The sequence below is a fragment of the Rhodococcus sp. IEGM 1379 genome, from assembly GCF_030056815.1.
Classification (GTDB): domain Bacteria; phylum Actinomycetota; class Actinomycetes; order Mycobacteriales; family Mycobacteriaceae; genus Rhodococcus_F.
The window spans coordinates 1-45,769 of record NZ_JASHKR010000018.1 but is presented as its reverse complement, the minus strand read 5'-3'; the positions used below and the strand labels follow the sequence as shown (position 1 = coordinate 45,769).

The following is a 45,769-nucleotide window of genomic DNA, read 5'->3' as shown; positions in this document are numbered from 1 at the left end:
GCTTGGGCAGTGCCGGCAGCAGCACCGGCAGCTTGGGCAGTGCCGGCAGCAGCACCGGCAGCTTGGGCAGTGCCGGCAGCAGCACAGTCGGCGGCGAGCTGGCATTGATCGTGTCGACGCGCGAGGACCTGTCCAGCCCAGTGCTCGCCGAGCGGGTGCAGGTTCGCGAAGACGCTGACGGCACAGTGCATTTCGATGCCAGCGGGCTGGCCCCAGGCGAAACCTACTACTACCAGTTCCGAGGCGACGGAAACGAATCGCCGGTCGGTCGCTTCCGGACGCTGCGGCCTGCCGATTCCAACGAACCGGTCCGCATCGGCTGGTTCACCTGCCAGGGCTTCGAAGAAGGCTACTACGCGGCGCACCGGCACCTCGCTGAGGAGGACCTCGACTTCGTCGTGTGCCTCGGCGACTACGTGTACGAGTTCACCAAGCCGGGGGTTCGGGGCCTTGACATGAACCCGTTCCCGCAGAACCTCGAGGGTATGCGGGAGAAGTACCGCAAGTACCGCACGGACGCCGACCTACGGCTGATGCACAGCCAGCACGCCTTCATCCCGATCTGGGATGACCACGAGTTCCGAAACAACTACAGCCAGGACGGCTGGACCTTCCCGGTGATCGCGCCGATCGACAGCGCGATCGGGTTCCAGCAGAAGAAGCAGTGGGCGTGGCAGTCGTGGTTCGAGCACATGCCGGTGCCGCGCTTCTCCGACGACCCGCTCCGGACCTACCGCTCGCTGCGGGCAGGCAAGACGGTGGAACTGTTCGCGCCGGACAGTCGGCAGTACCGCGACGTGCAACCGTGCGGCGATGTGGACCACACCGTCTGCCCGGACGCCGACGCTCCCGGCCGGACCATGCTGGGCGCGACGCAGAAGAGTTGGCTGCTGGGCGGCCTGGCCCAGTCCGACGCACAGTGGAAGGTCATTGCGAACGCCAGCATGATGATGGGCATGGTGACCGAGGACGACGGTGCCCGCGGCTACTACGACACGTGGGACGGGTACGGCGCCGAGCGGACCGAGATCCTGTCCGCTGCGGCAGAGTCCGTCGAGAACCTGGTCCTGGTCACCGGCGACGACCACGACGGGTGGGCGGGCGAGTTGTGGAACACCGGATTCGCGCCGGGCACGCTCAGCGGTGAACAGGGAAACACGCCTGGTACCCAGCGCGCAGGAGTCGAGTTCGTCGTTCCTTCAGTCACTTCCGCCAACACCGGGGACGGCGGCGCAACCGGCAGCGGAGACAACACCGCTGCGGCGCACGCCGAAGAGGCCAGCCGTCGGGCCAAGAACCCCCACGTCAAGCATGTCGACATGGTCAGCCACGGCTACGGAGTCCTCACGTGCGATCAGAATGAGGCGCGCATGCAGTTCCGGTCTGTGGACAAGCTGAACCCGAATGCGGGCGTGACGACGTCGAAGACCGTGCGGACGCCGAGTGGACAGTCGGTGATCGAAGCAGTGTGATCCGTAAAAACTCCGCCCGCCCGAGAAAACTTCTCGGGCGGGCGGAGTCGTAAGACGTCGAAATCTCTAGCCTAGAGCTCGCTTCAGATCTGCAAGCAGATCCACCGTGTCTTCGAGGCCCACGGATAAGCGCACAACACCGTCTGTAATGCCCACTGCTGCACGGCCTTCCGGACCCATGGCCCGGTGCGTCGTGGTAGCAGGATGGGTGATCAGAGACTTCGAGTCACCCAGGTTATTGGAGATGTCAATGACCCGCAAACCGTTGAGAACCTCGAACGCACGCTTCTTGCCGTCACCACCAGGAGCATTGAGCTCGAAGGTGACAACCGTTCCGCCGCCGCTCATTTGAGACTGCGCAAGCTCGTACTGCGGATGCGACTTCAAATACGGGTACTTGACCCACTTGACGCCGGGGTGCGCTTCGAGCATTTCTGCAATCTCGAGAGCCGAAGCCACAGAGTGCCGCAGACGTACCGGCATGGTCTCGAGGCCCTTGAGCAAGGTCCACGCATTGAACGGACTGAGCGCAGGTCCGGTGTGCCGCATCAATTCCCGGACGGGACCACTGATGTATTCCTCGGTACCGAGGATCGCGCCGCCGAGCACGCGGCCCTGACCGTCGATGTGCTTGGTGCCGGAGTACACAACGACGTCGGCACCCAATTCGAGGCTGCGCTGCAGAAGCGGCGTCGCGAAGACGTTGTCCAGCACCACCTTTGCGCCGGCTGCATGCGCAAGTTCGGATACGCGTCGTACGTCCACCAACGACTGCATGGGGTTGGACGGCGTTTCGAAGAACACCGCAGTGGTCGGCACAGACAGCGCCTCTTCCCACTGCGCGTTGTCTTCACCGTCGACAAAGACGACTTCGACGCCCCAACGCGGGAGGATTTCGTTGCACACCACGAAGCATGAACCGAAGAGGCTGCGCGCGGCAACCAAACGGTCGCCGTTGCCCAGCAGCGCGCCCAAAGCCGTGAATACGGCGGACATTCCACTGGCCGTCGCGAAGCACGCTTCGGCACCTTCGATGAGGCGCAGACGCTCTTCGAACATCTTGACCGTCGGATTGCCGTAGCGGGAGTAGACAAAATGGTCTACCTCACCGGTGAAGGCTTGTTCGGCGGCTTCTGCACTCTCGTAGACGAATCCGGAGTTGAGGAACAATGCTTCGGAGGTTTCCTCGAAGCCCGTTCGCATCAATCCGCCGCGAACACCGAGCGTGCCGAGCCCTACATCGTCCGGCAGCGCCCGTTGAAATGCGCCGCCCTGAGGAATTCCGCTCACTGCTGCCTCCACGGCAAGCCGATGGCCCGCCAACCTACAACTCCGCGGTGTCCGTCGGCATCCAAGGCACCTTCGAATCCGTCGAGCACGTTGTACGACGGACCGATGCCCGCCGCAGTCGCGATTTCTGCTGCGCCGATGGACCGTTGTCCGGATCGGCAAAGGAAGATCACGGGATTGTCGGAACCGGAAACTATGCCGGATTCCTTCAACTGGTCGACAAAATTGTCGTTGCGTGTGCCGTTCGGGTAGCTCACCCATTCGATCATCACGGCCGACTTGCCGAGGGACGTGACATCGGGGATACCGACGTACTTCCACTCCGCGTCGGTCCGCACGTCGACAAGCACTGCGTCGGGGTTTTCGCGGAGCAGCGCCCAGGCTTGCTCCGGCGTCAGATCGCCTGCGTAACTCACGTCGTCCATGTTTTCACAGCACCGCCATTTTCACCGCACCGCCCCGAGCACCACTGTGGGCGATCAGCTGCAGACGTCCCAACCTTCACCGTCGCGCGTGAACGTCCAGGCCTCGACCTTATTTCCCAGCCCGCCGCCAGAAAGCCTGACATCAGCTTGGGCGCGGTCACCGGTGACTACGGGATTATCGACGCCGGCCAGCTCGACCTCGCCGTTCGCAGCTGCGAGCGCATCGCTCTGCTTGTCGAAGTTCGCGCAGGTCAGAGCCTGCAGAGTCTTGGTGTCGTTCTTGTTGTGCGCGGCAACGTAGTCCGCGACGGTGCGCGAGATCCGATCGGTTTCGGTGACATTGTCCTCGGCCGGTGACATCGCGGACGCAACGAAGATTCCTCCGAGGATCAGCGCAACGATTGCCACTGCCAGGAGAAACGGTCCGGCTGAGGCTGTCTTGTTTTCGGAGTTGTCGGAATCGCGTGGCTGGTCACTCATGGAACCAATAATCCCCCACAATCACAGCTTGTGGGCTGCCAAGGAGTGGACCCCTACCCTTCTGTTCCCTCACAGCGGAACAATGGGAAGAAAGAAAAGGTTTACCCACACAGATTCGAGTGGGAGTGTGAACCGGTCGAGCCGCAATCACGACACCGCGCTTAGGTTCGGCTAAATTGATTTATTGTCGATACGTTGTCCGAACTTCGAAGAAGGTAGCTGTCTACAGATGACTGACTCCAATCGCCCACTCCGAGTCGCGATCGTCGGCGCCGGCCCCGCCGGCATCTACGCAGCCGACGCACTCATGAAGTCCGACACCGCAGTCTCCGGCCGCGGCGTCAGCATCGACCTCTTCGAGCGCATGCCCGCGCCCTTCGGACTCATCCGCTACGGCGTCGCACCAGACCACCCGCGCATCAAAGGCATCATCACCGCCCTGCACAAGGTCCTCGACAAGCCGCAGGTCCGCCTCCTCGGCAACATCGACTACGGCACCGACATCACCCTCGACGACCTCCAGACGTTCTACGACGCCGTCATCTTCTCCACCGGCGCCAATGCCGACCGCGCACTCGGCATCCCCGGCATCGACCTCGACGGCAGCTACGGCGCCGCCGACTTCGTCTCCTGGTACGACGGCCATCCCGACGTCCCGCGCGAATGGCCGCTCGAAGCCGAGAAGGTCGCTGTCCTCGGTGTCGGCAACGTCGCCCTCGATATCGCCCGTGTCCTCGCCAAGACCGGCGACGAACTTCTCCCCACCGAGATCCCCGCCAACGTCTACGAGGGCCTCAAGAACAACAAGGCCGTCGAGGTCCACGTCTTCGGACGACGCGGCCCCGCCCAGGCCAAGTTCACGCCCCTCGAACTGCGTGAGCTCGATCATTCGCCCACTATCGAGGTCATCGTCGACCCCGAGGACATCGATTACGACGAGGGTTCCGAGCAGGCTCGCCGTAACTCCAAGCAGGTCGATATGGTTGCGAACACCTTGCAGGACTGGGCAATTCGCGACGTCGGAAACCGCCCGCACAAGCTGTTCCTGCACTTCTTCGAATCTCCCACCGAGGTTCTCGGCGAAGACGGCAAGGTTGTCGGTCTCCGCACCGAGCGCACTGCGCTCGACGGCACCGGAAACGTCAAGGGCACCGGCACCTACAAGGACTGGGACGTTACGGCCGTCTACCGCGCTGTCGGTTACCTCTCGCAGAACGTCACGCAACTGCCGTTCGACGACCAGGCCGGCACCGTCCCCAACGACGCCGGACGTGTTGTTGCCGACGAAACCGCTGAGGGCGAGGCCCGGTTCATGCCGGCCACCTACGTCACCGGTTGGATCAAGCGCGGTCCCGTCGGCCTCATCGGCCACACCAAGGGCGACGCCAACGAGACCGTCGCCAACCTCCTCGAGGATTCGACCAAGTTCACCCCCGCCGCACACCCCGATGAGAATGCCGTCGTCGAATTCCTCGAAGGCAAGCAGGTTCCGTACACGACGTGGCAGGGCTGGTACCGCCTCGATGCGCACGAGCGCAGCCTCGGCGAGCCCGAAGGCCGTGAGCGCATCAAGGTCGTCGAGCGTCACGACATGTTGAAGGCATCCGAGCCCGACAGGGCCTGATAGTCGGACCCCGACACCGCCTAATAGTCGGACCCCGACACCGCCTGATAGTCGGACCCCGACACCGCATAACAGCAGGTCAAACAGACCGATCGGCCCGATATGACGATGATTCGCTCCAGAGCGACTCACGTCACATCGGGCCGATCTTCTGTGCAAGGTCATATTGGCAGCGTGCAAAATAGATGGTGTGTTTGATGCCCACGTCCACATCATCGATCCGCGCTTCCCGCTGGTCGAGAATCACGGGTACCTACCCCAACCCTTCACAGTCGCCGACTACCGGTCCAAAGTCGCTTCTCTCGACGGTCTCCGGGTGGACGGCGGAGCAGTCGTCACCGCGTCCTATCAGGGCACCGATCAGGAGTACCTGAAGGCCGCGCTCGCCGAACTCGGCCCGGGGTGGGTTGGCGTCACCGCACTCGGACACGACGCCACCGACGAGGACATCGTTGCGCTCGACGCTATCGGCGTTCGCGCAGTCCGGTTCAACCTTCGGCGCGGAGCAACCGACCTGAGGGAACTCTCGGATCTGGCCAACCGAGCCTTCGATCTGGTCGGCTGGCACGCCGAGTTCTACGTCGACGCCACCCTCCTGCTCTCTCTCGAACCTGTTTTCGCGAAACTGCCCGCCGTCGCCATCGACCATCTAGGCATGTCGACGCGGGGGCTCCCCTATCTACTCAACCTGGTCGACCGCGGCGTGAAGGTCAAAGCCACCGGCTTCGGCCGCACCACCATCTCCGATGTCGGCGACGTGCTCCGTCAAATCCACCGGGTCAATCCGCAAGCCTTGATGTTCGGGACGGATCTACCCGGAACCCGGGCCCGCCGCGCCTTCGAGAGCCACGACCTCGACGTGATCGCCGAGGCCGTCGGCGACGACCTCCCGGCAGTGATGGGTGACACTGCCCGAGCCTGGTATCGGTGCGAATCTCGAACCGCTGCTCACACCAAAACGACTGCGCCCAGCCAGAGTCCGGCCGCAACCAACGCGCCGAACAGTTCCACCACCATGGACAACCCGACGGCTTTCACCGCGTGAAGCGTCGACGCCCACGCAATGTTGACATTGCGTAGCCGTACCCATTCCGCGACATAGGTTCCCAGGACAAATCCGAGGAACAACCCCACGACGGGGACCACGAAGAATCCGACGATGCCGACAACACCGCCGATCATCACGGACAGGTTGGGAACTCCCCCGTCGCGCATCCGCTGACCCGGCCACGTGTATTTCACGACGCCCGTGATCACCAAGACCAGAGCCGCCAGTGCGAATACCGTCCACGCGGTAGCGCCACCGGTCATCAAGGCCCACACCAGTATTGCCGCCAAGATCAGCAGGGTTCCCGGAATGATCGGCACGACAACACCGACCAAGCCGACCAAAATAACGAGTCCTACAACAACTTCGGCCGCTGAACTCATCCGACGGGGCGAACCTTCGACGCGGCCTCACGGGCACGGGCGCGGGCGGTCTCGACATCAACGGCCGTCGATACGGCGACACCCATCCGTCGACGCAGGAAGCTTTCCGGCTTTCCGAAGAGTCGGAGTTCGGTTTCGGGAACCGCGAGAGCCTCTGCAACACCGTCGAATCCGATGCCCTTCGCCTCCACACCGCCGTAGATGACTGCCGACGCACCCGGCGAGGTGAGCGTTGTATCGACCGGCAATCCCAGGATCGCACGCGCATGAAGTTCGAACTCCGAGAGTCGTTGGGTACGCAGCGTCACCAATCCGGTGTCATGCGGACGCGGGCTGACTTCGGAGAAGTACACGTCGTCGCCCTTGACAAACAATTCGACACCGAAGATTCCACGGCCACCCAGCGCGGTGGTGACCTTTTCGGAAACCGCACGCGCCGCAGCGAGCGCAACGTCGGACATACGCTGGGGCTGCCAGGACTCGATATAGTCACCGGCCTGCTGCAGGTGCCCGATCGGTTCGCAGAACGACGTGGCCACACTGCCGTCGACGGATACGGCCCGAACCGTCAATTGTGTTATCTCGTAATCGAAATCAACGAAACCCTCGACAATGACGCGGCCGTGATTAACACGTCCGCCGGCCATCGCGTAATCCCACGCGGCACCGAGCTCGTCGGCAGAACGTACAGTCGACTGCCCCTTACCCGAGGACGACATGACGGGCTTGATGACGCACGGGAATCCGATGCGTTCCGTCGCAGCCTGCACTTCTTCGAGTGAATCCGCGAAAGCGTACGGCGACGTGGGCAGCCTCAATTCTTCGGCAGCAAGGCGGCGGATGCCTTCACGATTCATGGTCAACTGTGTTGCCCGGGCCGTGGGGATCACCACGGTCTCACCACGTTCTTCGACAACGGCCAGCGCATCGGTGGCGATGGCCTCGATCTCGGGAACCACAAAATGCGGCTTTTCCAGTTCGATCACGGCAAGCAAGGCCTCGGGGTCGCTCATGTCGACGGTGTGGGCCCGATGTGCAACCTGGTGCCCCGGAGCGTTGGAGTACCGATCTACCGCAATCACTTCGACGCCCAACCGCTGCAACGCGATGATGACTTCCTTGCCCAGTTCACCCGAGCCCAGCATCATCACTCGGATCGCATTCTCGGTGAGTGGCGTGCCGAAATGGAGGGGCAAAACGGACGGGTGCGGTGTCACATCAAGCGAGGGTGTCGAATCAAGCTGCATGGGTGCGACTATATGCCAATCCCGATGCAGGTCAGAGCTAGTCAGGTTCAGCGGACTGCTCTCACGAGTGGGCAAGGTGACGGGTTCAGGCCTGCCCGGCAATATGACGCTTCGGCACCACACCGCTGACATCTCGCGCTTTGACGAGGTTTCGGCCACTTTCCTTGGCGTCGTACATTGCCTCGTCGGCCGCGATCATCAACGCAGCCAATCGCGGTGTCGGGTGGTCTACCCACGCAAGTCCGATGCTGACCGTGCTGGCAACGCCGGAGGCTGTCGATTCCTCGACCTGCGCTGACCGGATCGCCTCCGCGACTTCCGAGGCGCGGGCGAAGCTGGAACCGATGAGCAGGACAGCAAATTCCTCGCCGCCCAGCCTTCCGACCAGATCGGTGTCCGACACCCGATCGGCCGCGCGGGCAGCGAAGTCCGCGAGCACGGAATCTCCGCCCATGTGCCCGTAGGTGTCGTTGATGTTCTTGAAGTGGTCGAGATCAAGCATCAGCAAGCCGACGGGCGATTGCGTTTCTGTTTCATGCCGAAGTTGTTCCTCGGCTTGTCTGAGGAAGGCTCCCCGCGAGAGAACTCCCGTGAGGTTGTCGTATTCGACGGCTCGGAACAGCTCACGCTCAGCTGCTCGACGCTCCTGTGTGGCACACGCCACTGCAATCGGCCCCAGCGCGATCAGCGTGACTGCGATCGACGTGATGACATCCTCCGACCAGTTCGTGGGGTCCTGTTCGCCGACATCCAGACGTCCCGTGCCGGCCATCATGAGTGTCCACACCGACCAGACCACTGAGACAAAGGCTGTGCTCGGAACCGAGATACGGGTGGCGCACCACAGCAGCGCCGGAATGGGGAGGACGAGAGCGATCGGCCCCTCGATCCTGAGCGCGATCGGAACGCAGGCTGCGGTCGCGAGCAGCGGAACCATCATCGTTCCGATGGTCCTCAATGTCAGTTTTCTGCAAAGGTCCGCAAATCCGGAGGGAATAGTCACGGACAGAATCAGCGGCAGCACCAAGAGATACGCCATGAACTCCGTACTGCCCCAGTGAACGAATGTGTCGGTGAACGATTCCTCCCGAATCACCCGATCCAGCAGTCCTGCGGTCGAAGCAGTTGCGATGGCACTCGCCGCGCCGAGAATGACCATCCACATCAACGCATTCGAATCGACAAGCCGAAACGGTATGCGCTTCGTGCAGCGGAGCAAGAGCACACCGAATGTGACACCGACCAGATTTGCGCCGTTCAGTTGCACTGCCATCGCCAGAGTGCTGCCTGTCAGCAAATCAGCACTCAAATAGCCGACCATCGCGGCTATCCAGGTGGGCCACTCGATCAAGACAGGCCACCGCATCATCATTCCCAGCAACAACGCGTTTGCGCACCAGAAGGTTGCCAGAAGCCCGGGTGCCCGGGTGAGAATTCCGACGAGGGCCGCGGCCAGGACAACAACGAAGACAATGAGTAACCGCACTGTGCGACTCATTCTTGTCATCGTTCACCTCACCCCGGATTTAATACCTAGGCACAGTGGAGGAGATCCTCGAACTGCCCGATAGACCAGCCTAGCTACGCAACAGTTAACAGTCACTGGTCCATCGTACGCAACCCGCTCGACCGAACAACAGGCAAAGCGGAAAAACGTATTGCCCCCCATCCGAATAGACGGACAGGAGGCAATACGAAGCGATCAAACTACCACAGTACCGAGCGCTCAGTACGTGGGTCGAAGCTTATTCGGAGGATCCGCCGAGGAGTCCACCGAGCGAGCCGGCTCCACCGGTTTCGCTGGATCCGTCGGCCAGCGAAGAGGTGTCGACGGACTTGAGGAAAACACCGAGTGCAGCGAGCAGAGGTCCGAGTGTGCTGAGCGATCCGAACATAGGAGTTTCTCCTGTTATGTGAGGTGGTGTGGTTGTTCAGCGCTGCTTCGGTCGCAGGCGGTGACCGAAGCAGTCCGGGAACCCATGGCACAGAGGGGCAGAAATTCTGTCATCCCCTGTGACATCCCGAGCTGTGATGCAGCGCACGAAACTGCGCTGATTGCATTTATAGACGGCCCCATCTCGATTGTCGAGCTATCTGACCGCTAATTAACGTTACCGCGCTTAACATTTTCAATAAACCTGCAGGTAAAGTCGATTATTTTCAGTAACGGAACAATAACAATGTGTTATAGATCACACTAATTCCTGGGCAAACGGGACTAGCAGACAACTTTCAGACACATTTTGTCACATTACGGTCGTAACCCCTCAGCTGCCGTCGCCACTCCACGTTCAATTCGGAATAACCTCAGCAATCGCACGAGTCGGTGCCCGCAAGGATGCGCATCTGTCATACCGTGTGCATGTGATCAATCCGGAACGCGTGGCAGCCCGATCGGGATCGCCGTGCTAGCAAAACTGCTCAAGGCATACCTGCCTCCGTACCGTTGGCTCCTCGCAGGAGTGCTGGCACTACAACTGTTCGGCGCAATCGCGGCACTCATTCTGCCTACCTTGAATGCCCGAATCATCGACGACGGCGTCGCTCGCGGCGACACCGGATTCATCATGTCGACCGGCGGAATCATGCTGCTGGTCTCCTTGGCAACGATCCTTGCCTCGGTAGCTTCGACGTTCCTCGCTGCCAAGTCCTCGATGGGCTTCGGTCACGACGTCCGAGCAGCGGTCTACAAGGCAGTCGGCAGCTTCTCCGATCGCGAGTTCTCCGGTTTCGGAGCGCCCACGTTGATCACCAGAAACACCAACGACGTACTGCAGATCCAAACCCTCGTGATGCTGACTGCGTCGATGCTCGTCAGTGCCCCGCTCATGTGCATCGGCGGAATCGTCATGGCCCTGCGGGAGAACCTGCAAATGTCATGGCTCTTGACTATTTCGGTGCCGCTTCTGGGTATTACCGTCGCGGTGGTCATCGCCCGACTGATCCCGCACTTCCGCACCATGCAGACCCGGATCGACAACATTAACCGCTCACTTCGTGAGCAGCTCACAGGTATGCGCGTCATCCGCGCGTTCGTCCGCGAACCCGACGAAACGATGCGTTTCGACAAAGCCAACAAGGAACTGACCGACACGGCCATGCTCATCGGCCGGTATCAAGCTGTACTCATGCCGACGATCATGCTGATCGCCAACATGTCCAGCGTCGCGGTCCTGTGGTTCGGTGCGCACCTCGTCGACACCGGCGACATGCAGATCGGACAGATCAGCGCATTCCTCGCCTACGTCATGCAGATCCTGATGTCCGTCCTGATGGCAACGATGCTGGCCGTCGTCATTCCTCGCGCCGCTGTCTGCGCCGACCGCATCACCGAAGTGATCGACACCGAGCCGTCGGTGCCGGCGCCGTCGCAGCCCCTACGCCCGACAAACCCGTACGGCGTCGTCGAGTTCGGTGGAGCCGGGTTCAGTTACCCAGGTGCCGAAACTCCCGTCCTGAGCGGTGTGTCGATGCGTTGCCTACCCGGAACGGTCACAGCCATCGTCGGTAGTACCGGCAGCGGCAAGTCCACCCTCGTTTCACTCATCCCGCGCCTCGTCGACGTCACGGCCGGAGCTGTCCTGATCGACGGCCTGGACGTCCGCGGCTGGGATCAGGACGAACTGTTCACCAACTTCGGTTACGTGCCGCAGAAGGCCTATCTGTTCGCCGGGACCATCGCCACCAACATCAGGTACGGAAACCCAGCCGCAACCGACGCGGATATCTGGGATGCACTCACCATCGCGCAAGCCGACGGCTTCGTCCGTGAGCTTTCGCAGGGCCTGGACTCACCGATCTCCCAAGGCGGAACGAACCTCTCCGGTGGTCAGCGTCAACGACTGGCCATCGCCCGCGCCGTCGTCCGCAAGCCGCGGATCCTCGTGTTCGACGATTCCTTCTCGGCACTCGACATGCACACCGATGTAGCCGTCCGCGCCGCACTACGCGCAGTCACGACCTCGACAACAGTCATCGTCGTCGCGCAACGTATTTCTTCCATTATCGACGCCGACCAGATCATGGTCCTCGACGACGGGTCGCCCGTCGGACTCGGTGACCACAACTTCCTCCTGGCCAACTGCCCCACGTACCAAGAGATCGTGGCGTCCCAGATTCCCGCGGAGCTGAGCGCATGACCAATCCGCAGGATCCCACCTTCGGCGCGGCCAATCGCCAGTATCTCGACGACACCCCTACCGTCGTCTTCGCGAAGATCCCGGCAGAACCTGATGCCTCCGACAACCCCACTGCGCCGGCCGATCCCCCACCCGGCGACGGCCCCGTGCCCAAGCCTGCGGGCGACGCCGAACCCAAACCACCACCGGCGTCGGCCACGCCGGCCACCAAACCCAAGCAGTTCAAAGCCACGATGAAACGGCTTCTGGCACTGCTGAAGCCGCACAAGCTTGCCGTATTCGTCGTACTTGTTGCGACGATCAGCAGTATCGCGCTCTCGGTTGCGGTTCCCAAGATCCTGGGCCACGTCACCGACCTCATCTTCGCCGGATTCATCGGCAAGAGCCTGCCTGCTGGTCTCACTCGCGAACAGGCCGCGGAAGCCATTCGTGCATCGGGTAATTCGACGTTCGCGGATCTCGTCGCCAACTCGTCCGACGTCGTTCCGGGCGTCGGACTGGACTTCGATGCCATCGGCAAGGTCATCATGCTCGCCATCGGCGTGTACGTACTGGCATCGTTGCTGGCCTGGGTCGAAGCGTTCCTGCTCAACATCATCGTGCAGCGAACGATCTACAAGTTGCGTGCCGAAGTCGAAGCGAAAATTCACCGACTTCCGTTGCCCTACTTCGACAGAACACCACGCGGCGAAGTCCTCAGCCGTGTCACCAACGACATCGACAACGTGGCGTCTACCTTGTCTCAGACGTTAACCTCGCTGCTGACATCCGTGTTGACGGTCATCGGTGTCCTCGTGATGATGTTCGTCATTTCGCCGATGCTCTCGCTGATCGCGCTGATTGCCGTGCCCGTGTCGGTACTGCTGGTAGCCCGCGTCGCAAAGCGCGCCCAGGTTCTCTTCAAAGCGCAGTGGGAAGAAACCGGCAAGATCAACGCACAGATCGAGGAAACCTACAGTGGCCGCGATCTGGTCCGTGTCTACGGACACCAGGCCGAGGCCGAGCGCGAGTTCGCGGTACAGAACAAGAAACTGCTCGACGCGTCGTTCGGCGCCCAGTTCCTGTCCAGCCTGATCATGCCGGTGATGAACTTCGTCGGAAATATCACGTACGTGCTGCTCGCAGTGGTGGGCGCGCTCAAAGTTGCCAGCGGCAACATGTCACTTGGCGACGTCCAGGCGTTCATCGTCTACTCACGCCAGTTCAGCTCGCCGCTCACCCAGATCGCATCGATGTCGTCCAGCCTGCAGTCCGGGGCGGCGTCGGCGGAACGCGTCTTCGAACTGCTCGACGAGCCCGAACAGTCCCCCGACATCGACGTTCCGCTCGTGCCCGAGCAGGCCGGCCGTCATCGCAGCGTCGGCACTGTCGTTTTCGACAACGTCTCGTTCCGCTACGACAAGGACAAGCCGCTCATCGAGAACGTCAGCCTCACTGCCGAATCCGGTCAGACCGTCGCAATCGTCGGTCCCACCGGCGCCGGCAAGACAACCCTCGTCAACCTCATCATGCGGTTCTACGAAGTCGATTCCGGTCGAATAACCATCGACGACATCGACATCTCGCACATGCGTCGCGCGGACCTCCGCAAGCATGTCGGCATGGTCCTGCAGGACACCTGGCTGTTCGGCGGCACCATTCGCGAGAACATCGCCTACGGTCGCATCGGTGCCAGCGAACACGACATCCAAGAAGCCGCCCGAGCAGCATTCGTGGACCGTTTCATCCACACCCTGCCCGACGGCTACGACACCGTGCTCGACGAGGAAGCGTCCAACATCAGTTCGGGCGAGAAGCAACTCATCACGATCGCCCGAGCGTTCCTGTCCGAGCCCTCACTCCTGATCCTCGACGAGGCAACCAGCTCCGTCGACACCCGCACGGAACAGCTTGTGCAGCAAGCCATGTCCGCTCTACGGACCGGGCGCACCAGCTTCATCATCGCGCACCGACTCTCCACCATCCGTACTGCAGATCTGATCGTGGTGATGGAAGCCGGTCAAATCGTCGAACAGGGCACACACGATCAACTGATCGCCCACGGCGGTGCGTACTTCCGCCTCTACAACGCACAATTCGAGGGCGCCGCGGTCTAATTCAACGCCCCAGGAGTGTGATCGCAGACTCCTGATACCGACATAGTGCCCCGGGGCACACACTTCTGGCCCGACAGGTTACCGTCGGGCCAGAAGCAATTTCACCGTCGGAAATGGAGTTCGTGTGTCTGCAGAAACCGTGGAGAAAAAGGGCCCGCTCGCGGGTATTCGGATCGTCGAATTCGCCGGACTGGGACCAGGTCCGCACGCGGCGACACTTCTGGCCGACATGGGTGCCGACATCGTCATCGTGCAGCGCGCCGCCCCGATCCCGCAGGATGCCGGCTCAACTGATCAGATCAAGCGCGGACGCCGCATCGTCGAAGCCAACCTCAAGGATCCGGCCGACGTCGCAAAGGTCCTGGACCTGATCGAGCGCGCCGACGTCGTCATCGAGGGCTTCCGTCCGGGCGTCATGGAACGCATGGGCCTGGGCCCCGACGTGGCCCTCGAGCGCAATCCTCGTCTGGTCTACGGCCGTATGACGGGCTGGGGCCAGGAAGGCCCGCTGGCCAGCGCAGCCGGTCACGACATCAACTACATCTCCCTCACCGGTGTCCTCAACGCCATCGGCCGCAAGGGTGAACGCCCCGTTCCGCCGCTCAACATGGTCGGCGATTTCGGCGGCGGTTCCATGTTCCTGATCTTCGGCATCCTGTCCGCCCTCGTCGAACGCTCCGTCTCCGGCAAGGGGCAGGTCGTCGACGCCGCCATGGTCGACGGCACCCTCGCGCTCTCACACATGATGTGGGCGTTCCGTGGCCGTGGCGTCTGGTCCGACGAGCGTGGAGTCAACCTCCTCGACACGGGCGCACCGTTCTACGACACCTACGAGACCTCCGACGGCAAGTACATGGCCGTCGGATCCATCGAACCGCAGTTCTACGCACTGCTGCTCGAGGGCCTCGAGATCGATCCCGCGACGCTCCCCCACCAGATGGACTCGAGCAAGTGGGACGAGCTGAAGGTGCTCTTCACCGAGAAGTTCCTCTCGAAGACCCGCGACGAGTGGGCCAAGATCTTCCTCGGCACCGACGCGTGCGTCTCGCCGGTCCTGACCTTCGCCGAAGCACCGTCCAACGAGCACATCGCCGCCCGCGGTTCGCTCATCGAAATCGACGGCGTCACCCAGCACGCTCCGGCCCCGCGCTTCTCTCGCACTCCGGCTGCAGTCCCGTCCGCGCCGGCCCGTGAGGCGACGGATATCGAGACGGTTTGGAAGTAGGCTCCGCCTGTGCGCCTTTTTGGTAGGGCCCACTACCGAAAAGGCGCGCAGGGGCGCTAGCCCAACCGGTAGAACCGCAGGAACTCGTGCTCGATCGGCAGCACATCGACCCTCTCGAAACCTGCTGCCAAGGCATAACTTTCGAGCGTCGACCTCCGCATCACCGTTCCCGTTCCGACGCTCCCCGGATGCGCGAGACTGTCCGGCAGGCAGCACGTCAACGAAAATCCGTAGAGCAGTTGCTCCACCTTCCCGGCCTCCGGATCAAAAGTATCTGCAGTCCGTTCGTCGACGACGATCACCGGCGCACCCGGCTGCGCAATCGACCTTGCGGTCGAGAGGAAGCCCACGGGATCCGGCACGTCGTGCACACACTCGAAAGCAAAAACGGCGTCGTAGGTGCCCGTGTCCGCGCGCCCCAGCTCGTGCGCCTGGCCGGCTACGTCGACCAACGAGAAATGAACGCGGTCGTCGACGCCGTTGTCCCGGGCGTGACGCCGCGCCGCTGCCACCGAGGCCGCGTCCACATCGAACCCGTGAACCTCGACGTTCGGGTAGCCGAGCGCAAGCGCCACCGACGACCAGCCCTCGCCCATGCCGAGATCGGCGACCTTGGCGCCGCCGGTCAACGTCGCATGCAAATCCGCAATGGTCGGCAGAAATTCCTGACACAACTGCCGTAGGTACATCGGCCGATTCATCAACGCCTGGCCTTCTCTGGCGTCCGCACCCATCGATTCCCATGTGACCCCGCCGCCGTGGCGATACGCGTCGAGCAACCGCGGCATCGACGTCGTCGTCGCAACGAACAATCGTGACAACGGCGTCAGATACAGCAGGCTGTCACAATCGAGCAGCACAGCGGCATGCTCGGCAGACAGGCTGTATCGACGGTCGGAATCGGCACTGACATCGAGATACCCCGACACAGCCTGATGTTCCAACCATTCGCGGGCATACCGCTCGACCGTTGCGGTCCGGTCGGCTAATTCCGTCGACGTGAGCGGACCATGATCGGCGAGTGCCCGATACCAGCCGAGTCGATCACCGAGGTACACCGCTTGGAGTTCGGCCGCGCCGATCGTGGCCGCAAACAATCGATCTGCCAAAATCTCCGACGCGTTGTTTTCGTCGACGGCTGCCATCGATACCTCCTGGATTCGTCCCCGCTTCCAGATTGAGTACCCAGTTCTGGCAGCCACTCCTCTCAGACCACGACCATCCTCTGATCGGCAACGTCCCGATCGGTGGCAAGTGTGGCGTATGCAGCGGCGATGGAAGCAACTCCGCGAACAAGATCCTCCGACGATCGTGCATACGGCACCCGGATAAACCGCTCGAAAGCACCTTCGACGCCAAATCTGGGGCCGGCCGCGAGCAATACCCCGAAGTTGGGTGCCACTGCCGCCAACGCCGTGGACACGGGGGCCGACATGCGCATCCACACCGACATTCCGCCCGAGCCGATGGTGGGGGTCCAGTCCGGAAGTCGCTCGGCTACCGCGTCGAGCAGCACCGCTCGCTGCCGACGAAGTACTTCGCGACGCTCTTCGAGTATCAGTCTGTCATCGGCCAGGAGGTACGCTGCGGCAAGCTGATCCATGATCGGCGTACCGAGGTCGACGGCCGCTCGTGCTCCTACCAACTGCGTGATCAGTGCGGAATCCGCTCGAATCCAGCCCACTCGCAGCCCGCCCCACAGTGATTTCGCGGTAGATCCGAGTGTCACCACATCAGTTTTCGCAGTTCCGCGACAGTGGGCGGCCACCGGCGCCGGCGGCGGACCGTCCAGCCACAGATCAACCATCGTCTCGTCGACGACAAGCGTCATTCGGGTTTCGTGGGCGATCTTCGCGAGTTCCACGCGTCCGGCGGCGTCCATGCAGAGACCCGTCGGGTTGTGAAAATCAGGAATGAGATAGGCCATGCGGGCTGCGGTTTGCCTTGCCGCACTACGAATTCCGTCAAGATCCCACGCTCCCACCGCAGCAAACTCGGGACGTACCGGAACCGGAACCGGGCGTGCACCGTTTCGCCGAATCGCTTCCAGCGCATTGGGATACGTCGGGTGATCCACCAGCACTCGCTCACCGGGCGAGGTAAGCACCGACAGCAACAGTCGCAGGGCATGCTGCGCGCCGGACGTCACCATGATCTGCTCGGGAGTGGTGGGCAATCCGCGGGCGGTGTAGCGCCGAGCGATAACGTCACGCAGATCACCGATACCGATCGGCTCCATACCGTGCGTGGGCAGAAACTCCGGAAGTGCCGCCAGCGCAGACGCATATGCGAGTTCTACTTGCGCGGCCGGCGCCGCCATGGCGGCGTAACTGAGGTCGACGACGGGACCACTGGGGCCAGGTTGGTGCGAGCGGAACATCAACCCGTTGGGCCGCGCACCGGCCGGCAATGCGACAGTACTGCGCGAGCCTTGCTTGCTGATCAGATAACCCTCGTCCCGCAGAACCGAGTACGACGACGTGATCGTGGTCCGGCTGAGTTCGAGCACCGTTGCCAGTTCACGCTCACTCGGGAGCGCCACTCCCAGCGGGATGCGGCCGTCGTGCACGAGCAGGCGGATACCGTCGGCCAATGCACGATAGGCGGGGCGTCGACCCGACTCTTCCTGCCACGACCCAAGATCACGGGCAAGTGAGCGGGCACCGAGAACTCGAGTCATCATGCGGTCCAGTATCGACAACTTGGCTATATATTTCAATACCAGTCGACTCGATCATGAGTGCATGACTACCTTCGCCACCCTCGTTAGCTTCGGACTCTTCGTGGCTGCCGTGTACTTTTTGCACCCGCCGACGGCGAGGGAACATTCATCCGTGCGGAGCAGTTTCGCCTGGCTGCGACCCTTGGCAGAGTCATTGACAACAGGCCGGAAGCCGGCGCTGACAAACCTGTCGGTGCCCTGTGCGATTGTGAAGAAGGGGAAAAAATCACTGATCTCAGTCCAGTTCCATAAAACTGGACTCCTTCCGCTTGACGAAAGGCTCCAATGCCCGATTCTGTGAAGCCCACTACTAAGAAGATCCTCTATATCGACCTCGACAACACTCTCGTCAACTTCCAGTCCGGTATCGATCGTCTCACCGACAACGTTCGCGAGAAGTTCAAGGACGACCTCGACGAAGCGCCGCACATCTTCTCGCGGATGGATCCCGTCGACGGCGCCATCGAGGCGTACCACCGGCTCGCCGAACAGTTCGACACCTACATCCTGTCGACGGCACCCTGGAAGAACGCAACGGCGTGGCACGACAAGGTCCTGTGGGTTCAGGAGCACCTCGGGATGGAGGAGGGCAGTGTCGCATACAAGCGGCTGATCCTCTCGCACCACAAACACCTCAACCGCGGCGATTTCCTGGTCGACGACCGCGGTGCCAATGGAGCAGACAAGTTCGAAGGCGAATGGATCGAGTTCGGCACCAACAAGTTTCCCAATTGGAAGACTGTCACCGATCACTTGGCGAAGCGAGCCTGAAACACGAAATCCCCGCTCCTGCAGCAGGAACGGGGATTTCGAAACACAAACTCTAGCGAATGATCTCGCGTCGGACGATAGTCTCGTCACGGCCCGGACCGACACCGATGCAGGACATGAAGGCACCCGACAGTTCTTCGAGTCGAAGTACGTAGTTCTGTGCAGCCTGCGGAAGCTCCTCGAACGTACGAGCCGCCGTGATGTCCTCGGACCAACCCGGCATCTCTTCGTAGATCGGCTTGGCGTGGTGAATATCGCTCTGCGACATCGGCATTTCCTCGTGACGCACACCGTCGACGTCGTAAGCAACGCAGATCGGGATGGTCTCGAGACTGCTGAGCACATCGAGCTTGGTCAGGAAGTAATCGGTGATGCCGTTGACGCGCGTTGCGTAGCGGGCGATCACGGCGTCGAACCAGCCGGTACGACGGCCACGACCGGTGGTGACACCGATCTCGCCGCCCTTGTCAGCCAGGTACACGCCGAACTCGTCGAACAGTTCCGTCGGGAACGGGCCCGAGCCGACACGGGTGGTGTAGGCCTTCAGGATGCCGAGCACCGTGGTGATCTTGGTGGGTCCGATGCCCGAACCAACCGCTGCGCCACCCGAAGTGGGGTTGGACGACGTCACGTACGGGTACGTTCCGTGGTCGACGTCGAGAAGCGTTCCCTGCGAGCCTTCGAGGAGAACGGTCTCGCCGCGATCGAGTGCCCGGTTGAGCTCCAGGCGGGTGTCGGCGATGCGGTGTTTGAAGCCTTCAGCCTGCTCCAGAACCTCGTCGACAACCTGCTGCGGATCCAGCGCCTTACGGTTGTAGATCTTGACCAGCACCTGGTTCTTGAATTCCAGTGCAGCCTCGACCTTCTGGGTGAGGATCTTCTCGTCCAGGACATCAGCCGCGCGGACGCCGACACGTGCGATCTTGTCCTGGTAGCACGGGCCGATACCGCGACCCGTGGTGCCAATCTTCTTGGCACCGAGGAAACGCTCGGTGACCTTGTCGATGGCTACGTGGTACGGCATGATCAGGTGCGCATCGGCAGAGAGCAGCAACCGGGTGGTGTCCACTCCGCGCGCTTCCAAACCTGCCAGTTCAGTCAGCAACACTCCCGGATCAACCACGACACCGTTGCCGATGACGTTGGTGACTGCCGGGGTAAGGATTCCGGACGGGATGAGGTGCAGTGCGAATTTTTCACCGTTTGGCAGAACCACGGTGTGTCCGGCATTGTTGCCGCCCTGGTATCGCACGACCCACTGAAGCTGCTCGCCCAGTAGATCTGTAGCTTTGCCCTTACCTTCGTCGCCCCATTGGGCGCCGATCAGGACGATTGCCGGCATGACGTTGTCTCCTACGGTCGACGTGCAGCAGTTGTCCCGCCGCATTGGTACTGCAGGATTCCGCGCACATTGTGTGCAGCCGAGTTGTTGCAGTGACCGATGGAGAAGTCTAGCCCAGAGCACGAGACCAGACCTTTCGGTACAGAACTATGCTGGTCAGTATCTCGATTAACTGCGTCCGCAGGCTCCCGCACTAGCTCGATTAGCTGCGTCCGCGGGCTCCCGCACTAGCTCGATTAACTGCGTCCGCAGGCTCCCGCACTAGGATCGTGGGCGGCGATTCCGACCACTGTTCCCAGGCCGTATCGCTGGGTAGGTGGCGGGTTCCCACTTTCCGAGAAATCTTGTTCGAACTAGGAGCGGCGTTGACCCCCGTGGTACTCAGATGTGGCGATTCACCGGTGCCTCTCCCGCTGGGTGAAGTCATGTCGTTCACGCTCCCGGATATTCCGGAGAAGGACGACTTCACCGACCTCATGTCGCAGCTGCAGGTTGTCTCCGATCCCCGCCTGATCGTCGTCGGGACGGACGCGGCGTTTGCTGCGACACTGACGCGATTGATGCGCCTCGAGCGGTTGGACATCGAACTCGCCTACGTCACCGAGAACCGATCGGATGCGACCGAGGCATACCGACTGTCCACCGGCGCAAAAGCTGCCCGTGCTGCGCTCAAGGGCGCCGTCCACGTGGTGCCGCTGATCCGCGACGACGCTGGAATCGCACTCGTCGGCGCTGCCACCGTCACCGGCCCGATTCGCCCAGCGGGCGACCGCGGCAACGGGGGTACCGAGGAATTGGTCGGCGAGGCGTACGTCGACGACAACAAATTGTTCTCCGGAACCGTGCCGGGCATCCGTATCGTTCCCAGCCCCAAGCTGCCTGGCATCAAGGCTTCGGTCGATCGCCGTAGCCGCTGGGGTGGCCGTCGCTGGCTGGAAGGCCGAGCGATCCAATTGGGAGCGCCGGCAGCTCGCCTGGTGCGGGACGGTGTCCCGAATCCTCGAGACCTCAAGCGCTCGACGTTCTATCGCCACGACCAGACTTGGCTGCTGGTCCGATGAGAACCAGCGCAGCCAGGTCGGCGGTGCGGCCAAGCCCGGTCTTCATCGGGGTTGTGGCCATCGCTGTTCTCGGCGGCGCGCTGGCGTGGCGATCCGAGTGGGGTTCCGTCTCGGGCCGTGTCGGTGTCTTCGTTCTCGTCGTCGCGGGTTGGGTAGTCACTCTCTGTCTGCACGAGTTCGCGCACGCCTACTTGGCGTGGCGTCACGGCGATACGGATGTCGCTGCCCGCGGGTACCTGACACTCAATCCTTTGAAGTACAGCCATCCGCTGCTCTCGATCGGGCTGCCGGTTCTGTTCATCGCACTGGGTGGCATCGGTTTACCCGGCGGCGCGGTGTACCTGCGCACGGGAATGTTCTCCCCCAAAGTTCAAGCCCGAATCTCTCTCGCCGGTCCACTGACAAACGCGCTGGTCGCGGTCATCCTCCTGACTGCCATACGTATGTATGGCGTCGGGACCGACCACGAAACCTTCTGGACCGGGCTGAGTTTCCTGGCATTCCTGCAGGTGATGGCGACCGTACTCAATTTGCTTCCAGTCCCCGGCCTGGACGGGTACGGCGCACTCGAGCCGTACCTGAAACCTACGACGCGTGCGCAACTCGACCAGTTCAAGCCCTACGGATTACTCCTCCTGGTGGCACTGCTCTTTGTCCCTCAGATCAACGTCGTCTTCTTCGACGCGATCTATTGGATCTTCCAACTCAGCGGCGTGCCCGAGACCTACGCGATGTACGGCAATGCCCTCATGCGTTTCTGGACGTAGCCATTTCGCCCCTTCCGGTGAATGCCGAGCCCAGACGTGAGAACCTGACATTTCGGCTATTTAACTCTTTCCAGGAGTACCACTGATGATTTCTGCGTCGATTGACTGCGGCAACTCGGTTTACAGCATCCGAAGGGCAGAGCTTCGCGACGTCGGCATTCTGGTCGACCTCCTCGCCGACGACCCGATCGGTTCCACTCGGGAGACCACCAACCCTGACGCCCGAACGATCTACGACAACGCTTTCGCGAAAATCGACGCCGACGAGGCACAGCTACTCGTGGTTGTCACCACTACCGACGACGACGTGATCGGCACGATGCAACTCACTTTCATCCCGGGACTAAGCCGGATGGGCGCAACACGGATGCAAATCGAAGCGGTCCGAGTGCACGAGGACTTTCGGAGCAAAGGCATCGGCAGCGCAATGCTTCGATGGGCATGCGAGGAAGGTGCACGACGCGGGGCCTTTCTCGCGCAACTAACCTCGGATCAGACTCGGACCGAGGCACACGAGTTCTACGAGCGCATCGGATTTGTCGCGTCCCACATCGGATTCAAGAAGTCGCTGAGCTAGCGTGAATCCCAAGGACAAGGTTCCCGGTCTGACCGTCATCGACGGACTGGATTCCGCCAATTTCCAAGACGGTGAAACCCCGAGGATCGAAAAGCTCACCGCTGCCACCGGATCCACCGTCATCCGCATCAGCTTCACTGCGGGCCAAGAGATGAAGGACCACCGGTCTCCGTTCCCGATTCTCGTTCACGGGGCCGTCGGCGAAGTCGAGTTCACCGTCGCCGACCACACTGTCTCGCTGGTTCCCGGGACAGCTGTGCACGTAGAAGGTGGAGTGACACATCGACTATTTGCGAAGCAAGACTCCGTTGTCACGCTGGTGGTCCTGCGCTGAAGGGGTAAACCGGTAAACAGCTGAGCTGATAACGCCGCGTGCACACCGGGGCATCGTTCTACCCCGGTGCACACGTTGCGTATTCGTTTGTTCAGGCTGCTGTCGGTGGACTGTTCCCCGGTATCGGAACCTGATACGGATCCACCGACATCGGTGGATAGAACCGGGTTTTCCGATCATCCCCGATCTCGACACTCCACTCGGTGTGGTGGAGCAGTCGATGATGGTGACCGCACAAAAGTATGAGATTGTCGAAATCCGTTGGTTCACTGTCTATCCAATGGGAAATCTGGTGGACATCGCACCATCCGGGCGGGGCCCCGCACCCGGGGAAGCCGCATCCGCCATCTCCGACGGCCAGGGCTCGCCGCTGCGGGACTGTTGCGGTTCGTTCGTCGAGTCCCGCGGAAATGCCGTTCTGGTCGAGCAGGATTCGCGCAACCGTGCAATCGCACGCCAGCATCCGGGCGGTATCGAGACTGATGGGACCGGCCCAGTTGGTGATCGCGTACCCGAGTTCTTCAGTGGACGGCAACAGGTCTTTGAGAGCCTGCAGGTCCGTCAGATCTTTCGCGGTGGCCGTGATCGTCAGGTGCGGTTTGACGCCACCTTCGATGGGCCCGAGGCCGGCCATCTCGTAGCGTCGCAGGAGTTCGCAGAAGCCGTCGGCGCGTCGAAGTGCCGGAGTGCCGGAGTGCTGCTCGGACTTCCGTCGCAGTCGGAAACCTTTTTCGAGGCGAGGGCCAGCAGGATTTCCCGCGCCTTTTCGACGTCCGCGATCTGGATGTTCTTGGGTGGGTGCTGGCGGAACTGTGCTACCTGATGGGCCTTGAGGGCGTCGATGTCACCGTCGTAAAAGGATTGTGCGACTACGGGTTCGAGCATGAACAACAGTGCGAGGCTGACCAGGTGACTGCATTCGCCGATCTCGAGGTTGGTGGACCGATGCACCCACTGAGCGATAGCGCGGAATCCGGTGTCGGGGAGTGCGTCACGGGTGAACATTTCGACAACGAGATGGACCATGCGCGATTGCAGGTCGTGGCGGGCGCGGGCCAGGTCGAGGACCTCTGTTTTGAGTCCCTCGCCGTCCAGCTGCCACGCTTCCCGATTCCCCATGCTCCAATTATCATCGAACAAGATTTCGATTCCTAGAGACATTTCGGACAGGATTTCGCGAATATTTGCTCGAGAGTCATTGACAGACAGCACATTAGACTTCTCGAGAGATACACCACTAGGCGCGCGAACGTGCGCCGTTCACCGACACTCGCAACTCCCCCAACGGAACTTCGCGGCCCGATTCGCTTCGCACCTCGACGTGCACCGGCTCGCCCGTGGCATTATCTGCCACCGCCAGCGGTCCACCCCTTCCGTCGTGCAGATACTTGTCACCCCACTGCATGAGCGCGAGAACCGCCGGCAGTAGGTCCAGTCCCATCTCGGTCAGCACATACTCGTGCCGAGTCCGCTGTCCCGGCTCCTTGTAAGGCTGACGCTCGAAGATGCCGGCCTCGGTCAGTTCTTTCAATCGCGCCGACGCCACCGCCTCGGTAATGCCGACACGCGCTGCAAAATCATCGAAACGGGTTGTGCCGTAATAAGCCTCACGAAGGATGAGCATCGCAGATCGAGTGCCGACCACTTCCATCGCCCTACCGATCGAACAGTGCGTGGCCTGCCACGCATCCCGATCTTCGAGCACTCCGGCCAGTCGCACTGCGTCCATATACCCAGAATACGCCCTGACTTGCCATAGCCATAGCCAGGGTTTAGATTGCTGACTATGGAACTCAATAGCCAGCCTGTGCGGACGGGCCCACTTCTCGCGATATTGTCGGGCGCACCGTTTGTCGCCAGCCTGGACCTTTTTGTGGTCAACGTGGCTTTCGGCGATATCTCCAAGAGCTTTCCGGGCCATTCGCTCGGCGAATTCAGTTGGATCCTCAATGGCTACGCCATTGTGTACGCAGCACTGCTGATCCCCCTCGGACGCTGGGCCGATCGCGTCGGCCCCAAACGCGCCTTCATCGCCGGTCTCGCACTGTTCACGTTGGCCAGTGCCGCCTGCGCGTTCAGCCCTTCGCTCTGGATGCTCGTGGCATTTCGAATCGTGCAGGCAATCGGTGCCGCAGCCCTGACGCCAGCCAGTCTCGGACTCCTAATCAGCGCACTCCCGGCAGCGAAACGTCAATCCGGTGTTCGCATCTGGGCTGCAGCCGGTGCTGCGGCAGCAGCATTCGGCCCTGTTGTCGGCGGCATCCTCGTCGAGGCATCGTGGCATTGGGTGTTCCTGATCAACCTCCCTATCGGAATTGTCTTGCTCTACTTCGCTGTTCGACTGGTTCCTGACGCGGCAGAAAAGGACCCGAATGCCGGCATCGACCTGGTCGGTGCCGCATTGCTCACCTTCGGCATCGGCGCTCTCGCTCTGGCCCTCGTTCAAGGACCTGACTGGGGATGGACAGATCCGCGCGTCACTGTCGCCTTCGCTCTCGCCGTAGTCACCCTGATTGCGTTCTGGTGGAGCAACTCCCGTCACTCTGCACCCCTGATCGCTCCAGACCTGCTGAAGGTCCGCTCGTTCACCTGGTCCAATATCACCGCCATTCTGTTCAGCGCCACATTCGCGGCCGGACTGCTCTCGAACATCCTGTGGTTGCAAGAGGTCTGGGGATACTCAGCTCTGCGAACCGGCCTCGCGGTTGCGCCCGGGCCGATGATGGTCCCGATGTTCGCCATTGCGGGTGGTGCACTGACTCAGAAGTACTCGGCCGGCCGTGTCGCTGCGCTCGGCAGCGCGTTCTGGGCTGCTGGCACGCTACTCGTATTACTCTCTGTCGGAACAACTCCGAACTATGCCATCGAGCTTCTTCCCGGATGGATCATCGCCGGCATCGGCGTCGGCCTGGCACTACCCACCATCCTGTCGCAGGCTACCGCTGACCTACCGGCTGCCCGATCGGCTACCGGTAGCGCGGTTATCAGCATGAGCCGTCAGATCGGAACCGTGCTCGGAGTCAGCGTATTGATCGCAGTTCTCGGTGCCGCAGTCGATTACGAGACCTTCCGTCAGGCTTGGTGGGTCATCTTCGCGATAGCCCTCGTCTCCGCAGTCGCATCGCTCGGAATGACCCCCGCCGCCAATTCTGTTCCTGTCGTATCCGTCGTCCCTGAAAGGAATCTGTCATGAGAGACGCAGTAATCGTCGAGGCCGTTCGCTCTCCGATCGGCAAGGGTAAGGCCACCGGCGCGTTACACGGCATAAACGCCATCGACCTGCTGGCCCACAGTCTCGAAGCAGTGGTCGTGCGCACCGGCATCGACCCCGCACTGATCGACGACGTCATCGGCGGCGCCGTCAGTCAAGTTGGAGAACAGAGCCAAAATATCACTCGCACAGCATTACTCGCTGCCGGTTATCCCGAGTCCGTACCGGGAACGACCGTCGACCGGCAATGCGGAAGCAGCCAACAAGCCGTACATTTTGCCGCTCAAGGTGTGATCGCTGGAGCCTACGACATCATCGTCGCTGCGGGCGTCGAGTCGATGAGCCGAGTTCCCATGGGCTCCAGTAGTATCGGACGCGAATCGATGGGCGTGGGTTTCGAGGAACGTTATCCCGACGGTTTGGTCCCGCAGGGCATCAGTGCCGAACTCATCGCTGCCAAGTGGGGTCTGAGCCGTACTCAGCTCGACGAGTTCTCCTCGTCCAGCCACCGAAAAGCCTCGCTCGCAACCGAAAACGGCCATTTCGCCAAGGAACTCGCGCCACTGTCGGGACTCTCGTTCGACGAAGCAATCCGCCCTGGGACCACGGTAGAAGCTCTGGCCCGGCTGAAGCCTGCCTTCCAATCTGACTACTACGCAAAGCGATTCCCACAAATCGACTGGTCTATCACCGCAGGAAACAGCAGCCCACTCTCCGACGGAAGCTCCGCGGTCATGATCACCACCAGCGAGATCGCTGCCAAACTTGGCTTGACCCCGAAAGCGCGTCTGCATACCTTTGCCGTCGTCGGCGACGATCCGCTGTACATGCTCACCGCCGTCATCCCTGCTACGCGAAAGGTCCTCGCGCGAGCAGGATTGGATATCTCGGATATCGATCTGTTCGAGGTCAACGAGGCCTTCGCTCCCGTAGTCCTTTCCTGGGCAGCGGATACGGGTGCCGACCTGTCCAAAGTCAACGTTCACGGCGGAGCCATCGCACTCGGTCACCCGTTGGGCGCCAGTGGAACCCGCATCATGACAACACTGGTCAACGCCATGGAACAGCGAGGCGCGCGGTACGGACTCCAAACTATGTGCGAGGCGGGCGGGCTGGCCAACGCGACGATCCTCGAACGCCTGAGCTGATGCGCAGGTGGGAAGGTCAAGGTTGAAACTGCGACATGTTGAAAGGCCTCGGCCACACACCACGGGCTGAGCAGGGCGTTCGAGATTCCGTGGCCGACGACATCGGGTCACCGCTATTGCGGATGCCGACGCGCCGGTATCGTTCTAGGCGGCTACCACCACCTTCGACGTTCATGGAATAGAGACTTCGTGCGATCACGCAACTGTGTTACCGGATCCGTCCGGCCATACCTTTCTACTGATTCCACCGGAGGTCTGTGATGGCCGGCGGACTATTCGCATTGTTCGACGACGTCGCAGCGCTGGCTCGGATGGCCGCGGCGTCGATCGACGATATTGCCGCCGCGACAGGCAAGGCAACGGCCAAGGCAGCCGGCGTGGTCATCGACGACGCCGCGGTAACGCCTCAGTACGTCCGTGGGCTGGCGGCCGAACGTGAACTGCCCATCATCAAGCGCATCGCCGTCGGATCGTTGCGCAACAAGCTGCTGATCATTCTGCCGATCGCACTACTGCTCAGCCAGTTCCTCCCGGGACTGTTGACTCCTCTGCTGATGGTGGGTGGCTGTTACCTCAGCTACGAAGCAGTGCACAAAATCTGGGGCGCAATTTTCGGCCACGGTGACCACCACGACACTGCTGACGAGAATCCTCGCGACGAAGAGGAAGTTGTTTCCGGCGCCGTGCGTACCGATCTGATTCTGTCGGCCGAGATCATGGTGATCGCACTCAACACCGTCGCCGACCAGAGTTTCTGGAATCGACTGATAATTCTTGCCGTCGTGGCTGTGGTCATCACCGTCATCGTCTACGGCGTCGTCGGACTGATCGTGAAGATGGACGACATCGGTTTGCGGATCGCCGAGTCTTCGTCAGGCTTCACCCAGAAGGTCGGTACCGGACTCGTTCGCGGTATGCCGCACGTGATGTCGGTGCTCTCCGTAGTCGGCACAGCCGCAATGTTGTGGGTGGGTGGCCACATCCTTCTGGTCGGCATCGACGAATTGGGCTTCCACCCCCTCTACGACGCCGTTCACCACGGTGAAGAAGCTGTCAAGGACGTCGCCGGCGTCGGTGGGGTACTGGCGTGGATCGTCAACACTCTCGCGTCCGCCGCGCTGGGTTTGGTGGTAGGCGTCGTGATCGTCGCTGGGCAGTTGGGTATCACCCGCCTGCTGGCGAAGCGATCAGCCACCGTCTGACACCTATCGCCTGTGGCGGAGCACCATCTGCTCCGCCACTGCGTGCATGGCGCCGCGCAAGGACAAGGGTTCGAGCACTTCGACATCCGCGCCCAGACCGATCAACTGTGAGAGTGCGACGTCGAAACTCTCCAACCTCAGATCGACACCCACCCAACCGTCGCCATCAGCCTGGCCAGGCTCGACTCGAGCAGCTTCGACGCCCACGACGTCGGGGAGTCTGCGCCAGCCCTCTGCTGACAATCGCACCCGGCAGCCGAATCGCAGCAGCGATCGATCGAACTCCGCCATCGACGACGCCCACCACCTCGACAACTCGAATCCTTCGGGCCTGGTGAACGAATCTTCCAGTACCATCGGATCTTTGATACGGCCCACTCGAAACGACAGAGTTCGATCATTCAAGTTCGCCACGAGGTACCAGACCCCGGCTTTGATCACCAGCCCGAGTGGATCGACGGTACGTTCGCGGTCGCGGTACACGAACTGCATTCTCCGAGAATCCAATACAGCCGACGCAATAACCGGCAATCCGGAAACGTCATCGCTGCTACCGAACCATCCGGGTACGTCCACCAGAATGCGGTCCTGCCACAACTGTGCGCCCTCCCGAAGCGGCGCGGGCATCGTGTTCAGCAGCTTGGCGGCCGCAGATTCGGCAAAGTCCGTTCGGCCCAGATCAGCGGCGATGGACGGCACTCCCAGGAGCATCAGCGCCGACGTCTCGTCGTCGGTCATGCCCGAAAGCTTGGACTGCCAACCGTCGAGCAACCTGATGCCGCCACCCGGGCCGCTTTCAGTCCAGATCGGCACGCCCGCACCGGACAGCGAGGCCACATCGCGATAGACGGTGCGCCTGGAAACTCCGAACTCATCGGCCAGCTGCTGGGCGGTGGCGCCGCGGCTGCCTTGTAGTCGGAGCATCAGTTGGAGGAGCCGTCCGGAACGCACATCGGAAACTCTATCCAGTATCACTGACAGAAGTTGTCAGGGTTACGGGTGCAGAATGACCGTCATGGTTACCTGGAAGCAGTTCTCCGAAGAAGCACCCACCCTCGCCGAAGCTGTCGAAACGCGATTGAAGGCCCACAAGCATCACGTCCTCGCGACGCTACGCAAGGACGGATCACCGCGGGTCAGCGGAACCGAGGTAGAGCTGTTGAACGGGCTTATGGTGCTCGGCTCAATGGTCGGAGCCCTCAAAGCCAAGGACCTGCAGCGCGACGGACGGTACGCGCTGCACAGCAATCCGGGGCATCACACGATGGAGGGCGGCGACGCAAAAATCGCGGGATCGGCGCGAGAGGTCTTCGACGAAGAACTGGACGCGATACTGGCGAGCTATTCATATGAGGTGCCAAAACCCTTGCACCTCTTTGTTCTCGACATCAACGAGGTAGTTCACACAACCGTTGACGGCGAACACATGCATGTCGATCTTTGGAAGCCGGGCAAGGAGATAATCCGCTTCACCAAGTGACGTTCTTCTCGCAGTGCTCCCCGTTGGCGGACGTTTCGACCTGCACCGTCGCGTGCGAGAGCCCATGACTTTCGAGAACAGTTCGTGCTGATTCGAGAACGCGCGAAGAATCTGCGTCACTGGTCAGATGCACTGTCGCAACATCCATTCCGGTGGTCAGGGTCCAAATGTGAAGGTCGTGCACACCTACCACGTTGGGCAGTGCGGCAAGATCCGACTGGACAGCCTCGACGTCGACGTCGGCCGGAGACGCTTGGGTCAGAATGCGCAACGACGCGGCCGCCAACTTGAGTGCACGCGGCACTACCCACAGGGAAATGAGCACACCGACGACGACGTCCGCCCATGTCCAATTGAACAGGAGGACAACACCACCCGCGATAAGGACGCCGACGCTACCGACCGCGTCGGCAAGCACTTCGAGGTAGGCGCCGCGCACCGCGAGGCTGTCCTTGGAATCGCCTCGCAGCATGAGCATCACTACGATGTTTGCGACGAGACCCGCTGCGGCAGTGATGATGAGCGCGCCACCAGGAATTTCGGGTTCGTCGCCGATCCGGCCGATCGCCTCGTACATCACCCAGGCGGCAACGGCCAAGAGCATGGCCGCATTGGCCATCGCGGTCAAGACCTCGGCGCGATGCCAACCGAAAGTCCTTGCAGCAGTAGTGCTCCCCTTTTTGGCCAGCAGGAGAGCGGTCAATCCCATAGCCATGCCGACGACATCGGTAAGCATATGGCCGGCGTCGGCAAGCAGGGCGAGTGATCCGATGAGGAAGCCGACAGTCGCTTCGAGAACAAGGAAGGCAACGAGAATCGCGAGAGCGATCACCATCTTCCTGATGCGCTTCGGCGAGGGACCTACCCCAACCGAATCCGCTGCCGAATGACCATGTGAATGACCGTGCCCTGAAGCCATGATGCCGCTTACCTCCTGAGTTCACCCGATCATATGCATACATTCGCATATATACAATCGGTTCAGTGCGCGCCAGGATGAAGGTCCGTCAGTTCAGTGTTCCGGTTCGTACGCGGGTTTCGGGACCGTAGGCGGCAACGTCGCGATCGCCGAGATCCTCTTCATGCCTGCCACCTGCAGCAAATCGACCACGAGCGACCTGATCTGAGCAAACACGACAGTCGACGAAATTCCGGCGTTCTCCACGATCGACGGCTTCAGCTCCTTGGCCACCGACCGCAGCACTCGCGCCGCTTCAGCCTGGTCCGGCTGCTCCCCCGGCTCCGCCAGGATCATTTCTTTAAGGACGTCGACGGCCTTTCCCAACCGTTCCACCTGAGTCACCAACCGTGGATCAAGAATTTCGTCGTCACGCACCAAAGTCAGGGATCGACGCGAGAGAACCCGGATGTTTCGCATCGCATTGTCGATAGGATCGGCGGTGGCCATCAAACGTTCGAGCCGCGGCCGACTGTTCCAGTACAGCGGCGAGATCCGACTGATCTCTTGCCCACCTAGAAGATTGGTGCGCATACCGTCGATGGCAGCCTGGGTCGCGCGCGCTTTGCGGAGCGCCTTCACGATCGGCTCCGGATCGTTGGCGATCAGTCCGTCGGCAACCAACTCCAGCACGTCCGAGGCCGTCGCAAGAATTGCGCCGGCGTCCTTGCGCGCCCGACGCACCGGATGCGTCGGGATGATCGCGACTACCGCGATACCCACCAAACCGCCGACCAATGCATCAATCATGCGGTCGATTCCGCCACTTCCACCAGGCGGTATCAACGTTGCCACCAGCACTGCGGAGTTTCCGGCCTGCATCGCGAAGATCGGGCCGCTGTTCAACAGGACAGCCACCGACATCGCCAGCACGACCACCAAGCTGATCTGCCAAGGCCCGCTACCGATACCGGAGATGATTAGATCGCCGATACCGATACCGAGGGTGACACCCGCAACCAACTCGAGCGAGCGACGCAACCGGGCGCCCAAAGACAACCCGAGTGACACCACTGCGGCAATAGGCGCAAAAAAGGGCGAATGGTGCCCGATCAGCGTGGTGGCAACCCACCACGCCAACCCGGCAGCCAGTGCGCATTGAAGAATCGGTTGCGCCGACGTCTTCAATCGTCGAACCGACTTACGAACGCGTTCATTGATGCTGGACGCGCTCGGACGGAAACTGCTAACCGACGCCAAGCGCTTCGGCGGCGTTGGGATCGCAATCTTCGAGCAGATCAAGGCAGCGTGCGTACTCGTCTGCCTCGCCGATGGCCTTGGCTGACTTGGCCAGAACCGCTACACAACGAAGGAAACCGCGGTTGGGCTCATGGCTGTACGGCACGGGTCCGAAGCCCTTCCAGCCGTTGCGACGAAGCTGATCGAGCCCGCGATGGTAGCCGGTACGGGCATAGGCGTAGGCCGTGATGGTCTCGCCCTTGTCGAAAGCAGCCTCCGCGAGGTACGCCCACGCGATGGACGCGGTGGGGTGATCGGCTGCTACCTGAGCGGGAACAGCGTGATTGAGCAGTGCCGATTCCGCGTCGTCGTCACCGGGAAGCAAAGTGGGCTTAGGTCCGAGCAGGTCACCGAATTGGGTCATGAGGTTATTGTGCCCGCTTCGATCCTCCAACACCCGGCCGCCTCACCCGTGGTCGCCGTTACGACCGAAATACGTCAGTCGCTACCCCGACCGCTACAGCGCCTCGCTACCCCGACCGCTACAGCGCCTCGCTACGCTGGCTGCAACAACGCCTCGCTACGCTGGCTGACGCCCATGCCCCAGACTGAAGGATTCCCGGTGCCGGACCCGAAAGACGACAACTCGAACAAGATCGAGCAGGGCAAGAACTCGATCCCGACAGAACCGGCAACAGTCGTCATCCCCAAAGTTGCTCCCCCGCTCGGCAAGCCCCCTCTCGCCAAACCTGAGCGCGCCAAGCCTCAACGAGTGGGAGCCGCTGCCTCAATCCCGCCGGCGCAGCCCGGTCCCACCAGGATCGAACCGGCCAGAATTGAACCGACCATGGTGGGACCGACCACACCCGAGCCGACCAAGCGCAGCGGGAAGGCCTGGTACATCGCTGCCGCAACGGCCGTTGTTGCCATCGTCGCTGCGGTCGGTGTGGCGATCTATGTCTCGTCTGGCGATAACGCCGGCGGCAGTTCACCGCAAGCGCAGGTCCAAACCGCTATCAGCACGTACGTCGACGCACTCAACGCCGGCGATCTGGCGACTCTGCGCACCGCGACCTGTGGATCCCTCGCCGACTACTACCGCACCATTCCGGACGACGCATTTGCGCAGGTCCATCTGAACGCGGTCGCCCAGAAGTCGATTCCTCAGGTCAGTGCCGTCGACGCCGTCCGAATTACCGACAACACGGCGATCGCGCAGGTACAGGCCAGCATTCCGTCGACCGGCGAACAGTCCTGGCGAACGTTCGACCTCGAGCGCGCTGACGGAACCTGGAAGGTCTGCGACCCGAGCCAGACCACCGGGTAAAGAACCCGAGAAAACGAAACAGTGCGCTTGCGGAGTCCTTCAGACTCTGCAAGCGCACTGTCGATTGAGCGATTGAGCGTTTAGCTTCCGGACACCGAACGGCCGGCCGACTTCAGATCGTTGCACGCCTCGATGACACGAGCAGTCATGCCTGCTTCGGCCTTCTTGAGGTAGCTACGCGGGTCGTAGGCCTTCTTGTTTCCGACCTCGCCGTCGACCTTGAGGACGCCGTCGTAGTTCGTGAAGAAGTGACCGGCGATCGGACGCGAGAATGCGTACTGAGTGTCGGTGTCGACGTTCATCTTGATGACGCCGTACCGCAGCGACTCTTCGATGTCTTCGACCGAAGAACCCGAACCGCCGTGGAAGACGAAGTCGAACGGGTTCGATCCGTCGGCCAGACCGAGCTTGTTTTCCGCAATACGCTGGCCCTCGGCGAGGACGGCCGGCTTCAGCGTGACGTTGCCCGGCTTGTAAACGCCGTGGACATTGCCGAAGGTGGCAGCAAGAAGATACTTGCCCTGCTCGCCGACGCCCAGTGCGTCGACAGTCTTCTCGAAATCCTCAGCACTGGTGTAGAGCTTGTCGTTGATTTCGGCTTCGACGCCGTCTTCTTCGCCGCCGACAACACCGATCTCGACCTCGAGGATGATGCGCGCAGCCTTCGACAGTGCGAGCAGTTCCTTGGCGATGACCAGGTTCTCGTCGATCGGCACAGCAGAGCCATCCCACATGTGCGACTGGAACAACGGGTTCTGACCGTTGTTCACGCGCTCCTGCGAGATCGCGAGCAGAGGCCGGACAAAGGTGTCGAGCTTGTCCTTCGGGCAGTGATCGGTGTGCAGCGCGACGGTGATGTCGTACTTGGCAGCGATCACGTGAGCGAACTCGGCGAGTGCCACCGCACCGGTGACCATATCCTTGACACCCAGGCCGGAACCGAACTCGGCGCCACCGGTCGAGAACTGGATGATGCCGTCACTGCCGGCGTCGGCGAAGCCCTTGATAGCTGCGTTGATGGATTCGGAGCCGACACAGTTGATGGCGGGAAAGGCAAAGGAATGCTCCTTGGCCCGACCAAGCATCTCGGCATAGACCTCGGGAGTTGCGATAGGCACGGCGGGAGTCCTCCATTTACGTGTCGTTCGGAGCGCTCGGTGATGTGAAAGCGCTTCGTGTGGTCTTAGCAGTATGGCAAGTCCTGATCGCCGCGTCTCCTCGCGGTCTCAGCGCGCACTGACAACACTGCATCCACATGCGTCGACGACACTGCATCCACATGCGTCGACGACACTGCATCCACATGCGTCGACGACGCGGTGACCTGCGTTGGTGGGAAACACTCAGTTATGGCCGGTACTCTGGCCTCCGTGAATGTGCAGGCAGCAACTGAATCCGTGACGAACCTGGCCTTGCTGCCTGGCTTCCTCGATCCCGTGAACCTCTTGAATTCTTTCGGGACGTGGGTCTTGGTGGGACTGCTTCTGGTGGTGTTCATCGAATCCGGCCTGCTGTTCCCTCTCCTGCCCGGCGATTCACTGCTCTTCACGGCAGGGTTGATCGCGGCCTCGAAGTCGACCGAGATCGAGCCGTTCGCCCCGTTGTGGGTGTTGTTGGTGACTATTCCGATTGCCGCGATCCTGGGCGATCAGGTGGGCTTCTTCATCGGCAGCAAGGGCGGAACTGCTCTGTTCAAGAGCAATGACTCCAAGTTCTTCAAGAAGAAGTACATCGACGAATCGCATGCGTTCTTCGAAAAGCACGGCCCGATCACCATCATCTTGGCCCGTTTCGTGCCGATCGTCCGCACCTTCGCGCCTGTTGTTGCCGGTGCCTCGAAGATGAAGTACTCGCTCTTCCTCACGTACAACATCGTCGGCGGCATTCTCTGGGGTGCAGGCGTCACGTTGCTCGGCTACCTTCTGGGGCAAATCCAGTTCATCCGCGACAACGTCGATTACATCTTCATCGGCATCGTCCTGGTATCCGTCCTGCCGATCGCCTTCGAAATCGGCAAGCGCCTTCTGGCCTCACGACGCGGCGGAACGGCGGATACTTCGATTACGGACAATTCCGTGCCTGTGACCGAGGAACCCAAGCTCTGATCACCAGAACAGAGGCGAGAAACTGACCACCATGACGACCGCGACCGGCAGTTTCTCGGCACTCGAAACTGCCGGTCCCCTGCTGGTCTGGATCATCGTCATCACATTCGTCTTCGTCGAATGTGCAATCATCCTGGGTTTGTTCCTTCCCGGCGATTCCCTGCTGATCACTGCAGGAATCGTGCTGGCCGGCCACGAATCCGGTGCGGGTCACGTGTGGGCTCTGGCGGTGGGTGCGATGATCGCTGCGATCGCCGGCAACCAGGTCGGGTACGCCATCGGCCACCGCACCGGTAACCACATCAAAGCCCGCAAGGGCGGCAAGTACTTCACCGAGAAGAACTTGCACCGCGTCAACATCCTCTTGGAGAGGCACGGGTTCTGGGCTGTCCTCGTCGCCCGCTGGATCCCGTGGGTGCGCACACTATGCCCGATGGTCGCGGGCGCAGCGAAGATGAACCACACTCGCTACACGATCGCGAGCACCATCGGCGCAATCATCTGGGCACCGGTGCTACTGCTCATCGGGTTCTACGGCGGCTCATTTCTCGAACGAGTGCCGTGGCTCTTTCCTGCTGTCTTGATCGTGATGACCATCAGCCTGGTGGTCGGCACCGGTCTCGGAATCTGGCAGTACCGCAAGGAGATGGCACGTCCCGCCGAGGACGTGGAGGTCGAGGAAGTTCTCGACTGATGTCAGGAACGCTTGCGCGGATATCCTGCTGCCGAGACGACGTAGGCCGCCTCCATCAGCATCCAACCGCCCACCTGAACCGATAGATCCCGCTCGGGGACGCTCGACGAGCGAACGGTGCCGCCGGCAAATGTGGCCAGCGAACCGGAGAGGCTGGGCAAGGTCGCATCCGCGGTCCAGTCGTGACCGAACAGCGGCAATCCCTCGATCTGCAGGCGGTTCTTCCACGCTGCTTCCGCCGACGCCAGAACGATCTGCGCCGCGATCTCCTTCGCCCGAATATCCTCGTTGGTTTCCCACGACAGGTTGACTACGACGAAGGCCAGATAGCGCGTCAGGATCGCGTTGAACAGGCCCCCGTCACCGCCACCGCCACCGGTGATCACGCCGTGATCGGTCATACCGTCGTACACGGCGTCGACCAGCGCATGAACACGCTCCCGATGCCGCGGCTCACCCAGCCTCGTCGACAATTCGGTTTCGAGGCCGAGGGTCACGCCTTGGCAGTACGAGTAGACAGCACGCTCGAGGGTGCCGTCGCGGCGGATACCGTCGAAGATCAGACCGGACTCGGGATCACGCAGAGTTTCGTCGATCCAATCGGCAGTTGCCTGTGCTCGCCACAGCTTTCCCGTGCGAGCGAGCATGATTCCGGCCGGGCCGTTGGCGGGTGTGTTGTAGAAATCGGAACCCTTGCACCACGGAATCCCGCCGCCGTCCTCCGGCGCCCAGGAATCGAAGAGTTGAGATTCGAGTGCCTGGACAGCGGTGCGGTGGTCGACCGAGAAGAGTCGTTGAGCGCGTTCGAGCGACAAGCCGAGCCACGCCATGTCGTCGTAGTAGTTGTTGGTCCACGCGCTGACATTCCGGACGCGGACGCCGCGCGCAACCTTTGCAACGCGGCGCCGACGCCGGGGCGTCGGGTCGCGTTCGAGTGCATCGACGGCAGTGTCGAGCAAGTGTGCCTGCCACCAGTAATGCCACGGCCGGAACATGCGCTCACGCCGCACAGCAGGCCAGGCGACGACACCCAATGCTGTTCTGGGCATCCCCCACAACCGCCGCAGATGCCGACTGACTATTGCCCCTTCGGCCGCGTCTGCGCGCTCCGCCCACACTTCCTGCATAGGACACATCCTGGTCTGTCGGAGCCGCGTGCGCTAGCCGGTAACTGCTGTGGCGATGCTCAGGTCAACGAGAGTCGCGCAGATCCGCATGCTCGCGCACCCAGGCATGCATTGCAATACCCGCTGCCACGCCAGCGTTAATGCTGCGCGTCGAGCCGAACTGCGCGATCGATACCGTCATGGACGCAACCTCTTTCGCGAGTTCCGTAACTCCGGGGCCTTCCTGCCCGAACAACAGGATGCAGTCTTTCGGAAGGCTTGCCGTTTCGAGTGGAACGGATCCGGGTGTGTTGTCGACGGCAACGATCGTGAGCGAATTCTCACGCGCGTATTCGACGAGTTCACCGATATCGGCATGGTGCACGATGTGCTGGTACCGGTCGGTAACCATCGCTCCACGACGGTTCCACCGACGTCGACCCACGATGTGTACTGCTGCCGCGGCAAAGGCGTTGGCAGTGCGCACCACGGTGCCGATGTTGGCGTCGTGCGCAAAGTTTTCGATCGCGACATGCATGGGATGACGCCGGGAATCGATGTCGGCAACTATCGCTTCGCGTGTCCAATACCGATACTCGTCCAACACATTTCGCCGGTCGCCCTCGGCCAGGAGTTCCCGGTCGTAGCGCTCGTCCGCCGGGAGTTCTGTTCCGTGAAACACGGCCCACGGTCCGACGCCGTTGGGGTTCTCGCCCCATTCTGTCGGGCCGACCTCGTCGGCCGGATCAACGCTCACGTCGGACATCAGAACACCTCGTTGGAATCGGCAGCCACGGTGAAACCGTGGGTTGTCTGCTCATTGACACACGAGACATCCGTCGCCGTGGTAGTACATGTGAAGCCCAGCTTAGCCAGTGGCGTTCCGGCCGGAAGCACCGGATCGGTGTCGGGTCCACCAGATGTGTACAGCTGGCCACCCGAGCACATGAATGCGCCCTCACCCTCATTTTCGACGCGAATTCCATTGCCCCAGTTGACCATACAATTTTCTGGGCGCGACGGAATCGGAGTGGTCGTTCCCTCACACCCCGCCTCGGTGCGCGTGGGCAGTTTGATGATGCCGCACTGGAAATTTCCGTCCGGACTGGTGAAGTAGTACGACTCGTTACGCTCGAAATGCACGTCGGTGAGCGTTGTCGTCGGGGCCACGGTGGTGGTGGTGACGGGCACCGTCGTGGTGGTTGTTGTCGTGGCAATCGGAACCGTCGTGGTCGTCGAGGCGGCCGCCGGAACTGTCGAACTGGGCAGCGCCGCCACAGTCGGTTCCGATTCCGCCTCTCCGCCGCACCCGGTCAGCACCAGCACCGAACCCACGCCGACACACAGCAATCCCCAGCGACCACGAACCACTCGAACAACCTCCACGCACGTCTTTTCTCGACCGACGGATCGAACATGAACTATATCGCGAGACCTACTACGTGCTGGTCACACGCTTGTTGGTCAATCTCGACAGCCAGGCCGGCGAGAATCGGGACACCGCAAGAAACAGTTTGGCCTGAGTGCCCACGGGATAGTGAACCTTGGGGATACGCCCGACGCCGCGGGTGGCATCCCAGAGTTCCGCAGCGACATCGCTTGCGGTGAGCTTGATCCCGAGCGAACGAGTGGCACCGGTATCCATTCCGGTGACCATCGCCGTTTGAACAAACAAGGGCCACAATGCAATTACCCGAATATCATGCTCGGCCCATTCGAGGTCGAGCGCCTCGGTGAGCCCTCTGATTGCAAACTTGGTGGCGCCGTAGGTTGCCAGTTCCGGTTGTCCGTAGATGGCCGACGCCGAGCACAGATTCACCACCTGAGCGCCCTCGGTGTCTCTCAGATACGGAAACGCCGAATACGTGCCGTTGAGGGTTCCGGTGACATTGATGTCCACCATTCTCCGATGCGCGGCAAGGGAAATGTCCTCGAACCGTCCCGAAGACAGAACGCCCGCGTTGTTGACCAGGATGTCGAGACGACCCGATGCACCGGTGAAATCGGCCAACTGTTTCGCCCACTGATCCGAGTCGGTCACATCCAGCGCGCCGGTCACGACAGTGCCACCGAATCCTCCGATCTCGGCAGCCAACGTCTCCAGGCCGACCTCGTCGATGTCGTATGCACCCACGCGATACCCGTTGCGCGCGAACAACAACGCGCTCTCCCGTCCGATTCCCGCTGCCGCGCCGGTAATGAGGACACTCCGCTCGGCCATCCGTCAGACCTTCTTGCGCCCGAGCGCGAGCATGCCCTCGACCAGCATCAACTGCGCAGCCGCATACGACGCCAGAATGATGCCCTCGGCAGCTGCTCGGCCCGCATTGCCGCGAATAAACAAGCGTCGCACAACAATCAGTCCGTCGGAAGCGGTGAACAGCACGCCACCCAGACCGAGCCATGACCGTCGGTCGCCGTTCGGCACCACCACGTCGAGCACTGACTTCGATTGCGGCGACAACCCGGGATCTGCCGACAGTGTCGAGGTGGTACCCAACATCAACCCGTATCCGGTCAACGGCGTCGACACCGACGGCGCCTTCGCGCGCAGCAGTCCAGAAGCTGTGGACCATCCACTGACTCGCGGTTTGAGCGCCGCCTTCGTCGGCCGCGCGCCCCGTCGCAACAACAGCGCCGAATAGCTCGCCTGCATCACCGCGAACGACGATGCGCCCTTCACCAATCGACCGTCGTTGTCGGGGTCGATCATGAACACATCGCCGATGGTTGCCGCAGCAAGGCCGACCAGAAGCAGAGCGGTGTCCGCGGTGTCCGTCTCGGATCGCTTGCGCAACACCCGCGCTGCGAGCGACGGTGCGATCAGCGGCTTGGCGATCTGCTGAACACGCTCATTGCCGAGCACTGCTCCCGCTACGGTTGCCGCCGTCGCTGCCACAAAAACTGCGTGCTCGATGCCCCATTTACCTGCCATGCCAGTCCTCCTCGCTTTGCGGCACCTGAGTGAAATACCGTCGGAGACGGAGGTGGTACCACGTCCGAGTCGACCGTACTGGGTAATTCAGGCAGCATCGCGGGATTTGACGTCCGCGCCGTATTCGTCGACGTAGTCCTGACCGGAGAGGTCGCACAAAGTCGCCATCAGTTCGTCTGTCGCGGCGCGCACCACGGCCTGATTGGCGCGTAGTTCGCGATACCGCGAGAAATCGATAGGTTGCCCCACAACGATTCGAACCCTGCTGAATCGCCACATCCGGGTCCCCGGCGGATTCACGGCGTCACCACCGTGAACGACAACGGGAATGACCGGGACTCCGGTTTCCAACGCAACACGTATGACGCCCGTCTTACCCTTGTGCAAGCGTCCGTCCGGCGACCGTGTCCCCTCGGGATAGATCCCCCACACCCCACCGGTATCGAGGATTCCAATCGCGGTGTCCAGCGCAGCACGCGACGCGTCGGCCCCCGTGCGATCGATCGGAACCTGACCCGCGCCACCGAAGAACCACCGTTGCAACGCACCCTTGATGCCGCTGCCCGTGAAGTACTCGCTCTTGGCGACAAACGTAATCCGCCGACGTACCTTCAGCACAAGAAAAAACGAGTCCACGACGGCTCGATGGTTGCCCGCGAGAATCACCGGGCCATGTTTCGGAATGTTGTCGCGGCCTTCTATTGTCGGCCGCCCGAACACCCAGAGAACCGGGCCGATCAATACATATTTGAATAGCCGATAGAGCACGCCGACATCCCCGTCCAGTTGCACAGCATCTACCTCACCGATACTAGACACTGTGCACTCTGCGTCACCGACGCGAAGTTTTACACACTCATTACCCTATGCAATGATACGGGCGTGCCAGATCAAGAACAGCGACGACGCGACCTACTGGTCGAGCTGGTAAGCAACACTCACCGCTTCACAAAAATGGCGACTTCACTTGCCTCAGAGCGCTATCCCCGAACGTGGCTCCGCGCGCTGGCACTGCTCGAAGAACACGGGGAAATGCGTATCAGCGACTTCGCCCGTCTCGACCATTCATCACAACCGTCGGCGACCGCTGTCCTACGCACCCTCAGCGAACGCGGACTCGTCGAACGCAGCTCCGACCCTGACGATGCCCGAGCAGTCCGAGTCGCAATGACCGACGTCGGGCAGAAGACTCTCGCGGACGGGCGAAACGCAATCGCCGATGCTCTAGTCCCACACTTCAGCCACCTCGAACCCGAGCAGATCGAGCGGCTGACACAAGGACTCGCCGAGCTACGATCCATGATCCATGGGCGTTCCGCCCTGTGAGCCTTTTTGGTAGCGGGCGCTACCAAAAAGGCGCACAGGCGCTAGTCCAAATTCAGGTCTTCCAAGCCCAGCAGTGAGCGGTACTCGACGCCTTCGGCTCCGATGACGGCGTCTGCGCCGGTCGCTCGGTCCACTACGGTTGCCACACCGACCACGATGGCGCCGGCGTCGCGAAGAGCCTTGACTGCCGTCAGCGGAGAGTTACCTGTCGTCGTGGTGTCCTCGACAACAAGAACGCGCTTGCCGACCACATCGGGGCCCTCGATCTGACGTTGCATTCCGTGCGCCTTGGCAGCCTTACGAACGACAAACGCGTCGATCGGACGCCCGGGCGCATGCATGATGGCCATCGCGACGGGGTCTGCGCCCATCGTCAAACCGCCGACTGCGTCAAAATCCCAATCCGCAACCAGGTCACGCAGCAACGAACCGATCAACGGTCCGGCCTTGTGGTGAAGCGTCGCACGACGAAGGTCGACGTAATAGTCGGCTTCCTTGCCCGAAGACAACGTCACCTTTCCATGTACAACAGCCAATTCACGCACCAGCGCAGCCAAATCTTCACGATCGCTCATGAGTGCTCAGCCTACCGACCGCGGCGCCGTGGCAATAATCATCGGGCTCGACATTTACGTGCGACCCTGACCTCGGGCGACAAATTTGGTCATCTTGCGAACCAGCCCCTTGGGAATGAGACGACCAGCAGTAGTGAGCACCTTGTACTGGATTCCGGGAATGCTGATGACCTTGTTGTCTGCCAAGTCTTTCATCGATGCCGCGACCACCTGATCGACGCTCAACCACATCGCCTTCGGCATCGCAGACATCTCCAGCCCGGCCCGCTCGTGAAACTCCGTATGGATGAAACCCGGGCACAGAGCCTGGACCTGAACACCCGTTCCGGCCAATCTTCCGGCCAGCCCTTCGGTGAACGAAATCACGTACGCCTTGCTTGCCGAGTACGCCGAACTGGTCCCGGGCAGCAATCCGGCCACACTCGCGACGTTGAGGATCGTTCCGTGTGCGGACGCGATCATGCTGGGCAATGCGGCGCGGGTCAGACGCATCACGGCGGTGACATTGACATCGAGTTGAGATTGCAGGAGCGCCGGATCAGAGGTCCAAAATTCTCCCGACGTACCGAACCCGGCGTTGTTGACCAGAACTTCGACGCCCTTGGCCAAGCGATCGGCAACCGCGTCACGCCCCGGTTCCGTCGCGAGGTCGGCAACAAGAATTTCGGATTCGGTGCTGAACATGGTGGACAGTTCCGATGCAAGATCGTGCAGTCTCACTTCGTCGCGAGCGACAAGTACCAGGTCGTAACCGAGCGATGCATATTTTTTGGCGAACCCTGCACCGAGACCTGAAGTGGGACCGGTGATCAGGGCTACAGGACGCACAGGGCGATCCGAGTTCGATGACGACATACCGGCCACGCTAGTGCGTCACGCCGCGAAAGGTGCGGCTTACCCCTGTCTCAATCGACGGGTCGGACGGTTCCTGAACGTTGTGGGCCGGAACCTGGTTTCGGTGTGTTCGAGGGGTCGGGTGCCGGTGCGTTTCGACGCTGCGACTCCGGAGCCTCTCGACGCTGCGACTCCGGAGCCTCTCGACGGGGCACATCTCGAACGGCTGACGGTAGGTCGCGCGCTACGGGTGCATCGGAATCACTGACGACCGGTGCGTCGGAAACGTCCGGGCGGGGGCGCGGTCGCGTCGGGTCGTGATCAACTTCGAGTTCGCTCGGATCGGTGACCGGAGGAAGTACGTGCAGGATGCCGGACAACCGGGCAACAGCTTCGATAGCGGCGTCCCAATCGCGGCCGCTGCTCGATACCGGCAATGAACCCAGGGTCCAACGACCCTCACTCCACAGCATGCTCAAAGCCGGGGGTACTGATTCGGTGAACGCGACCATCCGCTGGTCACAGACTCGGCGGGCGATCTCGAGGTCCGTGGCAAATACAACACGCGGTCCGATTGCGCCCAGCAGATTGAGGTCGCCGTCCTTGGGCGGAGCCGTCGACTTCAAACGGAGATCGATATCGACGTCGGATCCGATCTCGCGTCGAACAGCCACGATGGTGGCGGTTTCTTCGAGGTCGAAGAGCACGAACTGCTCACCGCGACGATTGCCGCGCACGACGTCGGTCGCAGTCAGATAATCCTGATTGGCCATCGCTGCGCGATGCCACTCGCCTGCCAGCTGATCGTCACTGCCCGTATACGTGTAGCCCTGCGCTTTTGCCCAGATCTGACGTACTCGGCCGGATTGATCGCGCCTCGTTCGATCGACGTACAGAAGCGCACCCGCGCCGGCGAGTGCTATTGCTGCGAGTCCGAACCACATTCCAGTCATCACTGCTCAGAGTAGCGACTTAAGACGACAACCTCCCGCGACACCCTGACGAATGTGTCCGGTGTGTCCTTGCCGACGTCGGCAAGCTCTAGTTACCGAACGACGGCAATGAGGTGTCGAGAATTGTTTTGGCGGTCATCGTGCCGTTCTCCAGCGGAGTGCCGTCGACGACGATGTTGTCCCCCGGTTGCAGATCTGCGACGGACGAGCGGTTGAACGCGATCAACGTGGTTTCCGGCGTGGTGAGGACGGTGGTCTGAGACCCACCGATCGAGTTGATGACCAGGGTGGTGCCGTCGTTGGAGACGACTGTGCCGACGGCTCCGCCGGCTTTGCCGATCACGTCGCCGAGTCCGCCGGGCAGCTTGTCGAGGGGAGATGTCGTCGTGGGCGACGGCGCCGGTGTGGTGGTCTTGGGTTTTGGCGTTGTGGGCGCCGGTGCATTGGTTGTCGGCGGAACAAATGCCGTCTGAGTTCCGGAATCATTCGACGAGCCGAAGACTGACAGACCGATGATCGCGATGACGGCAACAAGAACTCCGACGACGCCGGCTGCAATCCAGGTTCCGAATTTGCGACGCTTTCCCCCGTCCGGCGATCCGTTGTCGATGAACGGTTGTTCGGGCGGAATCCCGCCGCCGGCTCTCCCACCGGCCACCGGATATTGCTCCGAGTACGGCGGGTAAGCCTGCGTCGCGCCTGGTGGCGGCGCCCCCGGATCGAGCTGCGGGTTGTAGGCCGGAAACGCCTGCGTCGGATTCGGCTGGTTCGGCGGGTATTGCTGACCCAGGTTCTCCGTGGTCTGATCCGGCCCACCGTAGGGGTATTGCTGTTGCCCCTGATACTGCCGCGGAATCTCGAAGTGCTCGGTCGGCTGATCCGGGTTCGGGTCGCCGCCAGGGTTTCGCGGATCGTTCTGATCAGTCATGGCTAGCCCACCTTCAGTTCGGACATGCGAGTGCGGACGTACATCCGCCGGTCGAGCATTCAGCCATCCAGCGTAGAACAAAATGCGAAAGCCCCGCCGATCCGAAGTGGATCGGCGGGGCATTTCAGTTCACCCGATCAGGCGCGTTCACATGATCAGGACAGAACCAACTGATCTGCATCCTCACTGACACCGACGTGCACCGTATCGCCGTCCTGGACCTTGCCGGCCAGGAGCAGCTTGGCGAGCTGGTCGCCGATGGCCTGTTGGACCAACCGGCGCAGTGGCCGAGCGCCGTACAACGGGTCGTAACCGCGTACCGCGAGCCACATCCGGGCCGCGCCGTTGACGTCGAGGGTGAGTCGACGCATCGCCAGACGCTTCTGCAACTGCTCGAGCTGGATGTCGACGATGTGCTCCAACTGCTCTTCGGACAGGGCATCGAAGATGACCACGTCGTCGAGACGGTTGATGAACTCGGGCTTGAACGCGCGTCGTACTGCGTCCATGACCTGTTCCTTGTTGCCACCCGATCCCAGGTTCGAGGTCAGGATCAAGATGGTGTTGCGGAAGTCCACCGTACGGCCTTGACCGTCGGTGAGCCGTCCTTCGTCGAGCACTGCGAGCAGTACGTCGAAGACGTCGGGGTGAGCCTTCTCGACCTCGTCGAAGAGAACCACCGAGTACGGGCGCCGACGGACTGCTTCGGTGAGCTGGCCGCCGGATTCGTAACCGACGTATCCCGGAGGGGCACCGACGAGTCGGGCCACCGAGTGCTTCTCACCGTATTCGCTCATGTCGATGC

Annotated in this window: 48 protein-coding genes; 19 read left to right on the top strand and 29 right to left on the bottom strand. The window is 61.5% G+C overall.

Going from position 1 to position 45,769, the window contains the following annotated elements; all coding sequences use genetic code 11:
• Window positions 1-1,472, top strand: a 1,472-nt coding sequence (locus QM600_RS12945; RefSeq protein WP_283261857.1) for an alkaline phosphatase D family protein, incomplete at its 5' end; no start/stop codon positions are given.
• Between the two features lie 66 nt (window positions 1,473-1,538).
• Here the strand turns inward: QM600_RS12945 and QM600_RS12940 are convergent.
• The 3 genes from QM600_RS12940 to QM600_RS12930 form a co-directional block, all read right to left on the bottom strand.
• Window positions 1,539-2,762: an O-succinylhomoserine sulfhydrylase gene (locus tag QM600_RS12940; RefSeq protein ID WP_283261856.1), complete on the bottom strand. Its 1,224-nt coding sequence runs from the start codon at window positions 2,760-2,762 to the stop codon at window positions 1,539-1,541.
• Window positions 2,759-3,178, bottom strand: a complete 420-nt coding sequence (locus QM600_RS12935; RefSeq protein ID WP_283261855.1) for a rhodanese-like domain-containing protein — start codon at window positions 3,176-3,178, stop codon at window positions 2,759-2,761. Before QM600_RS12935 ends, QM600_RS12940 begins: the two co-directional genes overlap by 4 nt.
• 63 nt (window positions 3,179-3,241) lie before the next feature.
• A complete protein-coding gene (locus tag QM600_RS12930; protein ID WP_283261854.1) occupies window positions 3,242-3,667 on the bottom strand; it encodes an Rv0361 family membrane protein in 426 nt (141 codons plus the stop codon).
• Between the two features lie 229 nt (window positions 3,668-3,896).
• On the opposite strand from QM600_RS12930, the gene QM600_RS12925 reads away from it, so the two are divergent.
• Complete coding sequence (locus QM600_RS12925) at window positions 3,897-5,291, top strand: FAD-dependent oxidoreductase (RefSeq protein WP_283261853.1); 1,395 nt, start codon at window positions 3,897-3,899, stop codon at window positions 5,289-5,291.
• A 190-nt stretch (window positions 5,292-5,481) separates the two neighbouring features.
• Window positions 5,482-6,336 carry an amidohydrolase family protein gene (locus QM600_RS12920; RefSeq protein ID WP_283261852.1) on the top strand — a complete coding sequence of 285 codons (855 nt, stop codon included), beginning with the start codon at window positions 5,482-5,484 and terminating at the stop codon, window positions 6,334-6,336.
• On the opposite strand, the gene QM600_RS12915 is transcribed toward QM600_RS12920, so the two are convergent.
• From QM600_RS12915 to QM600_RS12900, 4 genes are all read right to left on the bottom strand, one after another.
• Window positions 6,240-6,722 (bottom strand): DUF456 domain-containing protein, encoded by a 483-nt coding sequence (locus QM600_RS12915; RefSeq protein ID WP_283261851.1) that lies wholly within the window; start codon window positions 6,720-6,722, stop codon window positions 6,240-6,242. The two genes, QM600_RS12920 and QM600_RS12915, sit on opposite strands and share 97 nt — an antisense overlap.
• Entirely contained in the window at window positions 6,719-7,969 is a 1,251-nt protein-coding gene (gene purT / locus QM600_RS12910) for a formate-dependent phosphoribosylglycinamide formyltransferase (protein ID WP_283261850.1), read from the bottom strand. The genes QM600_RS12915 and purT overlap by 4 nt, the downstream gene beginning before the upstream one ends.
• Window positions 7,970-8,054: 85 nt before the next feature.
• Window positions 8,055-9,467 (bottom strand): GGDEF domain-containing protein, encoded by a 1,413-nt coding sequence (locus tag QM600_RS12905; protein ID WP_283261849.1) that lies wholly within the window; start codon window positions 9,465-9,467, stop codon window positions 8,055-8,057.
• Window positions 9,468-9,714: 247 nt separating this feature from the next.
• Complete coding sequence (locus QM600_RS12900; RefSeq protein ID WP_283261848.1) at window positions 9,715-9,864, bottom strand: hypothetical protein; 150 nt, start codon at window positions 9,862-9,864, stop codon at window positions 9,715-9,717.
• Window positions 9,865-10,374: 510 nt separating this feature from the next.
• On the opposite strand from QM600_RS12900, the gene QM600_RS12895 reads away from it, so the two are divergent.
• From QM600_RS12895 to QM600_RS12885, 3 genes are all read left to right on the top strand, one after another.
• Window positions 10,375-12,108 (top strand): ABC transporter ATP-binding protein, encoded by a 1,734-nt coding sequence (locus tag QM600_RS12895; RefSeq protein ID WP_283261847.1) that lies wholly within the window; start codon window positions 10,375-10,377, stop codon window positions 12,106-12,108.
• Window positions 12,105-14,204 (top strand): ABC transporter ATP-binding protein, encoded by a 2,100-nt coding sequence (locus QM600_RS12890; protein ID WP_283261846.1) that lies wholly within the window; start codon window positions 12,105-12,107, stop codon window positions 14,202-14,204. Before QM600_RS12895 ends, QM600_RS12890 begins: the two co-directional genes overlap by 4 nt.
• Before the next feature lie 124 nt (window positions 14,205-14,328).
• The gene (locus tag QM600_RS12885; RefSeq protein WP_094271569.1) at window positions 14,329-15,429 is read left to right on the top strand and encodes a CaiB/BaiF CoA transferase family protein; all 1,101 of its coding nucleotides are present in this window, start codon (window positions 14,329-14,331) and stop codon (window positions 15,427-15,429) included.
• A 56-nt stretch (window positions 15,430-15,485) separates the two neighbouring features.
• Here QM600_RS12885 and QM600_RS12880 read toward each other — a convergent pair whose 3' ends face one another.
• Window positions 15,486-16,574: a methyltransferase domain-containing protein gene (locus QM600_RS12880; RefSeq protein ID WP_283261845.1), complete on the bottom strand. Its 1,089-nt coding sequence runs from the start codon at window positions 16,572-16,574 to the stop codon at window positions 15,486-15,488.
• 62 nt (window positions 16,575-16,636) lie between these two features.
• Window positions 16,637-18,112, bottom strand: a complete 1,476-nt coding sequence (gene yczR, locus QM600_RS12875) for a MocR-like transcription factor YczR (protein WP_283261844.1) — start codon at window positions 18,110-18,112, stop codon at window positions 16,637-16,639.
• A 324-nt stretch (window positions 18,113-18,436) separates the two neighbouring features.
• On the opposite strand from yczR, the gene QM600_RS12870 reads away from it, so the two are divergent.
• Complete coding sequence (locus QM600_RS12870) at window positions 18,437-18,922, top strand: 5' nucleotidase, NT5C type (RefSeq protein ID WP_283261843.1); 486 nt, start codon at window positions 18,437-18,439, stop codon at window positions 18,920-18,922.
• A 52-nt stretch (window positions 18,923-18,974) separates the two neighbouring features.
• Here QM600_RS12870 and QM600_RS12865 read toward each other — a convergent pair whose 3' ends face one another.
• Window positions 18,975-20,264, bottom strand: a complete 1,290-nt coding sequence (locus QM600_RS12865; protein ID WP_283261842.1) for an adenylosuccinate synthase — start codon at window positions 20,262-20,264, stop codon at window positions 18,975-18,977.
• Window positions 20,265-20,689: 425 nt separating this feature from the next.
• On the opposite strand from QM600_RS12865, the gene QM600_RS12860 reads away from it, so the two are divergent.
• The 4 genes from QM600_RS12860 to QM600_RS12845 all read left to right on the top strand — a co-directional run bounded on the left by QM600_RS12860 (window position 20,690) and on the right by QM600_RS12845 (window position 23,003).
• A complete protein-coding gene (locus tag QM600_RS12860) occupies window positions 20,690-21,325 on the top strand; it encodes a hypothetical protein (RefSeq protein WP_283261841.1) in 636 nt (211 codons plus the stop codon).
• Window positions 21,322-22,092 carry a site-2 protease family protein gene (locus QM600_RS12855; RefSeq protein WP_283261840.1) on the top strand — a complete coding sequence of 257 codons (771 nt, stop codon included), beginning with the start codon at window positions 21,322-21,324 and terminating at the stop codon, window positions 22,090-22,092. Before QM600_RS12860 ends, QM600_RS12855 begins: the two co-directional genes overlap by 4 nt.
• An 85-nt stretch (window positions 22,093-22,177) precedes the next feature.
• Window positions 22,178-22,669 carry a GNAT family N-acetyltransferase gene (locus QM600_RS12850; protein ID WP_283261839.1) on the top strand — a complete coding sequence of 164 codons (492 nt, stop codon included), beginning with the start codon at window positions 22,178-22,180 and terminating at the stop codon, window positions 22,667-22,669.
• Window position 22,670: 1 nt separating this feature from the next.
• Entirely contained in the window at window positions 22,671-23,003 is a 333-nt protein-coding gene (locus QM600_RS12845) for a cupin domain-containing protein (RefSeq protein ID WP_283261838.1), read from the top strand.
• A 91-nt stretch (window positions 23,004-23,094) separates the two neighbouring features.
• Here the strand turns inward: QM600_RS12845 and QM600_RS12840 are convergent, their stop codons facing one another.
• From QM600_RS12840 to QM600_RS12830, 3 genes are all read right to left on the bottom strand, one after another.
• Complete coding sequence (locus QM600_RS12840) at window positions 23,095-23,637, bottom strand: HNH endonuclease signature motif containing protein (RefSeq protein ID WP_283261837.1); 543 nt, start codon at window positions 23,635-23,637, stop codon at window positions 23,095-23,097.
• Complete coding sequence (locus QM600_RS12835) at window positions 23,592-24,122, bottom strand: DUF222 domain-containing protein (protein ID WP_283261836.1); 531 nt, start codon at window positions 24,120-24,122, stop codon at window positions 23,592-23,594. The genes QM600_RS12840 and QM600_RS12835 overlap by 46 nt, the downstream gene beginning before the upstream one ends.
• Before the next feature lie 118 nt (window positions 24,123-24,240).
• Complete coding sequence (locus QM600_RS12830; RefSeq protein ID WP_283261835.1) at window positions 24,241-24,732, bottom strand: winged helix-turn-helix transcriptional regulator; 492 nt, start codon at window positions 24,730-24,732, stop codon at window positions 24,241-24,243.
• Between the two features lie 57 nt (window positions 24,733-24,789).
• Between QM600_RS12830 and QM600_RS12825 the strand changes: the two genes are divergently transcribed.
• From QM600_RS12825 to QM600_RS12815, 3 genes are all read left to right on the top strand, one after another.
• Window positions 24,790-26,196 (top strand): MFS transporter, encoded by a 1,407-nt coding sequence (locus tag QM600_RS12825; protein WP_283261834.1) that lies wholly within the window; start codon window positions 24,790-24,792, stop codon window positions 26,194-26,196.
• On the top strand, window positions 26,193-27,362 hold the full coding sequence (locus tag QM600_RS12820) for a thiolase family protein (protein ID WP_283261833.1): 1,170 nt from the start codon (window positions 26,193-26,195) through the stop codon (window positions 27,360-27,362). The genes QM600_RS12825 and QM600_RS12820 overlap by 4 nt, the downstream gene beginning before the upstream one ends.
• Before the next feature lie 260 nt (window positions 27,363-27,622).
• Window positions 27,623-28,564 carry a DUF808 domain-containing protein gene (locus QM600_RS12815; RefSeq protein ID WP_283261832.1) on the top strand — a complete coding sequence of 314 codons (942 nt, stop codon included), beginning with the start codon at window positions 27,623-27,625 and terminating at the stop codon, window positions 28,562-28,564.
• Between the two features lie 3 nt (window positions 28,565-28,567).
• Here QM600_RS12815 and QM600_RS12810 read toward each other — a convergent pair whose 3' ends face one another.
• Complete coding sequence (locus QM600_RS12810) at window positions 28,568-29,515, bottom strand: helix-turn-helix transcriptional regulator (protein ID WP_283261831.1); 948 nt, start codon at window positions 29,513-29,515, stop codon at window positions 28,568-28,570.
• A gap of 64 nt (window positions 29,516-29,579) precedes the next feature.
• Between QM600_RS12810 and QM600_RS12805 the strand changes: the two genes are divergently transcribed.
• Entirely contained in the window at window positions 29,580-30,044 is a 465-nt protein-coding gene (locus tag QM600_RS12805) for a pyridoxamine 5'-phosphate oxidase family protein (RefSeq protein WP_283261915.1), read from the top strand.
• On the opposite strand, the gene QM600_RS12800 is transcribed toward QM600_RS12805, so the two are convergent.
• The 3 genes from QM600_RS12800 to QM600_RS12790 all read right to left on the bottom strand — a co-directional run bounded on the left by QM600_RS12800 (window position 30,034) and on the right by QM600_RS12790 (window position 32,605).
• Window positions 30,034-30,963, bottom strand: coding sequence for a cation diffusion facilitator family transporter (locus tag QM600_RS12800; RefSeq protein ID WP_283261830.1), 930 nt, complete (start codon window positions 30,961-30,963; stop codon window positions 30,034-30,036). The two genes, QM600_RS12805 and QM600_RS12800, sit on opposite strands and share 11 nt — an antisense overlap.
• 93 nt (window positions 30,964-31,056) lie before the next feature.
• Window positions 31,057-32,163, bottom strand: coding sequence for an FUSC family protein (locus tag QM600_RS12795; protein ID WP_283261914.1), 1,107 nt, complete (start codon window positions 32,161-32,163; stop codon window positions 31,057-31,059).
• Window positions 32,164-32,188: 25 nt separating this feature from the next.
• Window positions 32,189-32,605 carry a DUF3151 domain-containing protein gene (locus tag QM600_RS12790; RefSeq protein ID WP_283261829.1) on the bottom strand — a complete coding sequence of 139 codons (417 nt, stop codon included), beginning with the start codon at window positions 32,603-32,605 and terminating at the stop codon, window positions 32,189-32,191.
• Window positions 32,606-32,779: 174 nt separating this feature from the next.
• On the opposite strand from QM600_RS12790, the gene QM600_RS12785 reads away from it, so the two are divergent.
• A complete protein-coding gene (locus tag QM600_RS12785) occupies window positions 32,780-33,508 on the top strand; it encodes an Rv0361 family membrane protein (protein WP_283261828.1) in 729 nt (242 codons plus the stop codon).
• An 80-nt stretch (window positions 33,509-33,588) separates the two neighbouring features.
• Here the strand turns inward: QM600_RS12785 and fbaA are convergent, their stop codons facing one another.
• A complete protein-coding gene (gene fbaA, locus QM600_RS12780; RefSeq protein WP_283261827.1) occupies window positions 33,589-34,626 on the bottom strand; it encodes a class II fructose-bisphosphate aldolase in 1,038 nt (345 codons plus the stop codon).
• Window positions 34,627-34,857: 231 nt separating this feature from the next.
• Between fbaA and QM600_RS12775 the strand changes: the two genes are divergently transcribed.
• Both QM600_RS12775 and QM600_RS12770 read left to right on the top strand, forming a co-directional pair.
• Window positions 34,858-35,613 (top strand): VTT domain-containing protein, encoded by a 756-nt coding sequence (locus tag QM600_RS12775; RefSeq protein ID WP_283261826.1) that lies wholly within the window; start codon window positions 34,858-34,860, stop codon window positions 35,611-35,613.
• 31 nt (window positions 35,614-35,644) lie between these two features.
• Window positions 35,645-36,307 (top strand): DedA family protein, encoded by a 663-nt coding sequence (locus QM600_RS12770; protein WP_283261825.1) that lies wholly within the window; start codon window positions 35,645-35,647, stop codon window positions 36,305-36,307.
• A 2-nt stretch (window positions 36,308-36,309) separates the two neighbouring features.
• Here QM600_RS12770 and QM600_RS12765 read toward each other — a convergent pair whose 3' ends face one another.
• The 6 genes from QM600_RS12765 to QM600_RS12740 all read right to left on the bottom strand — a co-directional run bounded on the left by QM600_RS12765 (window position 36,310) and on the right by QM600_RS12740 (window position 41,116).
• Complete coding sequence (locus QM600_RS12765; RefSeq protein ID WP_283261824.1) at window positions 36,310-37,434, bottom strand: glycoside hydrolase family 76 protein; 1,125 nt, start codon at window positions 37,432-37,434, stop codon at window positions 36,310-36,312.
• A 64-nt stretch (window positions 37,435-37,498) separates the two neighbouring features.
• On the bottom strand, window positions 37,499-38,179 hold the full coding sequence (locus tag QM600_RS12760; protein WP_283261823.1) for a TrmH family RNA methyltransferase: 681 nt from the start codon (window positions 38,177-38,179) through the stop codon (window positions 37,499-37,501).
• Window positions 38,179-38,784 (bottom strand): DUF6636 domain-containing protein, encoded by a 606-nt coding sequence (locus QM600_RS12755; RefSeq protein ID WP_283261913.1) that lies wholly within the window; start codon window positions 38,782-38,784, stop codon window positions 38,179-38,181. Before QM600_RS12755 ends, QM600_RS12760 begins: the two co-directional genes overlap by 1 nt.
• 67 nt (window positions 38,785-38,851) lie before the next feature.
• Entirely contained in the window at window positions 38,852-39,634 is a 783-nt protein-coding gene (locus tag QM600_RS12750) for an SDR family oxidoreductase (RefSeq protein WP_283261822.1), read from the bottom strand.
• Window positions 39,635-39,637: 3 nt separating this feature from the next.
• A complete protein-coding gene (locus QM600_RS12745; RefSeq protein WP_283261821.1) occupies window positions 39,638-40,348 on the bottom strand; it encodes a lysoplasmalogenase in 711 nt (236 codons plus the stop codon).
• Window positions 40,349-40,435: 87 nt separating this feature from the next.
• On the bottom strand, window positions 40,436-41,116 hold the full coding sequence (locus QM600_RS12740; RefSeq protein ID WP_283261912.1) for a lysophospholipid acyltransferase family protein: 681 nt from the start codon (window positions 41,114-41,116) through the stop codon (window positions 40,436-40,438).
• Window positions 41,117-41,230: 114 nt separating this feature from the next.
• On the opposite strand from QM600_RS12740, the gene QM600_RS12735 reads away from it, so the two are divergent.
• Entirely contained in the window at window positions 41,231-41,674 is a 444-nt protein-coding gene (locus QM600_RS12735; protein WP_283261820.1) for a MarR family winged helix-turn-helix transcriptional regulator, read from the top strand.
• A 41-nt stretch (window positions 41,675-41,715) separates the two neighbouring features.
• On the opposite strand, the gene pyrE is transcribed toward QM600_RS12735, so the two are convergent.
• The 5 genes from pyrE to QM600_RS12710 all read right to left on the bottom strand — a co-directional run.
• Window positions 41,716-42,249: an orotate phosphoribosyltransferase gene (gene pyrE, locus QM600_RS12730; RefSeq protein ID WP_283261819.1), complete on the bottom strand. Its 534-nt coding sequence runs from the start codon at window positions 42,247-42,249 to the stop codon at window positions 41,716-41,718.
• Window positions 42,250-42,303: 54 nt separating this feature from the next.
• Window positions 42,304-43,104: an SDR family NAD(P)-dependent oxidoreductase gene (locus QM600_RS12725; RefSeq protein ID WP_283261818.1), complete on the bottom strand. Its 801-nt coding sequence runs from the start codon at window positions 43,102-43,104 to the stop codon at window positions 42,304-42,306.
• 50 nt (window positions 43,105-43,154) lie between these two features.
• The gene (locus tag QM600_RS12720) at window positions 43,155-44,027 is read right to left on the bottom strand and encodes a TtfA family protein (protein ID WP_283261911.1); all 873 of its coding nucleotides are present in this window, start codon (window positions 44,025-44,027) and stop codon (window positions 43,155-43,157) included.
• 97 nt (window positions 44,028-44,124) lie between these two features.
• Entirely contained in the window at window positions 44,125-44,964 is an 840-nt protein-coding gene (locus QM600_RS12715; RefSeq protein WP_283261817.1) for a DUF5666 domain-containing protein, read from the bottom strand.
• Between the two features lie 155 nt (window positions 44,965-45,119).
• Window positions 45,120-45,769: AAA family ATPase (locus tag QM600_RS12710; protein ID WP_283261816.1), on the bottom strand; the 650-nt coding region annotated here is incomplete at its 5' end.

Coding starts and splice junctions, on each gene's coding strand:
- QM600_RS12840 (WP_283261837.1), bottom strand. CDS start 23,637: ATGGCCGGCCTCGGGCCCATCGAAGGTGGCGTCAAACCGCACCTGACG.
- yczR (WP_283261844.1), bottom strand. CDS start 18,112: ATGATGACTCGAGTTCTCGGTGCCCGCTCACTTGCCCGTGATCTTGGG.
- QM600_RS12850 (WP_283261839.1), top strand. CDS start 22,178: ATGATTTCTGCGTCGATTGACTGCGGCAACTCGGTTTACAGCATCCGA.
- QM600_RS12720 (WP_283261911.1), bottom strand. CDS start 44,027: ATGTGGTTCGGACTCGCAGCAATAGCACTCGCCGGCGCGGGTGCGCTT.
- QM600_RS12765 (WP_283261824.1), bottom strand. CDS start 37,434: ATGCAGGAAGTGTGGGCGGAGCGCGCAGACGCGGCCGAAGGGGCAATA.
- QM600_RS12775 (WP_283261826.1), top strand. CDS start 34,858: ATGGCCGGTACTCTGGCCTCCGTGAATGTGCAGGCAGCAACTGAATCC.
- QM600_RS12745 (WP_283261821.1), bottom strand. CDS start 40,348: ATGGCAGGTAAATGGGGCATCGAGCACGCAGTTTTTGTGGCAGCGACG.
- QM600_RS12725 (WP_283261818.1), bottom strand. CDS start 43,104: ATGTCGTCATCGAACTCGGATCGCCCTGTGCGTCCTGTAGCCCTGATC.
- QM600_RS12880 (WP_283261845.1), bottom strand. CDS start 16,574: ATGGCAGCCGTCGACGAAAACAACGCGTCGGAGATTTTGGCAGATCGA.
- QM600_RS12890 (WP_283261846.1), top strand. CDS start 12,105: ATGACCAATCCGCAGGATCCCACCTTCGGCGCGGCCAATCGCCAGTAT.
- QM600_RS12865 (WP_283261842.1), bottom strand. CDS start 20,264: ATGCCGGCAATCGTCCTGATCGGCGCCCAATGGGGCGACGAAGGTAAG.
- QM600_RS12800 (WP_283261830.1), bottom strand. CDS start 30,963: ATGGCTTCAGGGCACGGTCATTCACATGGTCATTCGGCAGCGGATTCG.
- QM600_RS12750 (WP_283261822.1), bottom strand. CDS start 39,634: ATGGCCGAGCGGAGTGTCCTCATTACCGGCGCGGCAGCGGGAATCGGA.
- QM600_RS12870 (WP_283261843.1), top strand. CDS start 18,437: ATGCCCGATTCTGTGAAGCCCACTACTAAGAAGATCCTCTATATCGAC.
- pyrE (WP_283261819.1), bottom strand. CDS start 42,249: ATGAGCGATCGTGAAGATTTGGCTGCGCTGGTGCGTGAATTGGCTGTT.
- QM600_RS12925 (WP_283261853.1), top strand. CDS start 3,897: ATGACTGACTCCAATCGCCCACTCCGAGTCGCGATCGTCGGCGCCGGC.
- QM600_RS12830 (WP_283261835.1), bottom strand. CDS start 24,732: ATGGACGCAGTGCGACTGGCCGGAGTGCTCGAAGATCGGGATGCGTGG.
- QM600_RS12770 (WP_283261825.1), top strand. CDS start 35,645: ATGACGACCGCGACCGGCAGTTTCTCGGCACTCGAAACTGCCGGTCCC.
- QM600_RS12785 (WP_283261828.1), top strand. CDS start 32,780: ATGCCCCAGACTGAAGGATTCCCGGTGCCGGACCCGAAAGACGACAAC.
- QM600_RS12815 (WP_283261832.1), top strand. CDS start 27,623: ATGGCCGGCGGACTATTCGCATTGTTCGACGACGTCGCAGCGCTGGCT.
- QM600_RS12900 (WP_283261848.1), bottom strand. CDS start 9,864: ATGTTCGGATCGCTCAGCACACTCGGACCTCTGCTCGCTGCACTCGGT.
- QM600_RS12805 (WP_283261915.1), top strand. CDS start 29,580: ATGGTTACCTGGAAGCAGTTCTCCGAAGAAGCACCCACCCTCGCCGAA.
- QM600_RS12820 (WP_283261833.1), top strand. CDS start 26,193: ATGAGAGACGCAGTAATCGTCGAGGCCGTTCGCTCTCCGATCGGCAAG.
- QM600_RS12825 (WP_283261834.1), top strand. CDS start 24,790: ATGGAACTCAATAGCCAGCCTGTGCGGACGGGCCCACTTCTCGCGATA.
- QM600_RS12835 (WP_283261836.1), bottom strand. CDS start 24,122: ATGGGGAATCGGGAAGCGTGGCAGCTGGACGGCGAGGGACTCAAAACA.
- QM600_RS12790 (WP_283261829.1), bottom strand. CDS start 32,605: ATGACCCAATTCGGTGACCTGCTCGGACCTAAGCCCACTTTGCTTCCC.
- QM600_RS12860 (WP_283261841.1), top strand. CDS start 20,690: ATGTCGTTCACGCTCCCGGATATTCCGGAGAAGGACGACTTCACCGAC.
- QM600_RS12915 (WP_283261851.1), bottom strand. CDS start 6,722: ATGAGTTCAGCGGCCGAAGTTGTTGTAGGACTCGTTATTTTGGTCGGC.
- QM600_RS12760 (WP_283261823.1), bottom strand. CDS start 38,179: ATGTCCGACGTGAGCGTTGATCCGGCCGACGAGGTCGGCCCGACAGAA.
- QM600_RS12715 (WP_283261817.1), bottom strand. CDS start 44,964: ATGACTGATCAGAACGATCCGCGAAACCCTGGCGGCGACCCGAACCCG.
- QM600_RS12855 (WP_283261840.1), top strand. CDS start 21,322: ATGAGAACCAGCGCAGCCAGGTCGGCGGTGCGGCCAAGCCCGGTCTTC.
- QM600_RS12930 (WP_283261854.1), bottom strand. CDS start 3,667: ATGAGTGACCAGCCACGCGATTCCGACAACTCCGAAAACAAGACAGCC.
- purT (WP_283261850.1), bottom strand. CDS start 7,969: ATGCAGCTTGATTCGACACCCTCGCTTGATGTGACACCGCACCCGTCC.
- QM600_RS12905 (WP_283261849.1), bottom strand. CDS start 9,467: ATGAGTCGCACAGTGCGGTTACTCATTGTCTTCGTTGTTGTCCTGGCC.